General features: G+C 47.0%; 45 protein-coding genes and 1 pseudogene (1 of these 46 running past the window's edge). 12 read left to right on the top strand and 34 right to left on the bottom strand.

Annotation, left to right across the window (positions count from 1 at the left end):
• Both moeB and L2744_RS11510 read left to right on the top strand, forming a co-directional pair.
• Positions 1-457 carry the 3' portion of a molybdopterin-synthase adenylyltransferase MoeB gene (gene moeB / locus L2744_RS11515; protein WP_248992034.1) on the top strand. 311 nt of this gene lie to the left of the window's left edge, so the window shows 457 of its 768 coding nt (coding positions 312-768); its start codon lies beyond the left edge, outside the window; the stop codon is at positions 455-457.
• Positions 458-535: 78 nt separating this feature from the next.
• A complete protein-coding gene (locus L2744_RS11510; protein ID WP_248992033.1) occupies positions 536-1,198 on the top strand; it encodes a Bax inhibitor-1 family protein in 663 nt (220 codons plus the stop codon).
• Between the two features lie 20 nt (positions 1,199-1,218).
• Here the strand turns inward: L2744_RS11510 and rlmF are convergent, their stop codons facing one another.
• Both rlmF and L2744_RS11500 read right to left on the bottom strand, forming a co-directional pair.
• Positions 1,219-2,328, bottom strand: a complete 1,110-nt coding sequence (gene rlmF / locus L2744_RS11505; RefSeq protein ID WP_248992032.1) for a 23S rRNA (adenine(1618)-N(6))-methyltransferase RlmF — start codon at positions 2,326-2,328, stop codon at positions 1,219-1,221.
• Positions 2,329-2,382: 54 nt separating this feature from the next.
• Positions 2,383-2,805, bottom strand: coding sequence for a flagellar basal body-associated protein FliL (locus L2744_RS11500; protein WP_248992031.1), 423 nt, complete (start codon positions 2,803-2,805; stop codon positions 2,383-2,385).
• Positions 2,806-2,974: 169 nt separating this feature from the next.
• Here L2744_RS11500 and L2744_RS11495 point away from each other — a divergent pair, with 169 nt between their 5' ends.
• Positions 2,975-3,538: a chorismate--pyruvate lyase family protein gene (locus L2744_RS11495; protein WP_248992030.1), complete on the top strand. Its 564-nt coding sequence runs from the start codon at positions 2,975-2,977 to the stop codon at positions 3,536-3,538.
• Positions 3,539-3,625: 87 nt separating this feature from the next.
• Here the strand turns inward: L2744_RS11495 and L2744_RS11490 are convergent, their stop codons facing one another.
• Positions 3,626-6,214 (bottom strand): immune inhibitor A domain-containing protein, encoded by a 2,589-nt coding sequence (locus L2744_RS11490; protein WP_248992029.1) that lies wholly within the window; start codon positions 6,212-6,214, stop codon positions 3,626-3,628.
• Between the two features lie 333 nt (positions 6,215-6,547).
• On the bottom strand, positions 6,548-7,141 hold the full coding sequence (locus L2744_RS11485) for a YhgN family NAAT transporter (protein ID WP_248992028.1): 594 nt from the start codon (positions 7,139-7,141) through the stop codon (positions 6,548-6,550).
• A gap of 392 nt (positions 7,142-7,533) precedes the next feature.
• Here L2744_RS11485 and L2744_RS11480 point away from each other — a divergent pair, with 392 nt between their 5' ends.
• Positions 7,534-9,147 (top strand): ZIP family metal transporter, encoded by a 1,614-nt coding sequence (locus tag L2744_RS11480; RefSeq protein ID WP_248992027.1) that lies wholly within the window; start codon positions 7,534-7,536, stop codon positions 9,145-9,147.
• Positions 9,148-9,208: 61 nt separating this feature from the next.
• Entirely contained in the window at positions 9,209-10,003 is a 795-nt protein-coding gene (locus L2744_RS11475) for an NRDE family protein (protein WP_248992026.1), read from the top strand.
• Here the strand turns inward: L2744_RS11475 and L2744_RS11470 are convergent.
• From L2744_RS11470 to L2744_RS11440, 7 genes are all read right to left on the bottom strand, one after another.
• On the bottom strand, positions 10,000-10,449 hold the full coding sequence (locus L2744_RS11470) for a YybH family protein (protein WP_248992025.1): 450 nt from the start codon (positions 10,447-10,449) through the stop codon (positions 10,000-10,002). The genes L2744_RS11475 and L2744_RS11470 overlap by 4 nt on opposite strands.
• 231 nt (positions 10,450-10,680) lie before the next feature.
• Positions 10,681-11,949, bottom strand: coding sequence for a mechanosensitive ion channel family protein (locus L2744_RS11465; protein WP_248992024.1), 1,269 nt, complete (start codon positions 11,947-11,949; stop codon positions 10,681-10,683).
• 195 nt (positions 11,950-12,144) lie between these two features.
• Complete coding sequence (locus L2744_RS11460) at positions 12,145-12,537, bottom strand: DUF1090 domain-containing protein (protein ID WP_248992023.1); 393 nt, start codon at positions 12,535-12,537, stop codon at positions 12,145-12,147.
• 136 nt (positions 12,538-12,673) lie between these two features.
• Positions 12,674-13,198: a protein disulfide oxidoreductase gene (locus tag L2744_RS11455; protein ID WP_248992042.1), complete on the bottom strand. Its 525-nt coding sequence runs from the start codon at positions 13,196-13,198 to the stop codon at positions 12,674-12,676.
• A gap of 25 nt (positions 13,199-13,223) precedes the next feature.
• Positions 13,224-14,138 carry a DsbA family protein gene (locus L2744_RS11450; RefSeq protein WP_248992022.1) on the bottom strand — a complete coding sequence of 305 codons (915 nt, stop codon included), beginning with the start codon at positions 14,136-14,138 and terminating at the stop codon, positions 13,224-13,226.
• 94 nt (positions 14,139-14,232) lie between these two features.
• Positions 14,233-16,380 (bottom strand): protein-disulfide reductase DsbD family protein, encoded by a 2,148-nt coding sequence (locus tag L2744_RS11445; RefSeq protein WP_248992021.1) that lies wholly within the window; start codon positions 16,378-16,380, stop codon positions 14,233-14,235.
• Positions 16,381-16,794: 414 nt separating this feature from the next.
• Positions 16,795-17,181: a hypothetical protein gene (locus L2744_RS11440; protein ID WP_248992020.1), complete on the bottom strand. Its 387-nt coding sequence runs from the start codon at positions 17,179-17,181 to the stop codon at positions 16,795-16,797.
• Between the two features lie 325 nt (positions 17,182-17,506).
• Between L2744_RS11440 and L2744_RS11435 the strand changes: the two genes are divergently transcribed.
• Positions 17,507-18,133 carry a DUF3157 family protein gene (locus tag L2744_RS11435; RefSeq protein WP_248992019.1) on the top strand — a complete coding sequence of 209 codons (627 nt, stop codon included), beginning with the start codon at positions 17,507-17,509 and terminating at the stop codon, positions 18,131-18,133.
• Here L2744_RS11435 and L2744_RS11430 read toward each other — a convergent pair.
• Positions 18,125-18,562, bottom strand: coding sequence for a VOC family protein (locus tag L2744_RS11430; RefSeq protein WP_248992018.1), 438 nt, complete (start codon positions 18,560-18,562; stop codon positions 18,125-18,127). The two genes, L2744_RS11435 and L2744_RS11430, sit on opposite strands and share 9 nt — an antisense overlap.
• A 263-nt stretch (positions 18,563-18,825) precedes the next feature.
• Between L2744_RS11430 and L2744_RS11425 the strand changes: the two genes are divergently transcribed.
• Positions 18,826-20,148 carry a M48 family metallopeptidase gene (locus L2744_RS11425; RefSeq protein ID WP_248992017.1) on the top strand — a complete coding sequence of 441 codons (1,323 nt, stop codon included), beginning with the start codon at positions 18,826-18,828 and terminating at the stop codon, positions 20,146-20,148.
• A 235-nt stretch (positions 20,149-20,383) separates the two neighbouring features.
• Here L2744_RS11425 and L2744_RS11420 read toward each other — a convergent pair whose 3' ends face one another.
• A complete protein-coding gene (locus L2744_RS11420) occupies positions 20,384-21,658 on the bottom strand; it encodes an MFS transporter (RefSeq protein WP_248992016.1) in 1,275 nt (424 codons plus the stop codon).
• A 166-nt stretch (positions 21,659-21,824) separates the two neighbouring features.
• Between L2744_RS11420 and L2744_RS11415 the strand changes: the two genes are divergently transcribed.
• Complete coding sequence (locus L2744_RS11415) at positions 21,825-22,280, top strand: winged helix-turn-helix transcriptional regulator (protein WP_248992015.1); 456 nt, start codon at positions 21,825-21,827, stop codon at positions 22,278-22,280.
• A gap of 183 nt (positions 22,281-22,463) precedes the next feature.
• Here the strand turns inward: L2744_RS11415 and L2744_RS11410 are convergent, their stop codons facing one another.
• The 6 genes from L2744_RS11410 to L2744_RS11385 all read right to left on the bottom strand — a co-directional run bounded on the left by L2744_RS11410 (position 22,464) and on the right by L2744_RS11385 (position 31,768).
• The gene (locus L2744_RS11410) at positions 22,464-23,771 is read right to left on the bottom strand and encodes a sensor histidine kinase (protein WP_248992014.1); all 1,308 of its coding nucleotides are present in this window, start codon (positions 23,769-23,771) and stop codon (positions 22,464-22,466) included.
• Positions 23,758-24,438, bottom strand: coding sequence for a response regulator transcription factor (locus tag L2744_RS11405; RefSeq protein ID WP_248992013.1), 681 nt, complete (start codon positions 24,436-24,438; stop codon positions 23,758-23,760). Before L2744_RS11405 ends, L2744_RS11410 begins: the two co-directional genes overlap by 14 nt.
• The gene (locus L2744_RS11400) at positions 24,432-27,593 is read right to left on the bottom strand and encodes an efflux RND transporter permease subunit (RefSeq protein ID WP_248992012.1); all 3,162 of its coding nucleotides are present in this window, start codon (positions 27,591-27,593) and stop codon (positions 24,432-24,434) included. The genes L2744_RS11405 and L2744_RS11400 overlap by 7 nt, the downstream gene beginning before the upstream one ends.
• The gene (locus tag L2744_RS11395; protein WP_248992011.1) at positions 27,586-28,755 is read right to left on the bottom strand and encodes an efflux RND transporter periplasmic adaptor subunit; all 1,170 of its coding nucleotides are present in this window, start codon (positions 28,753-28,755) and stop codon (positions 27,586-27,588) included. Before L2744_RS11395 ends, L2744_RS11400 begins: the two co-directional genes overlap by 8 nt.
• On the bottom strand, positions 28,752-29,993 hold the full coding sequence (locus L2744_RS11390) for a TolC family protein (RefSeq protein WP_248992010.1): 1,242 nt from the start codon (positions 29,991-29,993) through the stop codon (positions 28,752-28,754). The genes L2744_RS11395 and L2744_RS11390 overlap by 4 nt, the downstream gene beginning before the upstream one ends.
• 563 nt (positions 29,994-30,556) lie before the next feature.
• On the bottom strand, positions 30,557-31,768 hold the full coding sequence (locus tag L2744_RS11385) for an MFS transporter (RefSeq protein ID WP_248992009.1): 1,212 nt from the start codon (positions 31,766-31,768) through the stop codon (positions 30,557-30,559).
• A 97-nt stretch (positions 31,769-31,865) separates the two neighbouring features.
• On the opposite strand from L2744_RS11385, the gene L2744_RS11380 reads away from it, so the two are divergent.
• Positions 31,866-32,651: a helix-turn-helix transcriptional regulator gene (locus tag L2744_RS11380; RefSeq protein WP_248992008.1), complete on the top strand. Its 786-nt coding sequence runs from the start codon at positions 31,866-31,868 to the stop codon at positions 32,649-32,651.
• Positions 32,652-32,975: 324 nt separating this feature from the next.
• Here L2744_RS11380 and cphA read toward each other — a convergent pair whose 3' ends face one another.
• From cphA to L2744_RS11335, 9 genes and pseudogenes are all read right to left on the bottom strand, one after another.
• On the bottom strand, positions 32,976-35,726 hold the full coding sequence (gene cphA, locus L2744_RS11375; RefSeq protein ID WP_248992007.1) for a cyanophycin synthetase: 2,751 nt from the start codon (positions 35,724-35,726) through the stop codon (positions 32,976-32,978).
• On the bottom strand, positions 35,723-36,673 hold the full coding sequence (locus L2744_RS11370) for a cyanophycinase (RefSeq protein ID WP_248992006.1): 951 nt from the start codon (positions 36,671-36,673) through the stop codon (positions 35,723-35,725). Before L2744_RS11370 ends, cphA begins: the two co-directional genes overlap by 4 nt.
• A gap of 20 nt (positions 36,674-36,693) precedes the next feature.
• Positions 36,694-38,379, bottom strand: a complete 1,686-nt coding sequence (locus L2744_RS11365) for a Mur ligase family protein (protein WP_248992005.1) — start codon at positions 38,377-38,379, stop codon at positions 36,694-36,696.
• The gene (locus L2744_RS11360) at positions 38,376-39,110 is read right to left on the bottom strand and encodes a methyltransferase (protein ID WP_248992041.1); all 735 of its coding nucleotides are present in this window, start codon (positions 39,108-39,110) and stop codon (positions 38,376-38,378) included. Before L2744_RS11360 ends, L2744_RS11365 begins: the two co-directional genes overlap by 4 nt.
• Positions 39,111-39,307: 197 nt before the next feature.
• Positions 39,308-40,780, bottom strand: coding sequence for an iron-containing redox enzyme family protein (locus L2744_RS11355; protein ID WP_248992004.1), 1,473 nt, complete (start codon positions 40,778-40,780; stop codon positions 39,308-39,310).
• A gap of 780 nt (positions 40,781-41,560) precedes the next feature.
• Positions 41,561-42,028: a DUF2846 domain-containing protein gene (locus L2744_RS11350; protein ID WP_248992003.1), complete on the bottom strand. Its 468-nt coding sequence runs from the start codon at positions 42,026-42,028 to the stop codon at positions 41,561-41,563.
• A 33-nt stretch (positions 42,029-42,061) separates the two neighbouring features.
• Positions 42,062-42,724, bottom strand: a complete 663-nt coding sequence (locus L2744_RS11345; protein WP_248992002.1) for a hypothetical protein — start codon at positions 42,722-42,724, stop codon at positions 42,062-42,064.
• 353 nt (positions 42,725-43,077) lie between these two features.
• Positions 43,078-43,370, bottom strand: a pseudogene (locus tag L2744_RS11340) (transposase); the annotation flags it as partial.
• A gap of 212 nt (positions 43,371-43,582) precedes the next feature.
• Entirely contained in the window at positions 43,583-44,329 is a 747-nt protein-coding gene (locus L2744_RS11335; protein ID WP_248992001.1) for a class I SAM-dependent methyltransferase, read from the bottom strand.
• Between the two features lie 246 nt (positions 44,330-44,575).
• Between L2744_RS11335 and L2744_RS11330 the strand changes: the two genes are divergently transcribed.
• Entirely contained in the window at positions 44,576-46,837 is a 2,262-nt protein-coding gene (locus L2744_RS11330; protein ID WP_248992000.1) for a bifunctional diguanylate cyclase/phosphodiesterase, read from the top strand.
• A gap of 92 nt (positions 46,838-46,929) precedes the next feature.
• Complete coding sequence (locus tag L2744_RS11325) at positions 46,930-47,775, top strand: 23S rRNA (adenine(2030)-N(6))-methyltransferase RlmJ (protein WP_248991999.1); 846 nt, start codon at positions 46,930-46,932, stop codon at positions 47,773-47,775.
• A gap of 59 nt (positions 47,776-47,834) precedes the next feature.
• Here the strand turns inward: L2744_RS11325 and L2744_RS11320 are convergent, their stop codons facing one another.
• Together L2744_RS11320 and L2744_RS11315 are read right to left on the bottom strand one after the other, a co-directional pair.
• The gene (locus L2744_RS11320) at positions 47,835-48,569 is read right to left on the bottom strand and encodes a lytic transglycosylase domain-containing protein (RefSeq protein ID WP_283103952.1); all 735 of its coding nucleotides are present in this window, start codon (positions 48,567-48,569) and stop codon (positions 47,835-47,837) included.
• A 146-nt stretch (positions 48,570-48,715) separates the two neighbouring features.
• Entirely contained in the window at positions 48,716-49,279 is a 564-nt protein-coding gene (locus L2744_RS11315) for a LemA family protein (RefSeq protein WP_248991998.1), read from the bottom strand.
• A gap of 522 nt (positions 49,280-49,801) precedes the next feature.
• On the opposite strand from L2744_RS11315, the gene L2744_RS11310 reads away from it, so the two are divergent.
• On the top strand, positions 49,802-51,394 hold the full coding sequence (locus L2744_RS11310) for an AbgT family transporter (RefSeq protein WP_248992039.1): 1,593 nt from the start codon (positions 49,802-49,804) through the stop codon (positions 51,392-51,394).
• A 59-nt stretch (positions 51,395-51,453) separates the two neighbouring features.
• Here L2744_RS11310 and L2744_RS11305 read toward each other — a convergent pair whose 3' ends face one another.
• The 4 genes from L2744_RS11305 to L2744_RS11290 form a co-directional block, all read right to left on the bottom strand.
• Complete coding sequence (locus L2744_RS11305) at positions 51,454-51,774, bottom strand: hypothetical protein (RefSeq protein WP_248991997.1); 321 nt, start codon at positions 51,772-51,774, stop codon at positions 51,454-51,456.
• A gap of 200 nt (positions 51,775-51,974) precedes the next feature.
• On the bottom strand, positions 51,975-52,229 hold the full coding sequence (locus tag L2744_RS11300) for a hypothetical protein (protein WP_248991996.1): 255 nt from the start codon (positions 52,227-52,229) through the stop codon (positions 51,975-51,977).
• Between the two features lie 135 nt (positions 52,230-52,364).
• Entirely contained in the window at positions 52,365-55,499 is a 3,135-nt protein-coding gene (locus L2744_RS11295) for an efflux RND transporter permease subunit (RefSeq protein ID WP_248991995.1), read from the bottom strand.
• 9 nt (positions 55,500-55,508) lie between these two features.
• Positions 55,509-56,654, bottom strand: coding sequence for an efflux RND transporter periplasmic adaptor subunit (locus L2744_RS11290; protein ID WP_248991994.1), 1,146 nt, complete (start codon positions 56,652-56,654; stop codon positions 55,509-55,511).
• Between the last annotated feature and the right edge of the window lie 1,017 nt (positions 56,655-57,671).

Below are 57,671 nucleotides of genomic sequence, written 5' to 3'. Positions count from 1 at the left end.
TATTAAGATCAATATTATTAATGCTGTATTAGATGATCATGAGATTGACGCCCTAGTCGCCGATCACACCCTAGTGCTCGACTGTACCGATAATGTCAGTGTGCGCGAGCAACTTAATCTCAGCTGTTTTAAGCATAAAGTGCCCTTAGTGTCTGCCGCCGCGATCCGTATGGAAGGCATGGTTACAGTGTTTGATTATCATAGTGAAACGCCTTGTTATCATTGCTTTAGCGCGCTATTTGGCGAGCAACAACTGAGCTGTGTCGAGTCGGGAATTCTCGCGCCTGTGGTCGGCATGATAGGTTGCTTACAGGCGGTTGAAGCCATTAAAGTAATAACAGGAATGGGTAAGACCTTAGCGGGACGTATTTTGATGATCGATGCCATGACAATGGAATTTCGCGAAATGAAATTGCCCAAACAACCCTGCTGTAAAATCTGTAAAAAACAGCCCTAGCCAAGCAAGCCGCTGAAGAAACGTTTTATATTAACCTAGCTCTATACGGCTATCGATTATAAGGATATGAAAGATAATATGGATTCAGAGAATAGCGTTTTTGACCGAAGCTCCACTAATGACACTATCATAGGTGCAGGGCTTTATAACCTCGTTATAGGCCTAACGCTTGTATGGGGTTTTGCGGTGAATTATTGGATGGTAACCAATATCGACCCTGAGACCATTGCGAGTGTTAACCCTTGGGTTTTCTTTATCGGCTATTTGGCCTCCTGTTTCTTCGGGATTTACCTGTTTCAAAAATCAGCCAATCCCGTTGTCAGCTTTATTGGCTATAACTTTGTCGTCGTCCCCTTTGGCTTAATTATCAATATGGTGGTCAGCCAGTACGACCCCGAGTTAGTGACAGAGGCTATCCGGATAACGGGGTTAGTGACGGTTGCTATGATGTGTTTAGGCACGCTTTTTCCTGCTTTTTTCCAAAAAATTGCAGGGGCACTGACTATCGCATTGTTGCTCGTTATCGTGGTTGAACTGATTGAAGTCTTTATCTTTAATACCCACCACGGCATTTTAGATTGGATAGTAGTGCTTATTTTTTGTGGTTATATTGGATACGACTGGGGGCGGGCGAATCAAATCCCCAAGACGATAGATAATGCCATAGATAGCGCAGCCGCTTTGTATATGGATATCATCAACCTATTCCTGCGAATTTTGCGAATATTAGGTCGTAAATAAGTTAAGAAAACAGGCGCTTATCACGCCTGTTTTTGTATATTAAGGTGCTCAGTACGCCATGACTGACGCTTAGCCGCCGAATGAAAACTCCAAGCCAATACCCGAGTAATTTTATTCCCTTGCTGCATTTCTATGGTTTTGACTGTATCTACAGCCAATTTAGCTAACGCTTGATAGCAAGGTTTTAAATTTTCCTTCTTGGAGACCAGACTCGTAAACCACAGACATTGATCGGCAAATGCTTGGCTCTCATTGATCATAGTAGCTAAAAACTGCTGCTCACCGCCTTTACACCACAGTTCTGCACCTTGCCCTCCAAAGTTCAGTTTAGACGCAGCCTTCACTGTGCGACCGCTATTGAGCTGAAGATTGCGTACCTTACGCTGACTCCCCTGCGCGGCCTCGGCTAAAGAAGCATGAAATGGTGGATTACAGAGCGTTAACTCGAAGCGTTCCTGAGGCTGAATAATTCCCTTAAATACGGATTTTTCATCGACTTGTAATCTTAAGCTGAGGCGTCCTTGTAGTGCGGGGTTTCGCTCGACTATCCGCTGCACGTTCGCTAAAGAGTGCGAATTGATATCCGATGCCACAAAGTGCCAACCATAAACTTGGCAACCCAAAATGGGGTAAATACCATTTGCGCCAGTACCAATATCGAGTACCGAAACATGCTCCATTGCTAAGCTGCTATCCCCTTCAACTAAAAGATCTGCCAAATAATGTAGATAATCCACCCTACCGGGAATGGGAGGACATAGCGCGCCTTTAGGGATATCCCAAAAATCAATCCCATAATGATATTTAAGTAGCGCAGTATTCAGGGCTTTAACCGCCTCTGGATCCGCAAAATCTATGGATAATCCACCGAATGGCGTCTGGCGAACAAAGGCATTAAGCCGATGAAATGCTTTGATCAGAGCGTTGAAATCGTAGCCATTAATATGGGCATTACGTGGATGTAGCGCTTTTTTTATCTCAGCTATCGAGCGGGTTTTAACGGGGCCCGTTTTCGCCTTTGTCCCAGCTTTAACTTTAGGACTCGGATTTCTCACTTTAGGCTTGCCGCTAGGAATGTCACGGGGTGGCATCTTAGTAGAACGGGGATATTTTATGGCAGATTTAGGCATAGCAACTCAATACATTGGGCCGATTCTGACTCGGCCCTTACGCTAATCACGAGATTAATCGTAGAGATAGGAAGTAAATAGTAAATTTAAAATCAAAGACTTACCAGACTCTTTAATAAGGAGATTATTCAGCGTATCAAAGCACTCACGGCGGATATCTTCCCGACCCGTTAAGGATTTAACTTTTTCTTCCGATTGATTTCCCAAAATCTCGACAATCGCGGCACGCAGCAATGGATCGTGGCGCTGAACAATCAGTAAATCTTCTGGGTTTTTAACCATTAACTCGACACTGATCTTCACAAAACCGAGCTTTTTACGGTTAGAAATATAATTGGTCACAATCTCAGGATCAAAACCATAGTAAGCATAGTTACCCGTAGGCGGCGTGACAGGAGGCGCTTCTTTTTCATCGGCTGCATAAGCATTAAAAACAACACCAAACAAAATCAGGCAGGCTGTTAGTAATTTCTTCATAGTGGCTTATAGCTCCCTAACAAGTGTGGTTAATGGAAAAAACTTCCCAATTTATACCCAAACAACCTCAAGATGCAGGATTCAGCGGGGCGCAGTTTGCTTGGGTATATATGCTCGCACCGCGACATGGTAGACTGCCGACGTTTGCTTATATTGTAACGAGTATTTAATGAATGTGACTAGCTTAAGCTTCCCTTATGGTGAATCTATTCAGTGGTTTTGTGCCGATCGCGCCGATAAACTTCCCCCGTCACCCCTAAAAGAGTGGTTACTCGCCCCGGGCAGCCTGACAAAAAAACTTAAAACCTGCTGCCATCAGTTTGAAGTCAAAATCCTCGGAGAGGGTCAACTCGCTCCTTTCAAAGATGAATACCCTCAGCAAGGCTCTGTTTGGGTTCGCGAAGTATTGTTGTGTCTTGATACTGTACCTTGGGTGTTTGCCAGAACCTTAATCCCGCAATCTTTGATGTCTGAGCGAGAAGCGGATTTTCTCGCTTTGGGCTCCCGCCCACTCGGTGAACTACTCTTTAGCCAAGATAACTTCGTCCCCGGCAGAATAGAAGTCGCGAACTTTGGCACCTGCAGTCGTCTCGCGCACTTAGCAGAAAGTTTAGATCAAAAAGTTGAACATAGCCTGTGGGGACGCCGTCGCTATTTTCACCACGGTCAGGATGAAATGATCGTCAGTGAGATTTTTCTGCCTGCGGCAGAGCAGGCGATTAGCCAGTTGTAAACTCTAGATTTTGCTAATTCTTAGCCAAAATACAGATAAAATGCCTCTAAATAGAGGCATTTTTTGATCTAGCATCGCCTAGTTAATTTAGCGGATATTTAGCTGACGACGCCAAGCGAGTAAACCGAGGAAAGCAAGGCTTAACCAACCTAAGCTACCACCGCCCCCACCAGAACTATCACTAGTTGGAGGAGTAACCGGAGGCGTTACTGGCGCTGTCACAGTGACAGTTGAACTGCTACTGGCTTTAGTATTTTGTGTGTCTGTTACCGTGAGTGTCACAGTGTAAGTCCCGGCCGCCGTATAGGTATGGGTTGGTGCCGCCGCAGTGCTTGTAGTGCCATCTCCAAAATCCCAATCATAGGTTAATGCTCCCACACCACCATCAGCATTACTGGTAAAGTTGACGGCTAATTGATTCACTGTCTTAGTAAAACTGACCGTTAATGACGCTATAGCATCAGAGTTCGCATTTGCTAGCCGAATCACAGCTGTGCTGTTATTGCTGGCTTGGGATAAGACTTCCATCATTAAGCCTAACTTCTGCAATACCATACCTGACTGGGGTTGTAGCGGCGCACTGTAATCTAAACTGTCATCGAACAGGCTCACTGCATCGAGATTATTGTCACCTACATAGAAGGTTTGTTTCACAGTGCTAAAGGCCGCATCGCGGATTTGCTTATCGGTAGAAAGAGTGCCGATCATATTTTGGTCGGCATCAATTACCCCAATCAAACTATGCCCAGGATGATCAGACACGTTATTATCGTAATAGCCTGAATCCTCTAACCATAGCAATACACCAGGGTCAAAGCCTTCCATTTTCAAACCTGCATCCACATCATTATGACTGCGTAGTTGAATAAGATAACGGGATGGTGCGCCCGGACGAGAATCTTGGATACGACTGTAGCCGTTGAATGTCACTTTATCAGCGACTTCGGCGTTATCAGTATATAGCTCAGTAGTATTGTATTTAACACTGATGTTATCGATAGTGATCCCCGACTTTGAGGTATACTCATCGGTGACATAATTGATCTCCACCGCAACAGATTTTCCAGAATATCCAGATAAATCATACTCTAAAGTTACCCAAGCATCGTTACCCTCCGCCAGAGAAATATCTGCCGATTGCCCCGTAATAATATGGCGAGCGCTATTCATCGCGTTAACCGACTTTGTATAATTACCGGAAATTGCCGTACCATTTACTTTTACCTGCATATAGTCGTAATTCGTTTCAATGCTCCAACTCGCTTTCATCGTTAAAGTGAGTTTATCGCTTGTTACCGTAGGTAAATTGACATTAAAACTCATACTGTTATTCAGCATATTCCCTTGACCAGAATAGTACTGGTAACTGCCTTGATAGGGAGCCTTAAAAGGAATAGATACCGCAGGAAGTGGAATAGAAATCTGATTCACGGCTTGATGATTAACCGCCTCATTCAGGGTCAACTCCATCCCCGACTTAGGAATACTCTCTAGGCTTATTTCACGCTCATTCAACCATTTACCTTTGTATTTTTCCTGCAGGTAAGAACGAGCATAGGGGCTAAAGCCACTCGGTTGGGCACCAGCAATACTTCCAGCCCAACTGCCACCAGACATCAGTGACCATAGGCCCACAGGTGAGCCATCTTGATCGGTATTATCGCTTGTATCGTACTCATCGGGCAGACCTAAGTCATGACCAAACTCGTGGGTACAAACTCCAATTGCGGCATCAATTGGTTGAATAGTATAACCAAACACTTTTTTGGTTGAGCCAGGAATAGTGTAACCACGAGTACCTTGGTCGACAAAATAGCGGTGCGACCAGATAGCATTAGCTCCCAATTTGCCTCCCCCAACTTCTTCACCAATGCTAGAGTGAAAAATCATCACATGATCGATAATACCATCAGACTCATCATAGTTGTCGTTATTGTTTAAATCATATGGATCTTCAATATCATAGCTGGTCAACTCAGTAGCAGACATAGATGCCGCTGCTTGAGTAACGGCCTCTTTAACCAAAGCTGAAACTTCAACATCACTCGTAGTAGAGTCATTGGCACCATAGTATTCCGCATTTTGACTCGCGGTATACCAACCTTTTGTATTGCCTGTGAAGAAGAAACTTTTACCAGAAACCGCTTGATAATACTGATAGGCCGAATCTAAAGTCTGCCCCTGTGGGCCTTTAAATCCCGAGGTAGAAAAGAGTAAATCCTGATAGTGAGATACAGGATAACTCGGGTAATACATGTCTGTATTACTAGAGGTTAAGCCATTGTTATTGTATCTTAAGTTTGGAAAATCAATCAGGACTGCCAGTACTTTAACGGTTTTAGTCACATCGGCATCGGCGACTAAACGCTGCGCAGGGGAACGCATCACTTGGGATGATTTAGCTCTTTGCGCGCGCGCATGTTCGGCTTCAACTTCAATACGCGGCGCCTTAGGTTGAGCTAGGGTGGCACGATGAATATAAGCCTCAACCGCTGCCTGTTTGACACTATCACTCGCGTCTACAGAAACCTCACCGCGCTCAATCAGCCAATATAAAATTCGATCTTTATTAATCACGCCAGCATCCGCAGGCGTGTGATTTGGCGCCGCAATACTCGCGCCGCTAATCAATGCCAACATCAGTCCAAACGCCGTAACGCCTTTTGTACTTCGCATTTTTAACATCCTTCTGTAACAGCTAACGCCGTTTACGCCATTCTATTTATTAAGGCTAGTGTCTCTTTGAATTAAGACAAATATACTTTTATGGGCAATCTACTCAGGGTTTATCCATCTCAAGATATAGAGACAGAGTTTTCGACATTATCAGCACTGCATGTCAGTAACAATTTGATACATTTGTTCGCTGGTAAGATTTACACTTTTGTCAGCATTTATTCAGCAAGCCTTTGTGCCCACGACACTCAGACTGCTATCTAGACCATAAAAAAGCCGTATTAACTTTGAGCTAATACGGCTTTATGTCATTTCGGACGACTTGAATATAATTTATCCAGCGGTTTTCATATAGTTTGAAACACCATCGAGGAACATTTGTACCGATATCATCACCAGCACCATGCCCATAAGACGCTCGACTGCAGTTAAACCCTTTTCACCTAACATACGGGTGAAGAGCTTATAAAACATTAAGATAACCGCACTTGCAGCCCAGGCAGACACTAAGGCAATCGTCCAATCTCCCATACGTGAACTATCCGTATGGGCGAGTAAAATAAGGGCTGCCAAGATCGATGGACCAGCCATCAAGGGGATCGCCATAGGCACAATAAAAGGTTCTTCACCTGCCGCTAAACCCACGACACCGCCGGGTTGAGGGAAAATCATTTTAATTGCGATGAGGAACAGAATAATCCCGCCAGCGATACTCACAGACTCGGATCGTAAATTGAGGAAGCTTAAAATGGCCTCACCAGCATAGAGGAAGGCGAGCATGATAACCAATGCGAAGAGTAATTCGCGGATCAATACCTTACGACGTTTTTTAGGCTCGATATGACGTAGAATCGAGGCGAAAATCGGCAAATTCCCGAGAGGGTCCATAATCAGAAATAACATTACCGCAGCAGAAAATATATCCATTTAACTTTATCAATGCCCAAACCAACATAAGCCCATATTGTATAACCTTTTCTCGACACGGGTATGAAAATTTACGCCCTATACCCAACAATCTCAAGATACGCGTTTCAGCGCGCCTAGGTACTTCAATTAAACACACATCAATGACCGAATACCCGCCTTCTGAGTTGATGCAACACAAGAAGTAGAGTCTCCCAGGCGCTGCGCTTAACCGCATAGTAAAACGCTCGCTGAGTCCTGCACATTTATAGATGGGTAAGCCGAGTAAAATCTCCACGACATTGACGCAAATATCATTGGAACGTCAGTTTGGTAAATTGCCAACAAGTCACTGCTCATTTACATTACAGCTGGTATACTACGGCGTTTTTTCAATAAAATTTGTGGAACCCATGCTCTATCTTCTCGCTAGTTGTCTTGCACTCTTAATCGGGCCACTGTTTTATCGCTACTTTTCATCGGGCAGCGGTCTACAGAAGGGGCTCGACGGCTTTATATTCGTCTCTTTGGGCGGGTTAGTGCTAATCCATATCTTGCCAGAATTACTCGAACATGGCGGCATGCTCGCGATCGTCTTTGTTATCCTCGGACTTTGGGGGCCTACGGCGAGTGAGCGATTGTTCCATCGTTACTCTGAAATCACTCATAATTTCGCCCTTTTTCTCGGCATTAGTGGCTTATTGCTGCATACCATGACTGATGGTAGTGCCATGGTATTAGCACAGCAAGAGGGTAACTCCATTTTGTTAGCGCTGGGGGTTATACTCCATCGGCTCCCCGTGGGTTTTGCCGTTTGGTGGATACTTAAACCCCATCTTGGTATCCGTTGGACGCTCATTATATTTGCGGCCATTATGCTATTCACTGGCATAGGCTATTTTGGCAGCGAACAGCTTCTATCACATACAAGCATAGATAAAACAGTTTATTTACAAGCATTTGTAACAGGCTCAATTTTACATGTTGTACTACATCAACCCCATGGTCAGCATGAAACAGATACACAAGGCAAATATGAATACCAAGCTGGGATTGGCAGCTTATTAGGTATAGCCCTGCTAATGGCATTGCTGTTGATCGATACTGGTGGTCATGAGCATGCCCACCATGATCACAGTACTGAGCAGCTAATACCTTGGTTGCTAACACTCGCTCCCATACTTCTGCTTAGTTATGCAGCAGCGGCACTTCGATTTAAATTTGGTCTAACACCTCAGGATAACAGCTTAGGTCGCCGCTGGTTTCAACGCTTAGCAGGGCCAGAAGCGTTAGTGATCACGACCCTACTGCTCGGGCCTTGGTTCGCCTTATTTCAATTAGCTGTGACCTTTATTCTAAGCGCCTATTTAAGCCATGCTAAGGTTCAGATAACCGATCCACACTCTGAATTACCAAATCATGCCCTGCATTTTGGTTTTGCGCACTTAGTCGATCGCAGCGCGCCATGGATCCTACTGAGCCTAGTGCTAGTTAATCTTATAGGTCACCCTTCGGTGCCGCTAAGCCATCCTCTATTACAACTCGTGGTGTTGTTATTAGTCTTTTTGCCCATGCGTTTCTGTAACTTAGGCGCTGCCGTATTAGCCTTAGCGCTTGCCTACAGTGGCTGGAACCCGCTTGCGATCATTCTGCCACTTATTGCTGCGCCAGTGCTTAATATTGCTCAGCTTAAGCTAATGACTTGGCCGCAAAGAGGCGTATTGCTCTCTATTATTGCTATCGCTTTGTTTGCTGCCCTGCGTTTACCTGTATGGTTTTCGCTAGTAACTTTACCTGAAATGATCAACCTAGTGGCACTGCTGATACTATCGGCACTTTTTGCCGCTAGCCTATTGCGTTTAGGCCCTCGTCAGTTTTTACGTCGTCTTATGCTGGGTAGAGCAGAATCCCATAAACATGGGCATTCCCATAGTGAACACAGCCATGGACACCAACATGAGCACTCGGTAAGCCAATCTCAACCCCATTCACATACCAAGGCTGACAAAGACTCACACCACCACTAAAGCTGTTCATTTGCGAACAGACAGGCTAAGTTAATCTAACATTTAGATTAACTAGCCTACTATGTGCATACTTTTTGTGGCTATAAATGCCCATCCACAGTACCCCCTCATCATCTGCGCTAATCGCGATGAGTTTCACCATAGGCCAACGGCTCCAGCTCACTATTGGCCACCAGAGCACAATATACTTGCAGGCAAAGATATGCAGGCGGGCGGTACTTGGTTTGGCGTCAACAGACAGGGACAAGTCGCGGGAGTCACCAATTTACGTGTGCCGCAAAAAAGTCCAGAAGCGATGCGTAGCCGCGGCGAACTTATCACTAAGGCGCTCAGCTCGGGTTCGCTGATTTGCCCTAACTGGCTTGCCGAACATAGCGACAATTATCAGCCCTTCAACTTGATTTTTGGACAAGGTGTAAATCTGTATTGCTTTAACAGCATAAATAGGCAAACCACAAAATTATCCGATGGATTTCATGCAATTAGTAATGGGTCACTCAATGATATTTGGCCCAAAATGGCAAAGGGACGACAAGCGTTAGAGGCATTGATCAATCAATCGCAAAGCATAGATGTGCCTGCGCTGCTCCAGCTAATGAAAGATGATTCCCAGCCACTGGATAAGGAGTTACCCAACACGGGGATAGGACTCGAATGGGAACGACGTTTAGCGGCAATTTATATTCGTCACCCCGATTATGGCACGCGTTCCACCAGCATTTTGCTTGAGGATATACAGGGTGGAGTGCACTTTACTGAGGTAAGGTACGATGGTAAAGGCCGGCAGCTCGGACAGCAGGATTTTCACTTCACCTTACCCGCCACAACGAATACGGACAGTTCGAGCAGTACTTAGTCTGAACTGTGATCCATAGTAATCACCCAGCGATCATCTATTTTTTCCACCAACAGGGTAAACACGCCGGAGGGAGCATCCTTTGAACGGCGTAGATCCCAACGTCCGACAACCATAGCGGCATAGTTGCTAAGCATCTTAATTTCTTTAATTGTAAACTTAAGCTCGCCAAGGGCTTCTTTATTAGGATAATTTTTCTTATAAGCTGCGAGTGTATCCTCCCAGCCATAGCTAAATTTTCCATTAGAGACAAAACGTAATTGCTCGTTCTTCCAATAACCTTGCATATAGGCGTTAAGATCACCGCGATTCCACGCATCTTCTTGACCTTTAAGCATTCTGGTGATGTCCTCAGTTGGCACCGCATTCACATGACACGCCACCAAGAGTAAAAGGGCCGCAAATATTCGTCCCATCGCGTTGTTCAATAATCCTTTTTTCAACATTATGTCGCTCCCTAACAAACAAGTTAAACTCTACTATAGCGAATTTAGCGTCGACTATCCTGTCTAAGCCAATTTAATCCCTCAAAAAGCTGATGATATTATTCATTTTTTGACTGTGAGCACTAAGCTATGTTTACAAGACGATGGTCTACACACAAGTATGCCGCTTGCGACTCAAATATCGGGCTGGCAGATTGAAGAGAAACGGCCAGCACAATTTCACCTCAATATTTAGCCTTCAACCTTCACCGATTTTAAGCTGCGAATATCGTTGCCTGTAGGTGCTTGAAATGCCTGTAGGCCGAATTCTGGTAATACTGCAAAGATATGGTCAAAAATATCCGCTTGTATCGCTTCATAAAATGCCCAACGGGTATCATTAGTAAAGATATAAATCTCAATAGGTAGACCCTCGGTGGTAGGTGCTAACTGGCGTACCATCAAGGTCATGTCCTTATGGACTTTATCGTGGCGCTGTAAATATTCCTGCAGATAAGCACGGAACGTCCCAACATTGGTTAAATGCCGTCCATTTACCACCATATCGAGGTCAGAAACCTTGGCATTTGATTCGCGGATCTCACTAATTTTTGCAGGAAAATATTCTTTCAAACAGTTGATTTTACTCAGGCGATTTCGATCATCCTCGGTCAAAAACTTAATGCTGTTGATATCGATATTCACCGCACGCTTAATCCTACGTCCACCAGATTCGGACATACCGCGCCAGTTGCGAAACGCATCCGACACTAAGGCGTATGCGGGGATCATGGTGATGGTTTTATCCCAATTACGCACTTTAACTGTGGTAAGCGAGACTTCCTCTACCGCACCGTCGGCACCGTATTTGTCCATTTGGATCCAGTCACCCTTACTTACCATACGGTTAGCCGCTAACTGAATACCTGCCACAAAACCCAAAATAGTATCGCGGAACACCAACATCACAAAACCCGTGGCCACACCTAAGCCACTGAGGAAATACACTGGCGATTGATCCGCCAAGATAGAGATAGAGACTATGACCCCAACAAAGAACAAAAACAGTTTAGTTAATTGGACAAAGCTTTTAACTGGTAGACGTCGTCCCACTAGATTCACATCTGAGATTTCATCAGCCGCATCTAGAGCAGCATAAATGGCAGTGATAATCAGTACCACCAGCCAAATACTCAATAGTCGGTCAACCAGACCGCTTAGCAATGGATGCTCAGTTAGGGCGATAGGGATCAACAAATTAAGCACTATGGCTGGCACTAACATAGCCAGCTTTTCAAGCACTTTATAGCGCATAAAGACATCGTCCCAAGTCACCTTAGAACGTTGGATCACCATATTGACAGCTCGAAGAACGACGCGACGTACAATGAAATAGGCTATCCCAGCCAAAAGTAAACAGGCAAAGATGATAATAATGGTAGATATACCATCAGAGGGTTGACTATCAATCCCAAAGCCCGCTAACCACTTAGAAATTTCGAGCCTTATTTCTTGATCCACAGTTTCACTCCTAACTGGCTAAACATCACAACTCCCACAAAGCTAATCACCGAGTTCGGTTCGTTACCCTAGTAAAAGCCCATCACTGCTCAAATGAATATTTTACAAGATATTATTTTAAAAAGATTTTATCATTTCAATTTAACTCTTCATAAAGGGAAATAAATAATATCCCCTTACATTGCCATAGGTGACTTAGCGCTCTAATTCGGCCCTAGCCTTGGCAAGCTCAGCCTCAACTTCGGCAACCTTCGCCTGTTTTTTACTGACTTTCTCCATCAATTGACCTTCTTTTACGGCTTGAGTCAGTGCATTTTGACGTTCGATTAACTCACTCTCCAAGGCCTCTACTTTTGCCCATCGCTCAGCGTATAAGTTGTCGTCGTTGCAGTGAGCTAACACTTCTTTATGGGCCTTTTCGAGCCCAGCAACTTTATGGCTATTACCCGCAGCTTTAGCCTGCTCAATTTGCTGATTAATGGATTCTAACTTTGCCGCACAGCCGCGTTTGGGCACATCATCAGCGAAGACAGACAAGCTGAATGCTGCACCTATCACTAATCCCAAAATCATCGTCTTAGTTTGCATACTTATCTCCTCTGCTTTCAATGCGACATAGTGCTTAAAGATGCGAGCAAACTCAACTAATGCAGTTACCAGATTTTGCTTTGGATCCACTGTACTTGGGCAAGTCCCTAAGCACCTCCGGCAAACTGCGTTCAGGTTAAGCAAAGATCATTCGCCACCACATTCCTGGCAGACTGGTAAAGCCCGTAGTGTAGTGTTTTAACTCGCCATCTTTAAAGATCATGATGGTTGGCGTTGCCTGCAATGACCAATCACGGGCAATTTTGTTGTCGCTATCGTTAATAGTGTCAAACCCATAACCCTTATGTTGAAGATATTTCCTCAGCTTATCATCCTCACCAGAACTCATGGCAACCGTCACTACTGGGTAATAGGCCAACATTTGATTCACCGCGGGACTAACAAAATTACACACAGGGCACCATGTACCCCAAAAGTACACTAGTACCGCTTGATCTTGGCTGAGTGTGGCAATATCAACCTCAGCCCCTGCCAGCGTGATACCTTGAAGTGACGGTAAATTATCCCGTGGGATATCTTTGCCGCGCCAGATGTCCATCACGCTCGTTACCACTAGGGCTAACAATAACCAGAGTAGTAACTGCTTAGTCCAGCCCCATATGCGTTTAGGTAAGGATATCGAAACCTGTTCGGCGCTCATATTTTCAGTTTCTTTTAGCTTCATCTTAACTGTTCTTCTGCGTCTTATCTTTGGCGGCTATCGCGGCTTCAAGCTGCTCTTTTAACACTTCGTAAGGCACTAATCCGGGAATAACCGTATCGGCAACTATCATACTTGGGGTGCCACCTATTCCTAACTCATTCATTAAATTGATATTGTCATCGACCATTTTAGCGACGCGCTCATCAGTGTTACCCACCCAGCGCTCAGTTGCCGTCAGCTTAGCGACCTTAGCAATGGCAGCCGCATCCAGCCCACGTGGACTCGACATCAACATATCCTTCACTTTGAGATACTTTTCAGGCTCGTTTAACCAAACCGTTTGGGCAAAATCGACCGCCATTTTGGAACCTTCACCCTGCAGTGGCACCATTTTGATTATGATCTTCAACTGCGGAAACTCTTCAATCAGCTTGTTCAACAAAGGCTCGATTTTCTTGCAGTATGGACAGTTAAAATCGGTGAAATACACCATAGAGATCTCTGGTGTCGCAGCACCCTTCCATGGATCGCTTTTGGTTTCATATATAGCTTGCTGATTTGCGGCTATGCTCGTTTGCATCGACATATCGGCCCCTTCTTGCTCTCTTTGCTGCAACGCAATAATCGCCTCTTTCAATAGATCAGGATCATTGATCAAGGCATCTTTAAGAATCGCTCGCACCTCTTGCTGCTGCGCCGCCGATAAACTGCTGTCCTTGGCATAGGCCATGGTGCTCACCGAAGGCAAGGAAACCACTAGCATTGCCATGGCGACACCCGAGACAGCAAACATCTGCAACTTACGACTGCCAAACAAGGAGTTAAATAAAGAGTTAAATTTCGACATGCTAGTGACTCCGTTTGAGTGGATTGCATTCTCTGCATAAGTTGCTTTCGTTGATTCCGTTAGGTTTTGTGCTTGAATTGTCGGTTTCATAATCGATTTCCATTGTCTTAGATCAGAGCTCTCCCTGATCAGAATATGTAAAAGTCACTCGGTTAGTTACCGAATGAATTGATGTTTACTAGCGTTATTTCCCTGCCGCAGCAGATGACTTTTCATTTGATGCTGAGGGCTGACTTTCTATTGATCCTGCAGGCAACATAGATGCTTGTTCAATCGCAGCAAGCACGAGATCAGTCGATAGGATTTCTGGCAACTCAATGCCTTGCGGTGCACCCGGGCCGTACACCACGTTGAATGGCACCCCGAAACGATTATGGCTTTGCAGGTAGTGAGTAATGGGCTCAGAAGGCGTAGTCCAATCACCCTTCATCGGTAAAATATGCTGCTGTTGCAACAGGCTATAAACAGGGTCTTGTAGGATCACGCCGATTTTATTGGCCTTACAGGTGATACACCAATCGGCAGTCACATCGACAAATACAGTCTTGCCTTTGGCAACCTGCTGATGAATCAATACTTGATCCAATGGCGTCCAAGCAAGATCCGCAGGTAAAGGTTTAGCCCACTGGTTCGCCGTCATAAATGCAATAACCGCCAACAGTAAAATGCCGATACCGAAGCAGCTCACAATGGCAATCGCGCCATATTTTTTAGCCATAAACACCATAAATATCAGTGTAATAATACCAGCTAACGGCCACAGGTAGAGCACATCAATAAAGCTGGACAACAGGCTAATGAGCCATAAACTGGTGAGGAGCAACATGCCAGAGAAAAACACTTTGACTGTGTTCATCCAGCGACCGGGTTTAGGGAAATAACCCGCCACCTGCGGAAATGCCGCCACAATCAACCAAGGCAACGCCATACCCACGGCCAACGCGGTAAAGATGGCAAACAAGCTCAGTACATCGGCGCCCAAAGCGAAGGCGACCGCAGTACCCAAAAATGGTGCACTGCACGGTGTCGCCAGTAGCGTAGCAAACATGCCCTGTAAAAAGTGGCCGCTGTTATTATTGCCGCCCGTTGTCGCTAACTTGGTTTGCACGTTAGAGGGTAAGTTAATCTCAAACACACCTAACATATTGAATGCAAACACTGTGGTCACAAGCGCCATAAAGCCAATAAACCAAGGGTTTTGGAACTGCACACCCCAGCCAATCGCTTGACCCGTGAGCTTAAGCATTAGGATAAAACCAGCCAGTAACCAGAATGAAGCTAATATTCCCAGCGCCGATGCGATGAACTGTTGGCGGATTTGATTACGCTTAAGATCAGGCGCGGCAACCACTGAACCGAGCTTCATGCCAAGCACTGGTAACACGCAGGGCATGACGTTTAAGATCAAACCACCAATAAGCGCCAGCAGTATTATGCTAAATATCGAGGTACTTTCCTGGGTAATCACCACAGGCTTAACTTCGGCACTGTATTCCAGTGCTCGCTCGCTATCGATGACAGTAATGTTCAGCGATTTACCTAAGACTTCTGGCTCTCCAAGCCAACTTTTACCGCTAAAAATACCAATCAATTGTTTGCCGTTAGTATCACTTTCACTTGGCTTTAAGCTCACTAGCTTGAATGTGGTATCTGGCTCGCCATCGATAATCACGCTTGGACGCTGCCAGTTGGCATCATTAAGCCTAACTTCAAGTTGACCTTTGGCAGCATCCCAACCCATTGTCATCGCAGGATTTTGACCCTCTTGGGTCAACACTTTTTGCGGCACAAGCGACACGGCCTTGTTGTAGGCCAACATAGCATCGGTATCCGCTTGCAGCGCATTGGGCGTGAAATCGAGACTTAACTGATAATCCGTCAGTACGCAGATGGTGGTACAGGTCGACAGCGTCACTTTGCCGCGCAGCTGAGTTGGAGTGGCGATATCATCGACTTTTAGGGTTAATGGAAAAGTTGTATTCCCTTTGTAACCAAAGGTTTGTAATCCCAGTAATGAGAATTCCTCTGGCGCCGGCCATCTCCAATCCACCTGTTGTAGATTGCGTGAGCCATCCCACTTGATAGTAGGCGCGATACCGCCTTCTCCAGGACTACGCCAATAGGTTTTCCAATCGCCCTCAAGTTGTACTTCAAGTACGGCGGACAAGGTATTGGTTGCAGGATCTACGGCACCGGTCAGCATAAACCGCACCTTAGCTGGCGGGTGATTATCATTAACCAACCACCCCGTCGATGCAGCCAATAACGACGGACTCGTCACTACTAAAGCTAGTATCCAGAATCTGGTTAACATGGATTTTAATGTACTCATTTTGTCCCCAAAATATGCATTAACTTTATGTTATTCAATTGCATATTAATCTCTTTGATATTTCGTCAGCATTTGCCATTGCAATACTTAAGGTGTTGAATCGCCTCTAACCGTATTTTCAAAGCCAAACTAAGTTATACCGAGCAAATGCTTATGCTTACCTTGCTTCTTAACCATTTAAATACTGGCCAACGCTATGTTCTGGTTACAAATATCGTAACGGCTTTAGAAATATCAGCGTGATAGAAGGTTTGGTTGAAGAAGTCTGATAGGGAGATGTGATGTGTAAAACCGGATGTTCAGCAGCCACTTAGTTCTATTTTCTACCGACAAACGGGCGAGAAAAATAAAATATCGAGCTAGTAAAAGCATGCATAAACAAACTCACCTATCAAATTGATAAATAAGTTATTTTTATTCTTGAAAGCGGCAGAGCGTAAGATGTATTCGCCTAGGTTTAGCTTGATAACCCTGTATTGGTAAAAGTGTTATCACGCGAGAGGCGCGGGGAAGTAAAGGAAGTAGGAACAACAAGATAAAAAATGGGATGGTACTAGGGGCATCGATACAGGTACGGATCGATTTTTTAGACAATTCACATTGCTTAGGCTCAGTTTTTACTAACTCAGCGCCTGCCGCTTGGGCGTCGACACTGCTAGTCATATTGCTTGAGCTTGAAACCGAGTTAGCGTTTGGAAAAGACGTAGCCGAAATCGCTTGCGCACTCGTATCCTTGAGCAGCAAGTTAAGCATTCCACTATTTTGAGTCAAACAGAACAAGGTCAGAATGGTAAATACCATCACGCCCCATACGTTGCCTGTTTTCTTAGCCAATAACGTAAAAATTTGGATTTCTCTTTGTCTTATTATTTGATAATTAAGATAAAAAATTGGCGTCAATCAACGGATAGCTGAAGATAGGACCGGGGGATTGTAACAATAGTTCATAAAAACTTAAAACTTTTAGGATGATTGAGATAAAAGGTCATTAGGCGTATTTATAATCAAGTACTTAGCAAAGTAGATTTTCTTCACCAAAACACAACTTAGTCAGTGACTGATACAGGGTAAATAAATTATGTTAGTCCCCAATATTGATTCAGACGGATATCGGAGCCAGAAACCAATGCACACTTTACTACGCCTTAGCGCGCTTAGCTCATTGCTACTACTATCCTCATCGGCAATTGCGGCTGATGTGGCAAATATCACCTTAGAAAATGGCGCTCAAGTTAGGTTAAAAGATGATTTTACTTGGGAATATGTGCTTACAGAAACCCAAGCCGCACCGAATGTTTTAGCCACTGAAGCGGTGGTAAGTGCATCGAGTACGGTTAGCGGCGCCCCTAGTATGACCACAAGCTCAGCTGTCATCGTGCCAGTAACGACACTTACCGCTACCGCAATTGCCAAACCCGAGCTGCTAGGTTCAACCGCTAAAGACGGTATTAAAGTCAGCTTTACTGACAGCCAATGGAAAGGCGATAAACTCGGACTCACGTTCGAACTTACCAGCACCAGTAATGAACACGTTACCTTAGTCGAGGTCGAAGCCCGTTTCTTCGCCGATAATGGCACACTGTTAAAAACCGATAAACTCGAAGTTTGGGAAGCTATTTTCCGCATGCCAGAAACCTATCTTCGTAGAGGTGAACAGCGTAAGAGCAGCATTATTTGGGTTGAAGGTATAGATAAGAGCCTGTGGCAAAAGCAGTTAATCGATCTCAAAATCACCGAAATTAACTCACGCTAACCCTTGATAAGCTAACCTTTGCGCCATTGGATGCTGCACATTAAGCTGCAGCAAATCCCAAAGATTACCGTAGAGATCTTCAAATACAGCAACAGTGCCGTAATCTTGTTCCTGCGGTTCACGTACAAAGTGGATCCCATCGGCAAGCATGCGTTGATAATCACGCCAAAAATCATCGGTATTTAAAAATAAAAATACCCGCCCGCCGGCCTGATTGCCAATAAAGTCAAATTGCTCTGGTTTTGAGGCCCGCGCCAACAAAATGGAAGCGCCTCTAGACCCCGGTGGCGCCACGACGACCCAGCGTTTATCTTGCTCGGCTTGATAACTGTCTTCCACTAATTCAAATTTTAGCTTATTCACATAAAAATCAATTGCTTCATCGTAATCTTTTACGACCAAAGCAATATGGACTAATGCCTGTTTCATTGTGGACTTCCCTTCAATCAATGTTAATTTCTGATGCATTGTAGCCCCAAACGACTTTAGCTTTGTTGATGCTCCCACAAATTGTCGTTCTGACCTTAGTTGAAAAAACCTAACTATCCCCCATCTTATCAAACTCTCATTTCTGACAAATGAAATTGATGACAGAAAGGTTAATTTTTGCTTAATCGGCTATAGAGATTGAATTTCCTTGGAAAATTGACTATTTTCACGCCGCTTATCATTTCACTAGGAAAAGGATCAACATGGAACAAGTTATTACCGCAGGGAACGAAAAACCCATCCAAATAGCCGACATTGTTTACTCAAAGGAAAAATCACTGTTCACAATATTAGCCATCATTTCAGGACTGATTTGGATCGCGATTATCTTCGCAACTAAAGGTCTTGCACTAGTTTATGTGCTGATGTTTTTTATTATTTATCTCTTTAGCCACTCCGCTTTTATTAGCTACCTAAAAGGTACGGCTGTCGAAATCAATCCAGAGCAATTCCCTGAATTACATAAACAATATTTAGCCTGCTGCGAACGCTTAGAAATCAGTCAGCCACCACGCGCTTACTTGCTGGCTGCCGATGGCATGCTTAACGCACTGGCGACGCGTTTTCTACGCCGTAACTATATAGTGCTGTTTTCATCGATTGTGGATGCATTAGAGTCCGATAAAGATGCGCTTAACTTCTATATCGGCCACGAGTTAGGCCATATTCGCCGCAATCATATAGGTAAAGCGCCCTTCTTAGTCTTCGCCACTTGGTTACCTTTAGTGGGTGCAGCCTACTCCCGTGCCTGTGAATATACCTGTGATCTCCATGGCCTACGTTGCTGCAATAGCTTACGTTCTGCCACGAATGCCGTTGCTGTTTTAGCCGCAGGTGTTGAACAGTGGAAACGTATGAATGTGGATCAATATATCCTTCAAGCCCGTGAATCGGGTGGATTTTGGATGTCACTGCACGAGCTTAACGGCAGCTACCCTTGGCTAACTAAGCGTATGGCAAGAGTACAAGCCAAAGCGCAAGGAGTGGAATATGCGCCGCCATCACGCAGTGCATGGGCCTATGTATTTAGCCTCTTTATGCCACGCTTGGGAACGGCTGGCGGAGGACTCATTGTATTTGCTGTGATTATTGGTATTGCTGCGGCGGTAGCGATTCCGGCGTACAAGGAATATCAAGAAAAAATGGGCGCAACCATGAGTTATGAGACACCAAGCGATACGCCAACACTGACGCTGACAGTCCCCGATGCCGCGCTGGCAATGGAACGTATCGACCAACTGCATCAATCATTTACGCCGATCACAGACACATTAACCCGCTACTATCAAACCAACAAAACCTGGCCTACAGAATTGGAGGTGCTTGGGCTAACGGATGAACAATTAGCGACATTTAATCTATACACTGATGGCATAGTCGGGTTTGTTGGGGGCGAAGCCCTCGGTGATTACCAAGATTATGAAGTGTATTTATCACCCCAAGTTGATGAACAGAGCAATATCACTTGGGTTTGCAGCAGTAACGGTATTCCCGATACCTATCTACCCACTTATTGCCGAGGATAATACCAATAAAAAGCGCTGCGATTGCAGCGCTTTTATCACCTCTTTAGGTTAGCGAATCTAGACAGTAAGCTGAATTCCCAACGCTCTTAATGTAAATATTCCGTATTTCATCCCACTATTTTATGCTCTTCACTACCGAAAAGCGGGATGAAAATGCCTTGGGAATTGGTCTCTACTGGTGTTGTTCCTGGGCTTGGCGATAGGATCGAGGCAAGCATTAGTGTGTATTTATACGCTAATGCTTGCGCAGGCTCGATAACAGTGCCGCCTGAAGCTGTGCTCGCCCGATATGCGCTGTGGCAGCCCAGAAAATCACACCCACTATGCTGATGGTTGCGCCCAAAAGGCATACGCCGTTCCAACCAGCACGCTCGTATATCGCCGTTGAGGCAATAGCTCCGATGGCGCTTCCGATAGAGTAGAATAGCATGTAGCCGGCAACCAGTCGGCTATGCGCCTCGGGCCGGATGGCGAAGATCATACTTTGATTGGTCACGTGGACGGCCTGCACAGCCAGATCTAGGATGATCACCCCCATCACCAGCGCCAACATTGAGGAATCAAGAAGGGCAATCAATCCCCACGATGTGAGCAACAACAGCAGAGATATCCCGCTCGTCCATTGCCCAAGACCCCTATCAGCCAAACGTCCAGCTCCGCTGGCGGCGAATACCCCAGCCAGCCCTGCAAGACCAAACAGACCGATTTGCGTATGCGACATAGTGTAAGGCGGTGCGCTAAGTGGCAACACCAGCGCGGTCCAGAATGTGCTGAAAGCGGCAAATATTAGTAGGGCAAGAATGGCACGGACCCGCAGAATCGGCTCCTCCACAAACAATGTTAGCACCGAGCGAAGTAGTACTGGATAGGAAACCGAGGAGCGAGGGGCAGCCTCGCGCGGCAGAATGCGATAGAGGACTGCGGCCATGAGCAAGGTTGTTATGGCAGATGTCATATAAACCGTGCGCCAGCCGCCGAGATCGGCAAGCACTCCAGACACGAAGCGGGCCAGCAACAGACCGACGACTATGCCACTGGTCACCATCCCGACCGTCTTTCCTCGCGTCGTCGGCGAGGCGAGCATCGCAGCAAAAGCCACCAAAACCTGCACGACCACGGCCAATAGTCCTACTGCGACCATGGCGATAAACAACACTGTTTCATTTCGTGTCGTCGCAACAACTGTCAGTGCGATAGCGGACAGCAGGCCCTGAGCTACGATAAGCTTGCGGCGATCGAGAATGTCGCCCAATGGCACAATGAACAAAAGCCCGCATGCGTAACCGATTTGCGTCAGCGTAACGATCAAGCCAATCACCGAAGGACTTATGCCGAAGTCAGCGGCCATAGTGTCCAGTAGAGGGTGTGCAAAGTAGATGTTGGCAACGCTTAGCCCGCAGGCTATTGCAAAGATTATAGTGGTCCCCATCGATATGCCGTGGGCATTTGTAGGGGCTAACGGATCGTTGGGTTCTGTCGTTGAGTGACGATCGTTTATCTGGCAGTTCATATGATATCCTGACAAAAAAGTAGCGCTTAGTTGCGCTTAGATGCAAAATGAGTCCTATAATAAGACCAGATACCAATGATAACCTAGTCTTATTTTGAAACTTGTTTTGCAAAAGCAATAAAGTTTGGTTAATGAAACAGTTGCATGAACTAGGAAGGACGACGGAATGAAGCGCAAGAACTTCAGTGGGGCTGAATGCCCTGTGGCACGCTCGCTCGATGTGATAGGTGACTGGTGGTCGCTTCTGATCATACGAGATGCACTCGACGGTATAAACCGCTTCAGTGCATTCCAGAAGAATCTCGGTATTGCCCGCAGCATGTTGACTGCTCGGTTGCAGGATCTGGTGGACCATGGAGTATTGGAGACTGCGCCAGCCTCTGACGGCACTGCCTATCAAGAATATGTTTTGACAGAGATGGGACGCGGACTTTTTCCTGTGATTGTCGCTTTGCGCCAGTGGGGCGAGGACAATCTCTACCAGCCGGATGAACAGCATTCAATATTGGTCGAAACTCAAACTGGCGAGCCTGTAACACGCCTTGAATTACGATCTCGAGAGAACCAAGTTCTCGAATGGCAGGACACTAAGGTTCGTAAACTCTCGCCGGATGAAAAATAATAGGTAGCTGAGCTTGAAGGTGGTGTTGCACATACCACCTAGGAGTACATTTCATCGTCGGTGGATTGCCAACACAGCCCTAGTATTCTGGCACATGCAGGATTGTCAGGCATTTCGGTTATGCGGCGTGCTCCTTTATAGTGTTGACGCCATCATTTTTAAATTTCGGCTATGCCTCGGCTATCAAAAGTTGAGGTCAGTTTCTGTAAGCTCTAGGTTAGCCTTAAAACACAGACGTACGCTTCTCCCGTCTCGACGGACTATGTTGTCGAATCTCCACCCAAGCCTCTGGGTTAGTTTTTCAGTTAACTGTAGTCCGAGCCCAAAGCCAAGATCTTCATTCGCTTCTGTTTCCGACGCTTGGAAGTTGTTTATCTCGATCTTCCCGTTTTCTTGAATAATCTGGACTCGCCCTTCCCATGTATGCTGGAACGCATTGCGAACCAAGTTGCCTAAAATGATGCGAGCCGCAGTTTCAGGAAGTTCGCAGCTGCAGGGTTCGGTGTGCACAGATAGCTGAACGCTTTTCCCATCCAAAAGGTATTTTAGGTCACTGATAATATTTTCGATAAAGCGATCCAACTGCACTTTGCTCTGCGAGAGTTCATTACAGTCTTCTCGCCCTAGCCACAACAGGGTTTCGGTCATGTGCTTCATCGTTAAGCTAGCTCGATCGATGCGTTCTACTGCGGCATTTTCGCGGGAATCGCGTTGAACATTGGGCTGAACGCTTTTGAGTTTATCCAACAGTTGAATGTTACTGCGTATGATACTGATCGGGGTGCGCAATTCATGGCTGGCCTGTCGAAGAAAGGTTTGCTCCCTATCCAGCCCTTCTTTCACCGAGATCAGACTATTACGCACCACTTGGGCGAAGTCGTTCAGGTCTCGGAAGCCGAAATCTGGAACATTTTCATCAAGTGTTTGTTCATTAAGTCCCCTCGCCCAAATACCCAAGCGAGTTACGGGTTGAGCGATCCTATGTATCAACCACCATACAATCAGCGCTACGACGATACCGGACCCCAATCCGATCACTAGCAGAGTCACCAGTGAATCTCTGGCATTACGTAACGCCAAATCAGATACTCGGTCAGATGAAGTTTGGAAACTGACGTAAAAAGGCCCCTTAGAGGTAGCCGCGCTCATGTAAAAAATCAACTGCTGAGACTGCTGTTCCGTTGTCTGTAACTTGACTTTGTGAAGCTGGTTATCATTTTTGGGCGGCGATGGTACTGCCGCGATAATCGAATTCGGCTGTTCCGTCCATTCGCGGGTTATAGTGTAACTATCTAAGTCGTTAACATCGATATAGCCTTTGTCATTTGCAACCGCAGTAGCCACCCGAAGTAGGTTGTCGGCAATAATGGTATCCATGCCTTTTAGAAAATATTGGACGGACAGGAAACTGTATCCCATGACGAGTATCAGGGCGATGGTTGTAAATGCGAGGATCAGCGATCCTCGGAGACTGTAGTTAAGTTTGATCATCGCTATCTCTTAACGCGAAACCGAAGCCTGGTACGGTTTGGAGCATGGGGAATAAAAAGTCAGCATCTATTACCTTGCGTATATGGTGGATGTGTACTTTCAAAGCATTGCTATCAGGTAAGCTATCGCCCCATATGCTTGCCTCCAGCTTGTGTCGAGATACCGCTGCTGGAGCGCCTCTGAGAAGTGCCTCCAGCAACTTCCAGCCAGTCGGGGATAGCTTCAGGGTGCGACCTGCGCGACAAACCTCTCGCTTGTTCAGGTCCATAGTCAATTCACCGTAGCGCAAAATCCGCACCTGGCCACTGCGACGGCGAGTAAGGGCGTTCACCCGAACCACCAATTCGTCAAGCTCAAAGGGTTTGGTCAAGAAGTCATCGGTACCTGAATGAAAGCCATCTAGCTTGTCCTGAAGTTGATCCCGAGCCGTCAGCATCAACACCGGAATATCGTGCCCCATATCCCGCAGCCTCCGGCAAAGAGTAAGCCCATCGAGCCTTGGCAGATTGAGATCTAGCAGGAGCGCATCGTAATTATGTTCTTGAAGGAACTGAAGTCCGCAAACTCCGTTGCTCGCGTGATCGCATCGAATGCCTTCAAGCTCTAAGTACTGCACTACTGTGGTAGCGAGGTCATGATCGTCCTCGACCAACAAAACATTTAACATGGCTTTTGGACTCCTTCGCTATCTGCCTTACCTGTTGTCACTCGCTTCAGGAAAATAGTCATATCCTCCTGAATGGCGATAAGTGATGGTATCAGGATAAGGGTTATCGCCGTAGCAAATACAATCCCGTAGGCCAGTGAAACGGCGGCAGGGATCAGGAACTGAGCTTGCATGGAGGTTTCACTTAGTATCGGTATGAGCCCGGCAAACGTTGTTGCCGATGTAAGCAGCACCGGCCGTAGACGACCTGTACACGCACTGATCATTGCTTGTTTACGATCGTTTGTTTGGCGAACTTCCTGATTATACTGACTAACTAGTAGTAGGCTATCGTTTACAACCACACCGCTGAGTGCAATCACACCGTTAAAGGATAGTATACTCAGCGGCAGATCATTCAACCAGTGACCTAGGATAGCACCAACGATGCCGAAAGGAATTGCAGTCATAATCACGACTGGCTGGATATAGGATTTCAAAGGAACGGCCAGCAACATGTAGATCGCGAGCAAGGCCATTATAAACATGCTAGCCATGGACGATGACGTTTCTTGCTGCTGCTCCGCCTCGCCGCCAAACTGAATATCTAAGCCGGGGTACTTTTTCTGCAAGTCACTGGCGATGGTCATTTGTAGACTCTGGACCAGTTCAGTTACGGATCGGGCTTCCTTGTCTACGTCGGAGGTTATGTAAACCGCCCGTTTTCCATCAATACGGGTGATACTATCGCGGGAAAATCCATAGGTGACTTCCGCTACAGTGGAAACAGGAACTACATCGCCAGATGAGGTGCGAACATTGGCCTTTAGCACGTCGGCTGCACTGCCCCGCTCGACTTCAGGATAACGTACTTTAACTTCCACTTCATCACCACCACGCTGGTAACGCTGAACAACCTGGCCGCTGAAGGCTTGGTATATCTGCGCTGCCAGATCATCGGTTGTGATACCTAAAGCTTTACCCTGATCAGTCAGCTTCAGGTTGAGCTGAGGCTGAGTCGGCGTGAGGTTGTCATCCAGACCGCTGATCGCCGCGATACCCTTAAGGTGTTCTTTCAATTCATTGCCCGCGAGATTGAGCACATCGTCGTCGCTGGATCGAAGCTCAATGCGTAACGCGTCCACCATCATTTGACGACTTTGAATACTGAGGGTTTTTGCGCCCTCGGGATTGCCTGCCAATGCTCGCCAGCGCCGGGTAAACTCGTCTAACGTATAAGGCGCGTTATCCGTCAATTCGACAGTCACTGAGCCGCTCTGGTCAGCTTCAGAGATGACTTGTAGGTTAGCGATGGCGACTTCGTTATAGTCGCTGTCTGCTCGCAAAGCTCCATCAACCTGGAATGCCAGAGCTTCCAACTGGCGCAGTGCGTTGTGAGTGAGTCCATAGCTTGCGTCTTTTTGCATGGTCAAACTAGCAGTCACAGTCTGGGCAGGTACATCAGGAAAGAAGCTGGTTCGAACAGTGCCGTTGAAGGGCATGGAGATGACTAGGGCAAAAATGCCAATGCTGAACAGAACAACAGCATAACGGTGGATTATCGCTTGCCCGATGAGAGGCGTGTATATGCGGTTCTTGAACGAGGCTAACATCCTGTCCGCACCGTTCTGTATTTTTTGCCAACCACGAGTGGCCCAGTTTCCACGTTCTCCATCACGATGAGTGCGCAGGTGGGACAGGTGAGCCGGAAGGATAAGCTTCGATTCCACTATAGACAGTAACAAGCAGATGGTGACTACCACCGCGAACTGCGCGTATAGCTGTCCAAGCATACCGCTGATTTGCGACAATGCGGCAAAAGCGGCCACGGTAGTCAACACCCCGAATAGCGTTGGCACTGCAACTGCCATTGTGCCTTTAACAGTGTTGGCCAGTGTGTCGCCATACTTTTCCCGTGTGGCGTAAACGCTCTCGCCCACGACCACTGCATCGTCCACCACTATCCCCAGGGCCATGATAAAGCCGAATGTAGTGAATTCATTCAGGCTAAGATCGGTGAAGCTCTGCCCCATGAAAAAGAGCGTTCCAAAGAAGATAAATGGCAATCCCATCGCCACCCAGAAAGCCACTTTGAGGTTAAGGAAAATAGCCAACAACAGGAATACCAGCACGATCCCCATCACGGCGTTTTCGACTAACAGTGTCAGCCTGCTGGAGATATTCTCACTACTGTCGCTCCAGCTCGCCAACTCTATCCCTACAGGTAACGTTCCGCTCTCCCGCCATTGCTTAATCACTTCTTCGGTAGCGGCGACTGTTTTCAAAATGTCATCATTACCAGTACTAACGACATCCAGAGCAAGGCTGTTGCGCCCATTAAACCGAGACAACACCGGTGTGGAGTCATCGAAGGTGTCGCGAATTTTGGCCACATCGCCCAAATAAACGATACCCTGCCGAGCCGTAGTGACCAGGGGGATTTTTGCAAATTCTGTGGCGTAGTATGCTTGCTCTGATGCTTTAAGTTGCAGGAACAAACGCTCATGACGAAGAATGGCCGTCGAAGTATTCGAGGAAAACTGATTGATGGCATCCTGAACGTCAGTCAGAGACAGACCATAGGCTTGTAAGTTCGCCTCTTCTATCTCGATAGCCATGATCGGATCAATCCAGCCGGAATAGGTCACACTGCTGATATCCTGCTGAGACAGAAGATCTGCCTTCAGCCGATCACCTAGCTGCTGCAGGGTATGGCGACTAACATCGCCATACAGCTGGAGGGTTATAGCATGGGACTCCCGCTGACCTTTTTCCACCATAGGTTTTTCCGCACTCACCGGAAAGTTTGAGATACCATCGACTTTATTTTTGACATCCCGCAATAGCGCATCCAAGTCGTAATCTGACTGGCGTTCGACGGTGACTGTGACACCTTGGCTATTGGCGGTGGATGTGATGGTTTTGACACCAGTGACACCTTCTAAGGCATCCTCGATTTTGATAGCGACACCTTCCTCACTTTGCTGTGCGGACCCGCTGAGATAGGTAACCGAAACCGTGATGCTCTCAGGATCGGCTGCCGGAAATGCTTCCTTACGCAAGTCTCCTACGGTCAACAGCCCTGCGACGATAATGATGATCAGAAGCAGGTTGGCAGCAACCGGATTGGCGGTAAACCAGGGAATCACACCCTTATAGCTATGTAGATCACTCATTGGATATCTCCCTTTGAGGCACAACCTTCATGCCTTCGCTGTAATTACTCAGTGGCTGAACTACGACCTGTGCCTTTTGGTATCCATCGGGGGGGTCCACATAGATATGTTCTGGATCGGAGAAACGGATGTTAGCGACGTGGGCTTGCAGTAAAGTATCGGCAGTGACCGTCCAGATCTCGCCGCGTTGACTCACTGCTGATACGGGCAATCGCCACAGGTTCGTCACGGCTTGACCCGGAACTCGCGCTTTAAGGAAGGTGCCAGGATACAGTGGTACGTCCTGATTTAATGGACGTTCTACTGTGACAATCAGCGACCGCTGGCGAGTGTTAGTGTTCAAACTTTTTTCGACACGAGTCACAATCCCGGCCCACTGATCACCGGTCTCGGTTTGCCACAGCTCGACTGAATAATTCCCCGATAGAAGTTCAGCCTCACCAGGTAGAACCGACCAGTCGCTCGCCGACAGCGGAATAGCGATCTCCACTGTATCTATGCTTAACAACTGTCCGATATCATTACCAGCCTGTATGTAGCTACCAAGCGCAATATTGCGCGTCACCACAATGGCGTTGAACGGCGCTTTGATTCGAGTGCTGGTCAAATCTTCCTCTGCTGCTGCAACGGCATTTTGTGCACTATCCAATGCGGCTTTGGCCGCGGCCAGTTGCGGTTCTCGCAGCACCAGAGGCGACGTTGGCTCACCCATCAATCCAGACGATGACCATTCCTGCTGCGCCTGCTGCAACTCTTGTTGTTCTTCCAGATAACTGACCCGAGCACTGGCCAAGGTTTCACGGGCCGACGCCAGTGACGCTCGAAGTTGGCTGTCCTCCAAAGTAGCGAGAACTGTGCCACGGGTAACCAACCGACCGGATTCAAAACTGTCGTGAACTGTTATAACCTGACCGCCGACACGACTATTCAGTGCCAGATCAAATCGGGCCTCAGCGCTACCGACTCCCTCTACATAGGCTTGGTGCGTAGCAGCCGTCACTTCTACTACAGCAACGGTTGGACTTTGAGGCTCTTGGGATGATGGTATCTGCTGCATGGTTTCCTCATGCTCAGCCATTTGCCCGCTGTTATAAATCGTGACGGCGACGACAAACACTGCGGCTATCAACAGGACAATTTTTTGAATAGTTTTACGACTCATTCGGTGACTCCAAGTCCCAGGGCAAGTGCCAGGGTGATGCGATTATTGAGGCGGTTGAATGTAAGGGTGTCGAGTTGTGCTTCCAAATCGTAGGTTTGCCCCTGCACGTTCAGAAGCTCCAGTATCGTAGCGTTACCTGCTCGGTATTTATCCTGATAACGCTTTAATGTAAGCCTTTGCTTTTCCAATGCTTGTTGTATATAGGTCTGCCTTTGGGCAAGCGCCTGTTCACGGGCTAGGGCATTACGAACTTCTTCAACAGCAGTTAGTAGCGTTTCGCGATAATTCTGGTATTGAATAGCACTCTCCAGATCAGCGATTTCGGCGGCGGCTCTGAGCTTGCCACCTTGAAACAGCGGTGCGGTGAGATTAGTTAATAAAGTCCAAGCAGGGCCAGTCAATAGTGCATCTCTAGCAGAGGTCGATGTATCGTCCAAGACGGCCTGAATATCAATCCTTGGCAGCAGATCCTTGTAGGCAACGCGAGCGTCACTTTCGGCTGCAGCAATGGCATGCCACGCCGCTTGCAGATCAGGGCGACGCGCCAGAGTCTGTTCCGGCAATTCGGTCAGCGGCTGTTCTACCATGGGGTACTGATCCGGCACCTGATATTGGTCATCGGTCACACGGCCCAGCAAGCTGTTTAATGCACGCTCACCCTCACGAATAGACTGCTCCAACTCACGTACCGAAGCACGCGTGCTGAAGGTTGAGCTGCGGGCGCTATCAAGGTCATCCAGAGTACCGAGGCCTCGCTGATACCGTTGCAAGATCACTTCCTCGTTCTTTGCTAAGGTGTTAAGCCGTTGCTGCTCTATCACCAGAGAGCGTTTTTGTGACACTAGGCTAAGCCAGCTACTCATCGTTTCGGATGCTAATGTGTCCCTGGCAGCTTGGTAAGTCGCCTGTTGTCGGAATAAGCTTTGTTCTGCCCCATTAATGCCATCTTCAATCTGCTGCCACAAATCCACCTGCCAGCTAAGGGTCAGTGATCCAGTGTATTGGTTGTCGGTGTCCTTGGCGTTGTTTGCGCTGAATCCAGCTTCGAGTTCTGGGTATCGATCACCGCGTTTTTGGCGCAGCTGAGCTTGGCTCTGTTCAAGAATCAATAATGTTTGCTGCAGTCCAGGATTATTATCCAGAGCTTCGAAAACCAGTGATTGAAGTTCCTGACTGGCTATCAGTTCAGTCAAATGGGTGGCAGAACCCGCCGAGTCATCATTTGACCAGGCAGGCACCTGCGTTGGTATATTGCTGGCATCGGAGGAATAGTCCTTCTGATCACCAATGCTTGAACAGCCTGAAAGCAGGGCGAACACCAAGGAGATCGAAAGTAGAAGGTAAGAGTGCATGAACTGTGTCCACCAGAGGTATTTAGGTCTTGATGGGCAGCTTAAAGATAGAGGGGTTAAAGAAGGGTTAAAATCTCAATATCATCAACTTTCTTTTCCATTGGGAAAGCGAAAACGTTCCTTTGGGGAAGCCAAGCATTAACCAGATATACTGGATACTTCATCATCTCCTTTGGAGGTCAGCTAGCGAGCTCTCTGTTAGATTCAATATCAAATTTACGAGTCAACCATTTGATAATAATATTAACTATTGCCAGATATTTAAATAAAACATTCAACTCAGTTTGAGCCGCTTAACTGGATTGGTGTACCAATGTTGACTAAAACCTTTGTGGCTAACTTTATTGTTATTGCAGTAAAAATTGATAGTTATAGCAAAATTAAACATTACTCCATTTCAAAGAATGTGCTCCAAGGATTGACTTCAAAGCACATCTCTGAGTAAAAAGCTAATTGCGATATTGATTTATATAGGTTAATTGCAACAAAACGCCTATTACAGCTACCACTCCAGCACCGACAGGCAATACCCACATTGGCAATGATAAGCTTAAAGCCATTCCACCCAGTGCCGCACCAATAGCACTGCCTAAATAAAGGGCAGATTCATTAAGCGCAACAGCGAGATTTCCATCACCATGATGCTCTCGAACATGTAGCAATTGATTGTTTTGTGGAACCTGTAAAGCCCAACCAACCACACCCCAAATGGCAATAGGTGCCATAGTCAACCAAATATTCCAAGATGCGATAAATGGCAGCATAATTAATGAGATTGCCAAAATTAGCATTATCGATAATGTCATTACGGAGTTTTGAATGCGATCAGTCAAAGGTCCGACCAAAAAACTTCCTGCAATACCACCAAGGCCCCAAATCCATAGATAAGGTGTAATCGAATGTACGTCACCATATTCTGCAGACGAAATAAAAGGCGCAAGAAAGGTATACATACCAAGGCTTGATATAGCTGCAAGCAATGACACAGCCAAGATAGTAGTTACTTGACGATCAACTAACAGTGACAATTTTTTGCGCAAAGGCACTGAGTCATAACTCGGTAGCTCAGGCAACCATAAAATTAATCCAAGCAGCGTTATCAACCCAAGTATAGTGACTAACCAAAAAGCGATAGCCCATCCCATGTTTTCCGCTAGTACGAGTCCAACAGGTACGCCAAGCACCGTTCCGGCAGCCATTCCGCCCATAATTAATGCAATAGCTTTACCTCTACCGTTAGGGGATATCGATGCTGCTGCGGCAATGCCCATCGCAAGGTAAACACCCGCACCAATACCTGCTAATGCTCTAAATACCAACAGCCAAGTAAAATCCGTAGCAAGCGCACTGGCCGCATTGGCGAGAACAAACAATCCTAATGCAGCCAAAAGCCCATTTTTCTGGCGATTGGCAGGCAACACGGCAACGGCTATTGGTGAACCGATGCCATAAGCCAATGTAAAAGCTGTAACTAACTGAGCAGCAAGACCCACAGATACGTTGAAAGCCTGCTCAATTAACGGAATGAGCCCAGCGGTAACATAGGAAGCCATGCCTAAGGAAAAAGCCCCTAAAGCGATCAAATAAACGCTTAGTGAACAGGTATAACACCTTGTGACTGTGGCAGATTTTTGCTCACAAGTTGGATCATTAAAGCTCATATTGAGTATCTCTAACTAGGAAAACATCATTTTACTAGCTGATTTATAGTGGTACAATTTAACAACTTATACTATTACTAAACCTGATAGGATACTGATGAGCAAACTAGAACGAACTCGCGAAGAACTAGCAACATTTCTAAAAACGCGTAGGGAACGTCTATCTCCCGCTGATGTTGGTTTACCCGTTGGAGGACGCCGACGTACTCCAGGGCTTAGACGCGAAGAAGTTGCAGCCCTTTCAGGAGTCGGTCTCACATGGTACACATGGCTTGAACAAGGTCGAGATATCAAAGCTTCATCCACCTTCCTCGATAGCCTAGCCAAAACGCTCAAACTCGATGCTGCAGAACGTAGGCACTTATTTTTACTCGCGCATAATCGGCTTCCAACTGAATCAGGAAAAACCTTTTGCCAAGTGCAACCCTTGATTTTAAGGCTGATGAACGATTTATCTCCCCATGGCGCTTTTGTACTCAACTTACGCTGGGATGTATTAGCTTTTAACTCTCCGGCCGACCAACTTTTTGGGTTTGAGCGCCATCCTGCAGGCCAGCGCAACTTATTGTGGATGCTATTTACTGACGCAGAGCTAAGAGAACGGTTACATGACTGGGAAAGTCAAGCCATACAGATGCTTTCTAGCTTTCGACGGGATTATGCTCTTGCTACCCAAGAATCGGATATCCAAGCTCTAGTCACAAATTTACAAAAAGTATCACCTGACTTTAGGGAATGGTGGAACAGGCACGATGTTCATGCTCCATGCCATGGCACTAGGAGTTTTATAATTGATGAGCAGAATGTCTCATTTGAACATACATCAATGACGGTCGATGCAGATCGCCACCTGCACTTAGTTGTTTACGCTCGAAAAGATTGAAATTTAATCAAAAGCACAGGCCGTGTTTATGGCACAGCCTGAGCATAGGCAAACACTCGAAGGCATTCCTTAGCGCCTTCGAACAGGTATCCCTTGACGAGATTTACCCAAAGAGTTTGGTTATTGGAGTACGTTATTTATAACTGTAAACTCCAACGATAAATTGACTGTGGGTACACCTTCTAGAGCATTATTCGCATCAGCCACTCAGTGTTTACCTAGATGCACACTACCAGCCCTAGTCTATTCGCCACCAGCACTGGCAATTTCAGTGAGATTTAATTGAAGGAGTGCAGATGCTATCGGCTTCTGGGATATTTCATCTCATTTCCCCTCAGACGCGGCTATTCGTAGAATTGCATGGCCCACACTCCTCGACCAGTGGTAAGGCTGGATTTCCAAAGCGGAGTCTTCACCCGCAAAATACCTCAGCATCGACACATCAATGGTGGTCAAACCCACGCTCCCAAGCGCGTCCCACAACTCCGAGACATAACTGGCACAGCCAATGATGATGAGATCACCGGGCTGAGACTTGCCGTATGCATCGCGTATCGCCGCACGAATATCAAGATGGGTGTGAACCCATTGCTGCCCGCTGGCCGCATCGGTCTTGCTTTGTTGAGCAGTCAGCGCGCCTCGGGCGATCAACTCAGCGGTTAGCCCGGGCGGCTTATCGCGAAGGTCATCCATCTCATAGATCACCAGTTCATCAAAACCTGCGCCGCAAAGCTGACCGATAGCAATGAGGTCGGTTTCACGCCGGTCGCAGGGGGCTGAAACGACGCCGATGAGACGACCCTGAGTCAATTGCCGTCCTGTGGTGATAATGGCTTCGTAAGCTGCCGCATTGTGCGCATAATCCATCATTAGCGTGACGCCGCCAGCCTGATAGAGATTAAGCCGCAGAGGGGTCTGGCTTTCATTTGGGCTAAAGCTCGCAAGCGCCGCAGCAATATCTTCTGCTGGCACATCCAGTGCCAACAACGTCGCAAAGGCCGCCATCGCATTGGCAACGTTATGTCGAGCACGACCGTCGAGCGTGTTTGGCAATCGATCGATGGAAGTCAACGGCTGGTGGTTATCGCCGTCTGCCCACATCAACATGTCATTGTCTAGGTAGACCGCGCGTCCTTTGTGTGCCAGATGCTGCGCCATAGCATGATGGGTCACGTCGAAGCCAAAAAAGATGACTTCAGTGCCTGATGGCGCAGTGCATGCAAGTTGAACACACAGAGCATCGTCGGCGTTGAGTACCACGGCCTTGCGAGCGGTCGCCACTAAAAGTCCTTTAACCCGCGCCAGATCTTCCAGCGTTTCGATGCCATCCTGACCGAGATGGTCGTTGTGAATATTCAGGACTATGCCGACATCGCATTGGTCAAAGCCGAGGCCACGTTTAAGAATGCCGCCACGGGCCGTCTCCAGCACCGCGAACTCTACTTCCGGTGAATTCAGCACTGTGCGCGCCGACCAGTAACCTGAGCAGTCGCCATCTTTGATATGCTGTCCGGCAATGGTGATGCCCTCGGTTGTCGCAACGCCGGTCACATAACCGAGTTGCTCGAGGACATGCGCTACCGACAGCGTCGTTGTCGTCTTGCCGTTGCTGCCAGTGACCGCAATAATGGGCACACGCCCGTCGTTGCCGGGCGTAAAAAGAGAGTCGATAATCGCGCGGCCGACATAGTTGCGTTCGCCGCAACTCGGATGTTCATGCATGCGAATGCCAGGCGCCGCATTCACCTCGATGATAGCTCCGCCCTGAGCAAGCAAAGGGTGCGAAATATCACTGCACACCAGGTCGATGCCTGCCACGTCTAGGCCGATCTTCTGGGCTGCCCGCACGCATGCAAGCGCAGTATCAGGGTGGATCTCCCGGGTCACATCTTCTGCAATGCCGCCAGTCGAGAGGTTGGCGTTGCCACGTACACTGACGACACGCCCGGCACAGGGCACAGAGTCTACGTCGAGTCCTTGCTGGGCTAATTCAATCACAGCCGTCTGGTCGAGGCGGATCTTAGTGAGCATGTTCTCGTGCCCCTCACCGCGGAGCGGGTCGACATTGATCGCCGCGACCAGATCACGAATATCCGAATACCCGTCACCGACAACCTCTGGCGGTACACGGCGGGATGCAGCGACGACCTTGTCGCCAATGACCAGCACGCGGTAGTCATTTCCTTCGATATGCTGCTCGATGATCACCTGAGAGCCAAACTGTTGCGCATAGCTGAATGCTGCATCGATGGCCTTTGTATCCGACACTGCGGTCGTCACGCCTTTGCCCTTGTTGCCACAAAGCGGTTTGACAGCTACAGATCCATACTCGCGAAGTGCCGCATGGGCCTGTTCGAGCGTCAACACGACCTGACCTTGTGGAGTAGGAAGACCCGCATCGTTTAGCAGGCATTTGGTTAAGTGCTTATCGCTGGCAATGCCAACGGCGATGTGGTTGGTATTGCTGGTCATCGTGGCCTGAATACGTTGCTGTTTAACTCCCCAACCGAGCTGGAACAGGCTTGCGTGTTCGGTAAGCCGTAGCGTCGGAATACCTCGCTTTCTGGCGGCTTCGATGATAGCGCTTGTGCTTGGGCCGAGTGCTTCGGCCTGCGCGAGTTGTCGCAACCGAGTCAGTTCGGGTTCCAGCGTGATAGGTAGCCCCGCGGCGAGCGTTGTCACCAGTTCGATCGCGAGATTAAAGGCCGCCTCGGCAACAGACTCTGCCTTGTAGGCAAAAATCACCCGGTAGTAGCCTGGCTTACCCGGCACCATACGCGCTTTGCCAAAACCGACCGGTAAACCTGCAAGACACTGTAATTCGATCGACAGATGCTCGACGATGTGGGCCATGTAAGTGCCGTCCTGCAGGCGCTCAACAAAGCCGCCGACATAACCCGGTGAGCAGCGATGTTCATGCAAAGTGGGTACGGCCGCCAGAAGCGACTCTGTGAAGCCGGGGATCGCCGTGGAAGGCACATCGTTCAGGGCTTCGAGGTCGATAATGGCGAGGTAGATAGGTCTGGCCGAATAGATGTTTGGTCCGCGCAGCACGCGCCGTTCGATCACTTTCATGATAACTCTCCGCTTGACTTGTGTTTGGTCGGTTCGCGATATAAACCGCACCACGAGGTAACCGCGGCAATTGCGTCACCCAATCCTGGGGAAAGCGGCATTGTGGCCCCATCCTTGTCGTCATCCTCTGTAAAAGAGGCAAGATCATAGCTGACGCCTGCGGGTAACAAGTGCAAGCGCACGTCGGCCAGCTCGAGTGTCTCTGTGTTTTTCACTTCGGTGAAATTTGACAGCATTTCCCGGCCGTCAATCAGCGTGACGGCACCATCACCGATCACCTCGAGGCTTTGGCCAGGCCTGACGATTAAGGCGGTGTTTTCGTCTATCCCGGCACCCAGCAGGTAGGGGTTTTGCGCAACCGCCGACAACAACCTGCCGAGCCTTTGCCGTTCTGAAAAATGTTGATCTATGATCACCCTACGCACTAATCCAAGCCCAGCACCCAGGTGAACCGAACCCTTCTGCGGCAGCAGGTCGTTTGTACCATTGAACAGCATATGCTGCGACATCGCTGATGCCCCAGCGCTGGTGCCACCGATGCAGGCTCCCCGCTCACGCAATGCGCGGTGCATCGCATGATCAATGCGGGTGCCACCGATCAGCGCCATCAGTCGCTTTTGATCACCACCTGTCATAAAGATACCATCCGCTTCGAAAAGCATGGCCGCTGTCGCTTCCTCGCAGGCATCTTCACGGTTTTTTATGTTCGATGTGGTCACCTGACGCACTCCCAGTCTAGTGAAGGCATTTTCGTAGATGTTCCATATGTCATCGTGCTTATCACTTGCGGCAGTGAGCACGAAGATTTTCGCATCAGGTCCTCCGGCCAAAGCAACAAAACGCTCAAGAATGACCATGTCATTAGTTCGATTCTCTTTGCCACCCACGATCACCAGATGACCTATGCCCGGGCCGTCCACAGCATTACTGGACTCATTTTTCATCATTTTTCCTTATTTATATTGTGTCACGCTGACACTTCACGCGCGATCCGATCAGCCTCGGCTGGATTCTTGAGTCGAATGCCTTCTACAAGGTCTTCGAAGGTTCCGGCACAGGTAAATACCAGCACATCACCTGCTTTCGCCGCAGTCAGGCCTAGCCACAGTGCGTGCCGAATTCTGGGTTCGCCGTGCATTAATTTGTTGGGGGCGATACTTCGGGCGCCCCGTAGGATTTCGGATGCAATACCGCCGGTACTGCGGCCACGGGGATCATGTTCGTAAACCACCAGTTCATCGAAACTCTGGCCGCACACCTGCCCGGTCTCGTACAGATCTTCGCTACGGCGATCTCCCGGAGCCGTGACAACGCCTAGCAGTCTGGCGCTACCCTGTCGCATCGACTGTGCCATTTCACACAGCGCACGATAGGCAACGGCATTGTGCGCATAATCCACTATGAGTTGAACTCCATCGACCTCGAACAAGTTGCCACGTAACGGATTGCTTTGCGCATTGGAGATGAAGCATGTCAAAGACAGTGCAATCGCGGCGGGCTCAAAGCCGATGCAACACATTGCTGCGAGTGCCGCGAGCGCATTGGCTATGTTGTAGCGGGCATGGCCCTGCATAGTAAAAGGAAGATCCACAGCCCTTATCAACGTTGAACACTCACCGCCGTGACACCAGACAAGCCAGCCGTCATCGTTGAGAAAGGCACCGGCGCCGCCATTACGCAAATGTTCAACAAGTACTGGATTGCGCGGGTCCATGGCGAAGAATACCGCTTTGCAATCGGGTGCAAGCGTGTCGCGCATCAAAACGCACAAGGCATCATCTGCGTTCAGCACCGCGGCGGCACGGGCGCACCGCGCCACCAGACCTTTAACGTGTGCCAAATCCTGTAGTGTCTCGATACCATCAAGCCCCAGGTGATCACTGCTAACATTCAACACGACACCCACATCACAGTAGTCGAATGCGAGGCCACGTTTTAGGATCCCGCCACGTGCTGTTTCAAGCGCCGCGACCTGCACAGTGCTATTGCTAAGCACCCTGCGCGCCGACCAGTAGCCTGAGCAGTCGCCCGTTTTCACGCACTGTCCATCGATATAAATGCCCTGTGTCGTTGTTGTGCCCGTACGCAAGCCGCAGGCGCGAAGCACATGTGAAATCAGCAGTGTCGTGGTTGTCTTGCCGTTGGTGCCGGTAACCGCCACCACAGGAATTCGACCGTTGTTATTCAGTGGAAAGACGGTTGCGGGAGTCAGGGCACTGGCGTCGGCAATTTTCTTCAAATGATCGAGTCGCCCATCAACGTCAAACGGCTGCTGATCCAGTATCGCCATAACGAACCCAACCGAAAATCGAAGCGCTTCTTCGGCTACGGCTTCGTGCTGATAGCCGCATAACAAGCGATACAATTCCGGTGCTGAAGGCGCAAAAGCCACTGCGTAACAGAATGCAGCAGGATTGCCAACCCAGACCTGTGCCGCAAATGTCAGTCGTGCGAGTAGCCGTGGCACTTCGCACTCGTCAATAAAAACAGGGGGAAAACGACCAGGCATTAGCATCTGTAAAAGGTCAGCGGCGCTCTGCAACGCTTCGACCCCGACCGTTCGATAGCCTTCAAGGTCAACCACAGTCACAAAGCATGGTTCCATGCCAAAAATATTCGGTCCCCGCAGGAAGCGGCTGTTGAGGAGCTTCACAACCTTATCCTACGGACGGTGAGTAGAACGGCGGCAATACGATCGACTTCCGCATAGGCTGGCTCATCCAGTTCTTCGCCGAATACATCAGGGTCGAGCTCCATATAGTCCCATTCGAGGGCTGAATCATCGAGCAGCGATGCGACCGCAGCGCGGAAGCGGTCATTGCCATCGACGATAGCTGTGCCTGTATACAGCAACAGCGTGCCGCCGTGGGCCAGCCTCGTTTTAGCCAGACTGGCAATCGAAAGGGAGAGTCCCTCGCCAAAGCTACCACCACCGTGCCGATAAATGCGTTCGTGCACGTCGAGCAGATAAGGAGGATTAGCGACAATTAAATCAAAGCCACCGTCAACCCCGTTAAGCAGATCGGAGTGTTTAGTCACAACTCGCGTAGCACCAGCAAGGCCAGCGTTGACGGCACTGTACCGCAGGGCCATGTCGTTGATGTCCACAGCAAACACCTCGGCCAGTGGCCGTTCGAGTGCAATGACCACGGCACCAGGACCTGCTCCGCAGCCTATATCGACGGCACGCCGAACGGGCGTGTTACCGGCAAGATGTCGGACTATTGCGTTGGTAAAACGGTAGGTGTCAGGGCCGAAGAAGATGGCGTCAGAGGTCGTCGTCGGAAAAGCCGAGTGCAGAAAAAGTTGCCCGTGCAGGGTCGAGGCTCGTACCCGCGAGATCCAGCCATCCCCCTGTGGATTCAGTACATCGGCATTGCGCATCGCCTCAAAAAGCTCCGGTGATATCACCCCCTCCCAGAAGGGACAGCTCCAACCAAAGACGTCGGTTAGATTACGTGCCCACCTGCCTTGCAACCTTGAATTGACGCGAGCGTGGGTCGCTGGTGTTACTGTGGTAAATGAGTACCCGGTCATTTTCAGCGTCATTGCCAGACGCAGCAGATAATAGTTCTTCATGGTCAGGTTACGTGTTGAAAAAGATCGGCATACAGCCTTGTTGCCGCTAGACCCGCGGGCGTCGGATGGTTCGCTGGCGAGAGCATGCCAGTTAACACGGCGAAGGCTTGCTCTTTGGTATCGACCCCGGCTAACTGCTGGAAAAGAACATCAACGTCTGCGCAGCTGTTGGGCTTCGGTTCCCTGCCGATGTGATGGGCGATGATTTGTTCGATCGTAGCATCGCTTTGCGGCACTACCGTCACTTTGACGTGCCCGTTACTGGGGCGAATGCGAAACCGCTTGAGAGTTGGCGTCCTGTCTGCGTCATCTAGGATCCAGTCCTTGAGGAGCTGCAGCTCGTAACCGTCGAAGACACCGAACATCGGTGCCTGCTCGTCGGTTAACAGGCGCCAGAAACGGCTTTGCTCTAGGCTCTTACCACGCCGGATCCAGCCAGTGGATTGCAAAGTCTGCAGCAGTTCTGAAGTTTCGCCAGATGAAGAAAGCCATTCACTCACCAATCTGCCCCCGACGAGGCAATAGTCGGAATGCAATTTTGCTCCGCTCAGGGCCTTGTCAGCGAGAACCCGCAGCAGTTCTTGCTCGAGATTGAAGGATGCGATCGCCTCCTCCGTGCCCATGCCGACGAGGTTTAAATGGTAGCCATTACCGACACGACGATAAAACTCTGCGGCATCACCGAGCCTCGGCGTGCAATCAAGCACGCTTTGTAAGGCCATGCGCGCGTGGCCGATTGAGGCATTATCGATAGACACATGCAAGGTAAAATAGTACGGATCGATATCCAGTTCATTCAGTTCGTAGGCGGTGATGAGCAAGTGCAGTGGCAACTGTTCGTAGCCGAGATTAAAACCAATCAATTCTGGCAAAAACTCATCGGCGTTATGGGCAAGAGCGAGCTGCACAGCGCCTTGGGTGAAGTGCTCATTTGGGCCGTCCTGCCATTTATCACAACCATATCGAGCGAGTAATCGTTTGTAGATTTGCACATGGTTTTGCAACAGATTGCCGCAACCGAGCTCTTCAAGATAGGTGCGGATAAGCGGTGCGAGCCGTGGATCCTGCCAGCTCTGCAGCAAGCCATAGAGCCAAGCGCCGTCCACAAGCTTAGTGGGTGCAACGGTACGAAGAAAATACATCGCATGCGAGCGGCAACTGAAGTAGCGCCGCGGCGACCCCGTACCCCGCTCGTCGAGGTAGCACTGGTAATCCTGCGCCACTTGATCGTGGGCACTGCGCAGCACATCGGGCAATGACCGCATTTCGGCAGGAAAGTCTGTGTGGATAGCAGCTGCCACGCTAAGTTGTTCCAGCAGGAAGCCGCGTGATATGGAGCCTGATAATTCGTCGATTTGGCCCACGGTGCTACAGCGCTCGTCTAACATTGCGAAATAAAGCTGCCTGCTATCCATTTGCTGTGATGGCAAAAGGGCGAGCGTCGCCCGCTGAGTGTTAGGTACTGAATCCATCATATCCATATCCTCTGATCTATATCCTATTACTCGCCAGAATGTTGTTAGTCGGCAACCTATGGCTTTCTTATCCTAATCTGCGGAGATTCAGAGCCACTTCAAAACGGCTTAGGTTCCCGACTCTATGGTGCTCGCGAGGGTAGTTAATGCAGAGCGAACCGATCACCTCGAAGGTATATAGTGCGCTGCAACAACTCGGGAGTCTGTTCGGTGCCGTACAAGCCGCTGGCCTGCTGTCGTCAGGAAGGTAGTCCTATTGATTAGTAAGTGATTAGTAAGACTGATTGATAGTGGTGCCGCAGTTTGCTTCGCGTTCACAAAGGTATCGGGAGTAGCAGATTGTGGGATTTGCCCGTTGTGACGTGAACCATAAGTGACTTTTCCGCTGAAAACCTAATAGGCCATGCGGGAGAAATCAGAATGATGGGAATAATAAATATGGTGCCGACGAATGCAAATCCCTGGCTTTCTGGGGGGAAGCCGCTGCCAAATAGTTATCGAGGGTGAATAGTATTGAGCTGATATTGGGCCGCAAGCTGATACCTAGTCCGCTATAACCGAGGAACACCCGCGTTAAAGTGAAAAAACAGCTGTATCTGCTTTCGTTGAGCAACAGAGCATATTAACGAATAGGTAAATGCAAGCACCAATACGGCAACCGGAGAAAACCAAAGAATATTTGGCAAAGAAAACCAACGCTCTGCAATCCTAGGATCTCTGACAAGTGTGCAAATTTACTATGCCAGTACAAACACCGAAGGTACGTGCTGACTTGCCTTGTTAGTTTTTCTTGGTCTCATGCAGCTCCTGTAATGCAGTTTCTGAATTAACCAGTCCAAGCGAGTAATTGCCAGAAATACTAGAAACGCCCCCAACATAAGCTGCATTGGCAAGCTCAGCAGTTAAGCGAACAAAATATGTATTATTGGCTTGAGCGTCAAAAGCGATTTGCAATGGCCCTGATCGCCAGTTGGACATTATCCCGCCCTCTTCTTTGACAGAGATTATCGTGTTACCAGGATTAAGGTCCAAAACATGATAGCCACCATTACTGATATTAAAACTGTCGACACCATTTATCTGTACCGTAGGAGCTGCTGCGCCATCTAGCATGGCCCAAGGACGATAAAAATATACTTTAGCTTTATTTGCCTCGGGCGCTTCCGTTTGAGTAAATTTGGGGCCTGTTGCACTACAACCTGTAAGTGACGCAATCACAACTAACGAAGAAATAAATTTCTTAAACATCTACAAAGCTCCATCTCTACAAAAACTAACGCCCTAATCAACCGCGCCACTGTTTGGCGTCGGATGAATTAGCTTGTTAGCAGTGCCTTTAACTTGGCTCACGGTTGATAGCGCCACTAAAAAAATTAGGGCAAGAATATCTACACCAATATATTGAGTGGGTGAGTTTCCGGTGTACTTCAAAAAAGAAAATCCAGGTGAAAAATATGTAGAAAAACCAAACTGAACTTCATTAGTCCAGTTTATGTAAAGGTAGATACCACCTACCCCTGAATAAGCCGCTTTGACCGAACCAATAGCCAAGCTAGGAACTTGAAGTAATTGGTTTAGAACAGAAATCCAATATTTATCATGCATTTCCTTTACTGCGGTATAACCAGCGACTGCATTCAATGCTATCGCGACAACAGCTATTGAAGAGCTTAATATAGTCACTGAACCATCAATCACTAACAGCATGAACATGATCAGTATTACTGCCGCAGCTGCTAGCTGGAAATAGCCGATAATTTTTACCCTATTTTCCGCTATCGAGAATTCTTGCTGTTCTTTTTGTATAGTGAATTCATCTATTTCCTCTTTTCTGGCATCCAGCTCTGCCATCAACGCAGGATAGTTTGGCGAGTCTGCAGATATGTGATTTTTCACATCCAGCAAATCCTCGACAGAGTATTTAGAATAATCAACTGCGATCATAATATTCCTTGTACTGCTAACGTCTTAGTATTTATGCGTTGCGCTGTTTGCAGGGCATAAATCGCTTGTTTACTAAATCTCAAATATGGCCGCTGCCACGCCCATGTAAATGGTATGAATGATGCTATAGGAATTTGCTTTTTTGCGGTAGCGGTTTGTATACCGTTTGATGGGTAATCACTTGATATCGTTTTAGCTTTCTCATTCTTTTAAGCTCACTTTTAACTGACTAATGCGCGTGGGTCATTGCATTCCAGCTCAAATTTAGGGTAACACTCACACCCTATCCCCTCATCGGCTTAACCCCATAAGGTTTGCTTCTATAGTGACTTTCTATCACATCGCAACAGAGGTTATCCTGACATGCGTACTGGCTGACCTTGGTTGTTTATCATCACTACCGACTTCGGCCTTATCAGCCCAATAAGCTGTAAATGACCTAGCTGGCATTGCGGGCATCACCACGAACAGTCCTCCTTAACCAAAGGGTTAACCAATGTCGCCTGCGGTTTGCGTAATTGCGGTTGGATTAGCGCTAACTTTTTGCGGCGGCAAGCATTGGCGAAAAACCAAAGTGTCTGACTCGCATCAACCCTTTCGGCTGCACATGCAATAAATAGCGGCGGATAAACTCATCACTGCACAATTAAGCTCTTTAGGACAGGCTTCGATATTGAGAACTTACTTGAGATTGGCATTGCTGTACCAGTGACCGTTGGCGACATGGATGTCGCCGTCGAGCCTATAGGGGCACCTCTTGTTAAATAAATAGGCGGCGAGTCACTGGGGAAACAATGACAATTCATACAGCACAACTAGCGACAAAAGTTATCTTGCTTTGGGGCAAAAGCGTTTTATCTATTTCATCGCGGCTTTTACATAGACATCGAAGCGATTTTTCTTAGTGTCAATTACCATACTAGGTTTTACGCCATCTAAATCTTCGGCATAGTCTGGGCGCTTTACTACTACTCGCTTGGTTGCTAAGGCTAAAGCGGGGGCGAGCAAACCATCGGCATCTAAGTCCGCTCCGACTAAGGATTGAAATACCCGCATTTCCTTTTTAACGAGGGCCGACTTATCACGGTGGGGATACATAGGGTCGAGGTAAACCACATCGACCTCTTGCTCCAATTTCGACAGTGCTTCTAGGCTAGAGCCATGGAATAGATGCATCCGATCACGCATCCAATCACCAATTTCGGCATCTTGATAGGCGCGGCGTAGCCCATCCTCAAGTAGTGCGGCAACTACGGGATGACGCTCAACCATAGTGACGGTGCAACCTAGGCTGGCAAGTACGAAAGCGTCCCGCCCCAAACCCGCAGTGCCATCGACCACACTTGGCGTCACGCCTTGCTTTAAGCCCACGGCTTTAGCGATAGACTGACCTCGACCACCGCCAAATTTGCGACGATGGGCAACGGCCCCCGAAACAAAATCCACAACAATGCCATCAAGTTTAGGTTCATCGCGCTTATGTAGCGTTAAGGTGTCCGATTCAAAACGCAATTCGAAAGGGGCATTGGCATCGTAAATAAGTTGCCAACGCGCACAAATGTCTACCAGTGTTGGGTATTGCTGATTAAAAAAAATCGGAGTCACGGGCTGTCTTCTAATCAATAAAATGGGGGTTATTATGCCTAATAATTTGATTGATGAATACTGAGTATAACCATCACTATCTGATACATCAGCGCAGGATAAACCTTAAAACTCAAACAAGTATCACAATGTAATATACTGATTTACAAAGATAGAAATCTATTTGTATAACAATACAGTGATTTATGATATATGTTACATCCCCCTGCTGACTGGTGCGATTTCCGTACGGGATAAGGATATTTTTTGTTTCAATGGCTCAAGGGTTTTTTGTTTATCAGGGAGCAAGACTTCTTAAATCCCGATAGAACATTACTAAAAACTAGCTTACTACGGATTATTTTGCTCAGTGGTGCCATCTTGACCACCAGCATAGTGCTGCACAGTTCTTTGATAGCGTACCAATTAAACCTTAGCTTCATCATTATCATCACGGTCAGCTTTTTGATTGTGCTAGTGTTTGCTTTGTGGTTCACCCGCCAATATTTAATTCTGAGTTCTATCAGCCTGTTAGCTATGGTTGTTGCGGCATGCATATGTATCTTGTTGTTTGTTCCTGATTTCAATTTGTCGCAGGCAGGTATTATTTTTTTATATACCCTACCCTTGATGGCACTTTTTCTGTTTGGTGGAAAAGCTGCCATCATAATGATGTTTTTCAATGTATTACCATTTTTACTGCTACTGCAAAATTGCAATCTCCCTACCATTATCGATATTGATATCAGTCTGCCTGCAACCCATGCCTACTTAAATGGTTTGCTCTTTATGTTTTTTAATATCTGTATTCCCTTGTCGGCAATGCGACTATTAAAAACCCAAAAAATTCATTCGCAGCAGATGATTAAGCATCAAGAAGCGCTTCAACACACGTTAGAGCAATACACTGAAATATTTGAAAATAATGGCACTGCCTCCTTCTTTTGTAATGAAGATGGGATCATTCTCAACCTAAACGATGCAGCAAAAATAATCGCCAAAGATATCAGCGTAAACCACACTCGACTCGCTGATATTTTTGAGCTCGCGGAAGATACCCCCATCAATTTATTCGCGGCATCTTTCCCTACGCATTTGAAACATAACCCCAAAGCAAAATACCTACTGCAGAAAGCCTCATTGCAGCACCACGATACCTTACTGTTTCACTGCCATGATGTTACCGAACAAGCAAACTACGCCATTGAACTGAGTCGGCTTAAAAAACACCATATCAGCACACATTTTTATGACTTAGTCACAGGACTACCCAACGAGAATCATTGGTACAATCCAGCGCCAAGTGTCATCCAGCAAAAAATGACCGTCGCAATCGTTAAAATTGATAACCTCAGCCAAATTAATGCTGCATTCGGTATTCAGATAGGGGATGCCCTGCTCAAAACCTTTGCAAATGAGCTAAAACAGCGTTTCGGCCAACATGCAAAAATATATCGCTTTAGGGGCGCTTCCTTCGCGTTTGAATTTACAGGTTTGCCACTCATTTCCCCTGAAAATCTCGCCCAGCAATTACGTGAGCGTATCCCAACACATTTACAGCTTAAAGAACAACAAGTTAAATATCATCTCGAATGCCGAGTGGGTTGTAGTTCAGGCACTAAAGCCTCACCACAGCAAGCCGCGGAACAATGCCTAATTGCGATAAAACAAACGACCCAAGCAAGTCCTGTGATGGTGTATTACATTGGTCTGATTAATAATTTACTCGAAGCCTCATCACAAAAAGCCAGGATCCGCGAGGCGTTAAAACACAACCGTCTCGAAATGTGGCTACAACCTCAAGTAATGGCTAATGGGCACATTATAAGCTTTGAAGCACTCGCCAGAATGTTCGACGAAGATGGCACAATGATAATGCCCAACACATTTATTCCCATTATTGAGTCATCTCAACTACAGGCAATCTTTGCCATAAAAGTATTCAGACAACTGCTACAGTTGATCCGTTCTTGGCCTAAAAATGTGCCTCCGGTAAAGATTGCTTTCAACCTGTCAGGACAAGATATTCTGTCGGATCGATTCTTTAAGGTGTTGATACAAACCTATATGAATCATCCTGAACTCATCCCATTATTAGAAATTGAGATCACCGAAACCTCTGTATTTTCAACATATAAAGAAACCGGTCGCCGTCTAAATACGCTTGCTCGCATGGGTGTATCTATTGCGATTGATGATTTTGGTACAGGGCATGCTTCATTGAGCCAACTTATCGATATCAGCGCAGATACGATTAAAATCGATCGTTACTTTGTCAGCCAGCTTGGGATTAGCGAGCGCCATACCCAAATCGTGAATGCGGCGATCTTGTTAGCGAAGAGTTTAAAACTGAACGTTATAGCCGAAGGTATAGAGACTGAAGCCCAACTAGCGCAACTTACCGCTTTAGGGTGTAAGCAATTTCAAGGTTACTTATTCGGCAAACCCGCTCCGGCGAATCTTTGGTTGAAAACCTTTCAAATGCAAACACCCATGCACTGGTTCCCCGATAAAAAGAGTGCCAACTAAGGCATTAAATTTACGCCTATGACCATCGCAGGTATAATTAGTCACTGCCATTTGCCTCCCTTGGCTCTGTTTGCAAATTACTAGGATCCCCCATGTTAAGTTACCGCCATGGTTATCACGCAGGCAATTATGCCGATGTGTTAAAACACACTATCTTGTTACAAACCCTGCAGTTAATGCACAAGAAAGACAAACCACTCGTGTATATCGATACCCATGCTGGTGCAGGTGGTTATACCTTAACCGATGAGTTTGCACAGAAAACGGGCGAGTATCTCGACGGCGTGGCTAGACTTTGGGATAAAACAGACCTACCACAATCACTGCAGGACTATGTCGCAGCAGTACGTCACTTTAATGAAGAAAATCCAGAAGAACTCAACTTCTATCCCGGCTCACCCGCCATTATTGATATGGAACTTGGCCCAAAAGATCGCATGGTGCTGCATGAGCTGCACAGCACTGATTATGTGTTACTGGACGATTATTTCTGTGAAGACAGGCAAGTCAAAGTCATTAAGGGTGATGGGCTAAAAGGCCTTATCGCCGCAGTGCCGCCCCTAGAGCGCCGCGCACTGGTGTTAGTTGACCCAAGCTATGAGATGAAAACCGACTATCAAGATGTGGCTGAAACGCTGATCAAAGCTCACAAACGCTTTGCCACTGGCGTATTTGTGCTTTGGTATCCGGTTGTGAATCGCGCTCAGACCGAAGGCATGTTATCGCGCCTCGCCAGCAGTGGCATTAAACGCCAACTGAGAATTGAGCAAGCAATTAAACCCGATTCAGATGAGTTTGGCATGACAGCCGCAGGATTATGGATCATTAATCCACCTTGGCAATTAGATGAAATCGCAACTGAATTAATGGATTACTTGGGTAAAACGCTCGGACAAGCGGGCGGGAATGTCACCGTAAAATGGGAAGTGGGCGAGTAATAAAATCTATGGCAGCGATGCATTTTAGCCAGCTGCCAGCAATATGCGCACTGTACCCCCTAGACCCGCTTTTGTTCACGATAGCGTTTCAATAAAATTTGTACCCGCTCAACATAGGCTTGAGTCTCAGGATACGGCGGAATGCCATTGTACTGTGTCACCGTCGTCGGCCCAGCATTGTAGGCAGCACAGGCCAAGGCAATATCGCCATTAAATTGTTTTAGCATTTGGGCCAAATATTTACTGCCACCAAAAATATTTTCCTCAGGCAAAAATGCATTTATAACGCCCATTTCTTTAGCGGTTTCTGGCATCAATTGCATTAATCCCATAGCACCACTACGTGATACCGCACGAGAATTGAAAGCCGATTCGGCATGGATCACCGCGCGAATTAATGCGGGTTCCAACTTGTGTTTATAGGCTGCTTGAGAGATTAATGAATCATAATTTGCACTAAACAAACGAATGGCATTCCAATCGATATTTGAATCGGGACGGCAGGCAAAACATTCGTACAACAAAATTTGATATTGGTTATTACTGGGAGCCTTATCGGTAAACACAGTAACGCCATTAGCTTGTTGATATTGATAGACTTTAAACTTCTCCAGCCCTTCGCTGCTAAGGATACCCGTTTCAGAGTAACGTGCCACGATTCGAGGTTTTGAATTGGCATCCTGTGCATTTGCCGCCATCACCATATTCGAAAGCAGTAACAAACACATTCCTAACAACCTCGAGTTGCTAAGCCATATGAACAGTGCTGACATAAGTGTACGAGTGCGGAGCATCAAGATCCTATACATTCGTTAAGAATAAGTTACTCAATAATAGCAAAGCATTGTGGATCTGACGGTTTACCCTATAAATTTAGCGATCTTATTTTTATAAACTCCACACCCTATTTCAGCATCCAACAAAGGTTACAACGTCAGCCTTATAGATAATCAACGGCATCCATTGGGGCTTTAGGAACCTCAGTCAGCTCAAAGAAAGGCATCACCTTAATACTCGCCATAGAGGCAATAATAGAACCGGGAAATATTTCAACCGCTGCATTTAATTCAGATACCGCGGAGTTGTAAAAACGACTGGCATTAGCAATGTCAGATTCAGTTTCACTATAACTTTGTATCGCCTGCAACATAGTATTATCGGATTTAAGATCGGGATAATGATCAATATTGGCTACTAACATAGCCATTTTATCGTTCAACTGCTCTGCATTAATAAAATGCACTTTAACTTCATTGGGGTCAATCGTGCTATAAGCTGAAGCAGACTGCGCCAGCAACCCATTAATTTCTTTAAATAATAATTCATCATGGTCATATTGATCAGCCATTTCGAGGATCCGATATACAAATGCATTACGGCTGATGAGTTGTGCATCGATACCAGATAACGCTTCGAGCACAGTATTGCGTTTTTTCACTAGGCTGACGTACCAAAGGTAGGTCACGATAAAAACCAGCGCTAACCCTAAAAAAAATTTATCCATCTTCCATCCTTAGTCTTTTTTTCGTTCTAATGGGTACAGCTAATCACAAATGGGCAAGAATTTCATCTAAAGCACAGTGTTAGGTCATGAAATAGTGGCATGCCAGACATAGATTTAGACTTTTTTAGCCGAAAAACGCTTCAAAAATCACCTATAAATTGCAGAGGCTGAATATTCAGCTCCGATACAGAAAAAATGGTCTATAGTAAAAATGCACAACGTTAGAGCAACCCATTTTGCTCGTGAATACTGGACTCCTCGAGAGTCCATTTTTTTATCCTGAGCTTTGCAAATCGCCATAGCAGCATCATTTAAGTTTCAATTAAAGCTTAACAATCATACTTCCCAACCATTTTTTAACTTTTGCCTTAGCTTTCATACACAATCATATTCATCTTAGCTATGTCATTTCCGGTTATCAGCACTTAAAGCCAGTTTTAGCGCTAATGATAATACGATTGGCAAAGGTCCATATAAAGGAAGGACGATAGTTTGAATTCCGACAATAAGTTCACCCCAAAGGTGCCAACGCCTAAAGCCCATCAACCCAGTAGCGATATAAGCAGTAGTGGCTGGTTTGTGCGTTTCCTCAATATTGTCGAGCGTTTAGGTAATTTACTGCCCCATCCTATCACCCTGTTTGCCCTTTTCTGTGTCGCCGTTATTCTTATTTCAGGGATTGCAGGCTATTTTGAACTCACGGTTGTCGACCCTAGACCCGTTGGAGCCCACGGCCGCAGCGCCGATGGTTTGATCCATGTGGTGAGCCTAATGAATGCCGAAGGCTTGCGCATGATAGTTTCGCAGTTAGTCACTAACTTCACTGGTTTTACTCCACTTGGTACAGTGCTTGTCGCATTGCTTGGCGTTGGGATCGCGGAACGCTCAGGCTTATTATCCGCGGCAATGCGCGCCTTAGTCATGGGTGCATCTAAGCGACTCGTGACGGTCACCATAGTGTTTGCGGGCATTATGTCCAACACTGCAGCAGAACTTGGATATGTCGTATTAATTCCGATGGCTGCGATGATTTTTCATTCCTTAGGTCGCCATCCTCTTGCAGGTTTAGCCGCCGCCTTTGCTGGTGTATCTGGAGGCTATAGCGCTAATCTATTACTCGGAACCGTTGACCCTTTACTATCAGGTATAACAGAAGCCGCAGCGCGTATGATTGATCCCGACTATAGCGTCGGCCCCGAAGTAAACTGGTATTTTATGTTTGTCTCGACTTTTTTGATCACTTTTCTTGGTGCGTTCGTCACCGAAAAAATTGTCGAACCTAAGTTAGGAAAATACCAAGATGATGATGCGGATGAAACGGTTCTACAGTCGATGGAGTCAGTGAGTGCCATTGAGAAGCGTGGCTTAAAATGGGCAGGATTATCGGTATTTATATTGGCAATAATGTTAGCGCTTTTAGTTGTGCCAGAGGGTGCGCCACTGCGCCATCCTGACACGGGTTTAGTTTCAGGCTCACCATTTCTCAAGGGGATCGTTGCGTTTATCTTTATCTGCTTTGCTATTCCCGGTTTTGTCTACGGCAAAGTCGTCGGTAGTATTAAGAATGATAAGGATGTAATTAATGCGATGTCCCACAGCATGAGCACTATGGGGCTGTATATCGTCCTCGTCTTTTTTGCGGCGCAATTTGTCGCCTTCTTTAACTGGAGTAATTTAGGTGCCGTATTGGCAGTATTAGGTGCCGATGCACTGCAATCCATTGGCCTAACAGGCCCAATCCTATTCCTGTTCTTTATTATGCTGTGCGGATTTATCAACTTGATGCTCGGCAGCGCTTCGGCGCAGTGGGCCATTACCGCCCCAATTTTTGTGCCTATGTTGATGTTGGTCGGTTACGCACCAGAAACAATTCAAGCGGCATATCGTATTGGCGATTCGGTAACAAACTTAGTCACGCCTATGATGAGTTACTTTGGATTAATCCTTGCGGTGGCCTGTCGTTATCAAAAGAACTTAGGCATAGGTACGCTGATCGCCACTATGCTGCCCTACACTTTAGTGTTTTTCGTGGGCTGGACGGCGTTTTTCTTCCTATGGGTATTCGGCTTTGGTCTACCTGTGGGACCAGGAGCGGCAACTTACTACACACCATAATATTGATTTATAAAAGATAGGGCGTCGGAGGTTAAAAACGGCGCTCTATATTGGATAATTTAGGGATATAACCATTCCATCAAAAAACTGCATATCAGTAGAAAAATACCAAGATTAAATACATAAGCCTGCACTTTTGATTTTACTGCCGTGTTCTCGGTTTGCGATACTATCTGACTGACGGACATGAAAAATAGCTTAGGGGCCAACCCCATCCCTATCAATAACACGGCCACAGCAATAGAGCGTATTAGTTCGGGTAATACGAGTTCCTGCCAATAAAATTCATACACACCATAGGCTAACAAACCTAGGGCAATCGCATGGCATACAATCCCCACGAGAAGTTGTTTAGTTGCAAGATTACCCCACGAAAACACAATGTAACCCCTACTTCGACTTGACTAAAACTATTGACGATATTCGGCGCAGTTTATCTCGTTTACGATGAGTCCGCACCACACATCCCCAAGCTACCTGAAAAGGTGCTCCGTCCCGGCGGGTTTTAACGTACTTGCCGCGTTGGCTATTTTTAACTTAGCCCACTAGGCCTTCAAATTGCCGTCTTGCCTAAAGTGCGTTAAATTCCCGCTGAATCCTGTCTCTTCAGGTTGTTTGGGGATATCCAACCGAACAAAATCCCCGTTATAGGGTAAATATAGAGTGCTCTTTGCAGTTCAGTCCAGAATGGATCGCCCAAGATAAAATAATGTATTAGAGCCACAACGAGAGATGTCAACATACCCCAAAGTACGCCAACAACTAAAATGAAGTACAACTTACCCTTACCAAGTTGCGCATCTAATTTTTGCAATTTCAACGCAGAGTAGCCCATGTTTCCTCCTTTTAACGGCCTAAGCGGCAATATGCCAGAACTCCTGCACAGCGACTATCCATCCTTATGACTAATTGCATTTAAATAACAAAAAGCCCTGCAATTACAGGGCCTTTTGATTCGCATTTCTTATGCTTATTCCGCTGAGTTTGGCTTGTCTTCTTTACCTTTCTTCTCTCGCTTACTGAAGATACGCTCAACAATAACGAAGAATAAGGGCACGAAGAAGATACCTAAGAAGGTCGAGCTCATCATACCACCGAGTACACCCGTACCGATGGCGTTTTGGCTACCAGAACCCACACCCGTACTAATGGCTAACGGCACAACACCTAGGCCGAAGGCTAAGGACGTCATTAAAATAGGGCGCAAACGCACACGTACCGCATGCAGTGTTGCCTCTACTAAACCAGAACCTTTTTCGTAGTACTCTTTGGCAAACTCCACAATCAAGATGGCGTTCTTAGTCGCCAAACCAACTGTAGTTAATAGACCAACTTGGAAGAATACGTCGTTTGGTAAACCTCGACCATTCATCGCTATTAATGCACCGATAATCCCCAAAGGTACTACTAGCACAACAGCAAATGGTACCGACCAGCTCTCATAAAGTGCTGCAAGTACGAGGAATACAACTAATATCGACAACGCATATAGTGCGGGAGCTTGGTTACCCGACAGACGTTCTTCGTAGGATAGGCCATTCCACTCAATACCAAAACCAGGAGGCAACTGCTTAACCAAATCTTCCATAATATCCATGGCAGCACCAGTACTAAATCCTGCCGCTGTTGCGCCTTGAATATTCATCGCGGGCAAGCCGTTAAAGCGCTCTAGACGTGGTGAACCATATTCCCATGTCCCTCTCGCGAAAGCAGAGAATGGCACCATGTCACCATTATTGTTACGTACATACCAAGAGTCTAAGTCACCGGGTTGCATACGATACTGGGCATCACCTTGCACATAGACTTTTTTAACGCGGCCACGATCGATAAAGTCGTTCACATATGAACCACCCCATGCCGTTGCAAGTACACTGTTAACATTACCGATTTCAATGCCTAGCGCGCTTAATTTAGCGTGATCTATATGTAATTGGTAAATTGGTGCGTCTTCCTGACCATTAGGACGAACGCCCACTAGATTTGGATTTTGTGCCGCCATACCCAATAGCTGATTTCGTGCAGCCAGTAACTTTTCATGGCCTTGACCATTCTTATCCTGCAGGAACATATCAAAGCCGTTAGCCTTACCCAGCTCAATAACCGCAGGCGGTACGAAGGCGAATACGAAGGCATCTTTCATCTGACTGAATGCACCCATAGCACGCCCAGCAATAGATTGAACATCCATACCAGACTCACGCTCAGACCAATCCTTCAGCCCCACGAAAGCGATACCCATGTTTTGCCCTTGACCCGCAAAACTAAAGCCCGCCACGCTAAATACCGATCTCACACCGTCTTCAGCCATAAAGTGTTCAGACACTTTATCCAACACTTTTATGGTACTTTCTTGGGATGCGTTCGTCGGTAAAATTGCCTGAGTAAACAAAATACCTTGGTCTTCATCTGGCAAGAAAGCGGTTGGCATACGCATGAAGATCCAAGCCACTGCAACCACCAGTGCAACGTAAATCATCATTACCCTAAAGCCACGCTTGATGATGCTAGCGACACTCGATTCGTAACGATTCGTTAATTTATCAAAACCACGGTTAAACCAACCAAAGAAGCCTGTTTCAATGTGCCCATGGCCTTTCTTGAGTGGTTTTAACATAGTTGCACAAAGTGCTGGCGTTAAAATTAAGGCAACCATCACAGACAGTGCCATCGCTGACACAATAGTGACAGAGAACTGACGATAAATAACCCCGGTTGAACCAGACATAAATGCCATTGGCACGAATACCGCGGACAGAGTCAAACCGATACCTACCAAGGCGCCGGTGATTTGATCCATCGATTTACGTGTAGCCTCGAGTGGACTTAACCCCTCCTCAGACATCACCCGCTCGACGTTTTCTACCACCACAATCGCATCGTCTACCAGCAAGCCAATCGCCAGCACCATAGCAAACATGGTAAGTGTATTGATCGAGAAGCCCGTCGCAGAGAGAATTGCAAAGGTCCCGAGTAATACCACTGGCACCGCGATAGTTGGGATTAAAGTTGCACGGAAATTTTGCAGGAAGAGGTACATGATGAGAAACACCAGTACAACGGCTTCTATCAGAGTGTGCACTACGCCTTCGATTGATTTTTCAACGAAAGGTGTTGTGTCGTAGGGATAAACCACATCCAACCCTTGCGGGAAGAAAGGTTTCATCTCAGCGATTTTAGCGCGAACGGCTTCTGCGGTATCGAGTGCGTTTGCGCCCGTTGCCAGTTTAATCGCTAAACCTGTGGCGGGTTTACCGTTATACGATGACACGACTGAATAGCTTTCAGAACCTAACTCAATGCGCGCAACATCACCTAAGAACACAATAGCGCCAGATGTATCCGATTTAAGAATAATCTTGCGAAACTCCTCCGGCGTTTGTAAACGGCTTTGGGCCGAAACGGTTGCGTTTAGCTCTTGACCCGCTACCGATGGTGTACCACCGAGTTGACCCGATGAAACTTGCGCGTTTTGAGAACGGATCGCCGAAACGACATCTATGCTCGTCAGGTTGTATTGGGTCAGTTTTAACGGATCTAACCATATACGCATCGCGTATTGAGCGCCGAATAACTGAATCTCGCCCACACCAGGAACACGACTCATAGGATCTTGTACGTTAGAACCTACATAGTCGGCGATATCACTCTTATCCAGAGAACCGTCAGTTGATACAAAGCCTAAGAGCAATAGGAAGCCACCAGAGCTAGACTTGTTAACATTCACCCCCTGTGATTGCACTTCCTGTGGTAACAAGGTCATAGCACCTTGTAACTTGTTCTGAACCTGAACCTGCGCAATATCCGGATCGGCTTCTGCGTTAAAGGTTAAGGTAATAGACGCATTACCAAAACTATCACTGGTTGAAGTGATATAACGCAGATGGTCAATACCCGTCATGCGCTGCTCAATCACCTGAGTCACAGAGTCCTCAACGATCTTAGCAGAAGCGCCAGGGTAATTAGCGCTGATCACCACTGTTGGTGGTGCAATGCTCGGATATTGGGATACTGGCAGAGAACGGATCGATAGGATCCCCGCCAACATAATAATTAAGGCGATCACCCACGCAAAGATGGGGCGATCAATAAAAAAACGTGCCATAGCTATGCCCTATTGTGCTTGCGTTTCAGAAATAACTTTGGGTGTTACTGGCGCTCCGGGGCGAATTTTTTGCAAGCCTTCGACAATCAACTTATCGCCAGCAGCAAGCCCTTCAGTAATACGCCATTCGTGACCAACAGTTTCTGCTGTTGTCACTGTTTTCGCTTCCACAACACCTTGGTCATTCACTACCATAGCCACAGCTTCGCCTTTAGAGTTACGGCTAATGGCTTTTTGCGGAACTAGAATAGCTTGAGGATCAGTACCCGCATTTAGCACTGCGCGAACATACATACCGGGTAACAAGATACCATCAGGGTTTGGAAACTCGGCGCGCAGAATAACGGAGCCAGTGTTCTCATCCACACTGACTTCAGCAAATTGCAACTTACCTAAATGACCATAGGTTGTACCGTCTTCCAATACCAACTGTACATCAGCATTATCCGCAGCCTGTAACTTACCTTGTTTTAGCTTAGCTTTAAGGCGCAGTAGTTGTGCACTCGATTGCGCGATATCCACATTGATTGGATCAAGCTGTTGAATCGTTGCTAAGGTTTGGCTTTGGTTCGCTGTCACCAACGCCCCGGCTGTGACACTCGACTTACCGATACGACCGGAAATTGGTGCTAATACTTCTGTATATTGCAGGTTAATCTTAGCCGTATTGATTGCGGCTTCAGCCACAGTGACACTGGCCAATGCCTCTTTGTATGCAGCTTCGGCTTCGTCGAAATCTTGCTTACTGATCGCATTCGTTTTCACTAATTGCTGATAACGAGCCGCTTTAGCTTTCGCCGATGCTAGACTCGCATTCGCTCTGGCTAAATCTGCATTCGCACTGACGAGTGCCGCTTTGTATGTCGCTGAGTCTATTTGATATAAAGACTCGCCCTGCTTCACATTGCCGCCCTCTACGAAGCTACGCTTAGTGATAATACCATTTACCTGCGGGCGAACTTCGGCCTCGAGGAACGCTTTACTGCGACCCGGTAACTCCACTTGGATAACCTGAGGCTTAGCAACCACATTGAGAATTCCCACTTCCATGCTCTGCGGCCCAGCCCCTGTTTGAGCTGTCTCTTCTTGAGGGCTGCAAGCTGCCATCCATAACGCCACGCTTATAACTGAGGCAAGTTTAATTGTCTGCCGCATGAGAACTCCTTCAAATATTAACGACCTACACACCAGTACACTTATTTGTGCTGATACGGTCGTAATTATAACTCAAATAAAAGATGTTACTTATCGCATACTCTATTAGGATCAACAAGGAAGATAACCCAACAAAAGTGTAAACTAATGCAAATATTGACACCTGCGGTTATACCAAATTCACTCAGTTGTTATTCCATTTAAAAAGTATGCTAACTATGGTTAAGATTGTTAGATAAATACAGGGTATAGCTCTTAATCAGCCTACTCTATATCTAGAATGTTGCAAATCTGTTCTATCCCACGGCATCGTCAAAGACTGACATTTGATAGCAGTCTAACTGTTGAATATTGCAAGAATTTGTCTTGCATTAACCCAAATTAATCAAACAACTATGCATATACAATGGGTACACTAACCCTTATCCGCTATATTGTTTACCCATTTTCAACTTAATGCACTGCCTTTAGCGAAACTAACACAACAAGCTCAGGGCAACTTGCGATATATCCAAGTTATCTGAGGTGCCGATTAGACAACATCTGAGGTTTGATCCGTGAAAATAGAGAGTTAAACTAGAACAACAACCTTCAAACACGCCATTTTAGTGTTAAGGCTAATGGAGGGCAAACCTGAAATCATTATTTATTCCCGATTAAATGAAACTCAGACTCCCACAAATAATGCTTCTATAAATGCGCCAATTGGTTACACATCTCAGGACACATCAAGGTGTATGGATTATTTCAAGTTAACTTTTAAAGCGCTGTTTACAATGTAAATCCAGTATCAACTAACTTATGTGCCTTAAATACACCTGTGAATAATTAGCGCAATTACAATTAAATAATTTGCTGCCAACATAAAAGGTATGGCGTATGGTTATTTTTACAGGGAAATTCCTACAGGGCGGGATTAAGCTTTGTTAAATCTCTTAACCAAAGAAAATCTCGCTCCTAAAATCACCATTCCATGCTGCCTTTCTTATTTTGGTTGGTTTACTGGCTTTTAGCGGA

It is taken from the genome of Shewanella profunda, assembly GCF_023283765.1.
GTDB classification, from domain to species: domain Bacteria; phylum Pseudomonadota; class Gammaproteobacteria; order Enterobacterales; family Shewanellaceae; genus Shewanella; species Shewanella profunda.
Note: the sequence above shows the minus strand (reverse complement) of the source record. Positions and strands in the feature narration are given on the sequence as shown.

What these genes read in the sequence shown, in the direction of transcription:
- L2744_RS11510 (WP_248992033.1), top strand. Translation starts at nt 536, where the DNA reads ATGGATTCAGAGAATAGCGTTTTTGACCGAAGCTCCACTAATGACACT.
- rlmF (WP_248992032.1), bottom strand. Translation starts at nt 2,328, where the DNA reads ATGCCTAAATCTGCCATAAAATATCCCCGTTCTACTAAGATGCCACCC.
- L2744_RS11500 (WP_248992031.1), bottom strand. Translation starts at nt 2,805, where the DNA reads ATGAAGAAATTACTAACAGCCTGCCTGATTTTGTTTGGTGTTGTTTTT.
- L2744_RS11495 (WP_248992030.1), top strand. Translation starts at nt 2,975, where the DNA reads ATGAATGTGACTAGCTTAAGCTTCCCTTATGGTGAATCTATTCAGTGG.
- L2744_RS11490 (WP_248992029.1), bottom strand. Translation starts at nt 6,214, where the DNA reads ATGCGAAGTACAAAAGGCGTTACGGCGTTTGGACTGATGTTGGCATTG.
- L2744_RS11485 (WP_248992028.1), bottom strand. Translation starts at nt 7,141, where the DNA reads ATGGATATATTTTCTGCTGCGGTAATGTTATTTCTGATTATGGACCCT.
- L2744_RS11480 (WP_248992027.1), top strand. Translation starts at nt 7,534, where the DNA reads ATGCTCTATCTTCTCGCTAGTTGTCTTGCACTCTTAATCGGGCCACTG.
- L2744_RS11475 (WP_248992026.1), top strand. Translation starts at nt 9,209, where the DNA reads ATGTGCATACTTTTTGTGGCTATAAATGCCCATCCACAGTACCCCCTC.
- L2744_RS11470 (WP_248992025.1), bottom strand. Translation starts at nt 10,449, where the DNA reads ATGTTGAAAAAAGGATTATTGAACAACGCGATGGGACGAATATTTGCG.
- L2744_RS11460 (WP_248992023.1), bottom strand. Translation starts at nt 12,537, where the DNA reads ATGCAAACTAAGACGATGATTTTGGGATTAGTGATAGGTGCAGCATTC.
- L2744_RS11455 (WP_248992042.1), bottom strand. Translation starts at nt 13,198, where the DNA reads ATGAGCGCCGAACAGGTTTCGATATCCTTACCTAAACGCATATGGGGC.
- L2744_RS11450 (WP_248992022.1), bottom strand. Translation starts at nt 14,138, where the DNA reads ATGAAACCGACAATTCAAGCACAAAACCTAACGGAATCAACGAAAGCA.
- L2744_RS11445 (WP_248992021.1), bottom strand. Translation starts at nt 16,380, where the DNA reads ATGAGTACATTAAAATCCATGTTAACCAGATTCTGGATACTAGCTTTA.
- L2744_RS11440 (WP_248992020.1), bottom strand. Translation starts at nt 17,181, where the DNA reads ATGGTATTTACCATTCTGACCTTGTTCTGTTTGACTCAAAATAGTGGA.
- L2744_RS11435 (WP_248992019.1), top strand. Translation starts at nt 17,507, where the DNA reads ATGCACACTTTACTACGCCTTAGCGCGCTTAGCTCATTGCTACTACTA.
- L2744_RS11430 (WP_248992018.1), bottom strand. Translation starts at nt 18,562, where the DNA reads ATGAAACAGGCATTAGTCCATATTGCTTTGGTCGTAAAAGATTACGAT.
- L2744_RS11425 (WP_248992017.1), top strand. Translation starts at nt 18,826, where the DNA reads ATGGAACAAGTTATTACCGCAGGGAACGAAAAACCCATCCAAATAGCC.
- L2744_RS11420 (WP_248992016.1), bottom strand. Translation starts at nt 21,658, where the DNA reads ATGAACTGCCAGATAAACGATCGTCACTCAACGACAGAACCCAACGAT.
- L2744_RS11415 (WP_248992015.1), top strand. Translation starts at nt 21,825, where the DNA reads ATGAAGCGCAAGAACTTCAGTGGGGCTGAATGCCCTGTGGCACGCTCG.
- L2744_RS11410 (WP_248992014.1), bottom strand. Translation starts at nt 23,771, where the DNA reads ATGATCAAACTTAACTACAGTCTCCGAGGATCGCTGATCCTCGCATTT.
- L2744_RS11405 (WP_248992013.1), bottom strand. Translation starts at nt 24,438, where the DNA reads ATGTTAAATGTTTTGTTGGTCGAGGACGATCATGACCTCGCTACCACA.
- L2744_RS11400 (WP_248992012.1), bottom strand. Translation starts at nt 27,593, where the DNA reads ATGAGTGATCTACATAGCTATAAGGGTGTGATTCCCTGGTTTACCGCC.
- L2744_RS11395 (WP_248992011.1), bottom strand. Translation starts at nt 28,755, where the DNA reads ATGAGTCGTAAAACTATTCAAAAAATTGTCCTGTTGATAGCCGCAGTG.
- L2744_RS11385 (WP_248992009.1), bottom strand. Translation starts at nt 31,768, where the DNA reads ATGAGCTTTAATGATCCAACTTGTGAGCAAAAATCTGCCACAGTCACA.
- L2744_RS11380 (WP_248992008.1), top strand. Translation starts at nt 31,866, where the DNA reads ATGAGCAAACTAGAACGAACTCGCGAAGAACTAGCAACATTTCTAAAA.
- cphA (WP_248992007.1), bottom strand. Translation starts at nt 35,726, where the DNA reads ATGAAAGTGATCGAACGGCGCGTGCTGCGCGGACCAAACATCTATTCG.
- L2744_RS11370 (WP_248992006.1), bottom strand. Translation starts at nt 36,673, where the DNA reads ATGATGAAAAATGAGTCCAGTAATGCTGTGGACGGCCCGGGCATAGGT.
- L2744_RS11360 (WP_248992041.1), bottom strand. Translation starts at nt 39,110, where the DNA reads ATGCGCAATGCCGATGTACTGAATCCACAGGGGGATGGCTGGATCTCG.
- L2744_RS11355 (WP_248992004.1), bottom strand. Translation starts at nt 40,780, where the DNA reads ATGATGGATTCAGTACCTAACACTCAGCGGGCGACGCTCGCCCTTTTG.
- L2744_RS11350 (WP_248992003.1), bottom strand. Translation starts at nt 42,028, where the DNA reads ATGTTTAAGAAATTTATTTCTTCGTTAGTTGTGATTGCGTCACTTACA.
- L2744_RS11345 (WP_248992002.1), bottom strand. Translation starts at nt 42,724, where the DNA reads ATGATCGCAGTTGATTATTCTAAATACTCTGTCGAGGATTTGCTGGAT.
- L2744_RS11325 (WP_248991999.1), top strand. Translation starts at nt 46,930, where the DNA reads ATGTTAAGTTACCGCCATGGTTATCACGCAGGCAATTATGCCGATGTG.
- L2744_RS11320 (WP_283103952.1), bottom strand. Translation starts at nt 48,569, where the DNA reads ATGCTCCGCACTCGTACACTTATGTCAGCACTGTTCATATGGCTTAGC.
- L2744_RS11315 (WP_248991998.1), bottom strand. Translation starts at nt 49,279, where the DNA reads ATGGATAAATTTTTTTTAGGGTTAGCGCTGGTTTTTATCGTGACCTAC.
- L2744_RS11300 (WP_248991996.1), bottom strand. Translation starts at nt 52,229, where the DNA reads ATGGGCTACTCTGCGTTGAAATTGCAAAAATTAGATGCGCAACTTGGT.
- L2744_RS11295 (WP_248991995.1), bottom strand. Translation starts at nt 55,499, where the DNA reads ATGGCACGTTTTTTTATTGATCGCCCCATCTTTGCGTGGGTGATCGCC.
- L2744_RS11290 (WP_248991994.1), bottom strand. Translation starts at nt 56,654, where the DNA reads ATGCGGCAGACAATTAAACTTGCCTCAGTTATAAGCGTGGCGTTATGG.